The sequence below is a fragment of the Embleya hyalina genome, from assembly GCF_003967355.1.
Classification (GTDB): domain Bacteria; phylum Actinomycetota; class Actinomycetes; order Streptomycetales; family Streptomycetaceae; genus Embleya; species Embleya hyalina.
In genome coordinates, this window is record NZ_BIFH01000018.1 from 329652 (window position 1) to 387126 (window position 57475).

Annotated in this window: 52 protein-coding genes (1 of these 52 running past the window's edge); 22 read left to right on the forward strand and 30 right to left on the reverse strand. The window is 72.1% G+C overall.

All coding sequences use genetic code 11. The annotated features are described in order from the left end of the window. The 3 genes in view from EMA17_RS16915 to EMA17_RS16925 are tightly spaced (each overlapping or abutting the next) and all read left to right on the forward strand, a layout consistent with a single transcriptional unit that may run on beyond the window. On the forward strand, positions 1–1019 hold the 3' portion of the coding sequence (locus EMA17_RS16915; protein ID WP_246126711.1) for an ABC transporter ATP-binding protein. Its footprint begins 79 nt before the window's first position; 1019 of the gene's 1098 nt are visible here — the last part of the coding sequence; its start codon lies beyond the left edge, outside the window; the stop codon is at positions 1017–1019. Further along, positions 1016–2893, forward strand: a complete 1878-nt coding sequence (locus tag EMA17_RS16920; RefSeq protein WP_126637853.1) for a S9 family peptidase — start codon at positions 1016–1018, stop codon at positions 2891–2893. Before EMA17_RS16915 ends, EMA17_RS16920 begins: the two co-directional genes overlap by 4 nt. Next, positions 2890–4137, forward strand: coding sequence for a glycerate kinase (locus EMA17_RS16925; protein ID WP_126637854.1), 1248 nt, complete (start codon positions 2890–2892; stop codon positions 4135–4137). The genes EMA17_RS16920 and EMA17_RS16925 overlap by 4 nt, the downstream gene beginning before the upstream one ends. 14 nt (positions 4138–4151) lie before the next feature. Here the strand turns inward: EMA17_RS16925 and EMA17_RS16930 are convergent, their stop codons facing one another. Continuing rightward, positions 4152–5048, reverse strand: coding sequence for a LysR family transcriptional regulator (locus EMA17_RS16930; protein WP_126637855.1), 897 nt, complete (start codon positions 5046–5048; stop codon positions 4152–4154). A gap of 96 nt (positions 5049–5144) precedes the next feature. On the opposite strand from EMA17_RS16930, the gene EMA17_RS16935 reads away from it, so the two are divergent. The 5 genes from EMA17_RS16935 to EMA17_RS16955 all read left to right on the forward strand — a co-directional run bounded on the left by EMA17_RS16935 (position 5145) and on the right by EMA17_RS16955 (position 12693). Further along, positions 5145–6053: an LLM class flavin-dependent oxidoreductase gene (locus tag EMA17_RS16935; RefSeq protein WP_126637856.1), complete on the forward strand. Its 909-nt coding sequence runs from the start codon at positions 5145–5147 to the stop codon at positions 6051–6053. A gap of 63 nt (positions 6054–6116) precedes the next feature. Further along, the gene (locus EMA17_RS16940; protein ID WP_126637857.1) at positions 6117–6968 is read left to right on the forward strand and encodes a class I SAM-dependent methyltransferase; all 852 of its coding nucleotides are present in this window, start codon (positions 6117–6119) and stop codon (positions 6966–6968) included. 73 nt (positions 6969–7041) lie between these two features. Beyond that, positions 7042–7839: a thymidylate synthase gene (locus EMA17_RS16945; RefSeq protein ID WP_126637858.1), complete on the forward strand. Its 798-nt coding sequence runs from the start codon at positions 7042–7044 to the stop codon at positions 7837–7839. A 181-nt stretch (positions 7840–8020) separates the two neighbouring features. After that, positions 8021–9604, forward strand: a complete 1584-nt coding sequence (locus tag EMA17_RS16950) for an outer membrane protein assembly factor BamB family protein (RefSeq protein ID WP_246126712.1) — start codon at positions 8021–8023, stop codon at positions 9602–9604. Beyond that, positions 9601–12693: an amidohydrolase family protein gene (locus tag EMA17_RS16955; protein ID WP_126637859.1), complete on the forward strand. Its 3093-nt coding sequence runs from the start codon at positions 9601–9603 to the stop codon at positions 12691–12693. The genes EMA17_RS16950 and EMA17_RS16955 overlap by 4 nt, the downstream gene beginning before the upstream one ends. Positions 12694–12708: 15 nt before the next feature. Here EMA17_RS16955 and EMA17_RS16960 read toward each other — a convergent pair whose 3' ends face one another. Then, complete coding sequence (locus tag EMA17_RS16960; protein ID WP_126637860.1) at positions 12709–12933, reverse strand: hypothetical protein; 225 nt, start codon at positions 12931–12933, stop codon at positions 12709–12711. Positions 12934–13020: 87 nt separating this feature from the next. After that, positions 13021–14472 (reverse strand): MFS transporter, encoded by a 1452-nt coding sequence (locus tag EMA17_RS16965; RefSeq protein ID WP_246126713.1) that lies wholly within the window; start codon positions 14470–14472, stop codon positions 13021–13023. A 219-nt stretch (positions 14473–14691) separates the two neighbouring features. Here EMA17_RS16965 and EMA17_RS16970 point away from each other — a divergent pair, with 219 nt between their 5' ends. Beyond that, positions 14692–15351, forward strand: coding sequence for a TetR/AcrR family transcriptional regulator (locus EMA17_RS16970; RefSeq protein ID WP_246126714.1), 660 nt, complete (start codon positions 14692–14694; stop codon positions 15349–15351). Positions 15352–15504: 153 nt separating this feature from the next. Here EMA17_RS16970 and EMA17_RS16975 read toward each other — a convergent pair whose 3' ends face one another. The 3 genes from EMA17_RS16975 to EMA17_RS16985 form a co-directional block, all read right to left on the reverse strand. After that, on the reverse strand, positions 15505–17010 hold the full coding sequence (locus EMA17_RS16975) for a S1 family peptidase (protein ID WP_126637862.1): 1506 nt from the start codon (positions 17008–17010) through the stop codon (positions 15505–15507). Positions 17011–17141: 131 nt separating this feature from the next. Continuing rightward, the gene (locus EMA17_RS16980) at positions 17142–18101 is read right to left on the reverse strand and encodes a LysR family transcriptional regulator (RefSeq protein ID WP_126637863.1); all 960 of its coding nucleotides are present in this window, start codon (positions 18099–18101) and stop codon (positions 17142–17144) included. Between the two features lie 64 nt (positions 18102–18165). Then, a complete protein-coding gene (locus tag EMA17_RS16985; protein WP_126637864.1) occupies positions 18166–19311 on the reverse strand; it encodes a protein-glutamine glutaminase family protein in 1146 nt (381 codons plus the stop codon). Between the two features lie 289 nt (positions 19312–19600). Here EMA17_RS16985 and EMA17_RS16990 point away from each other — a divergent pair, with 289 nt between their 5' ends. Beyond that, positions 19601–19804, forward strand: coding sequence for a hypothetical protein (locus EMA17_RS16990; RefSeq protein ID WP_126637865.1), 204 nt, complete (start codon positions 19601–19603; stop codon positions 19802–19804). A 92-nt stretch (positions 19805–19896) separates the two neighbouring features. On the opposite strand, the gene EMA17_RS16995 is transcribed toward EMA17_RS16990, so the two are convergent. The 3 genes from EMA17_RS16995 to EMA17_RS17005 form a co-directional block, all read right to left on the reverse strand. Then, complete coding sequence (locus tag EMA17_RS16995; protein ID WP_170222184.1) at positions 19897–21501, reverse strand: ABC-F family ATP-binding cassette domain-containing protein; 1605 nt, start codon at positions 21499–21501, stop codon at positions 19897–19899. Positions 21502–21694: 193 nt separating this feature from the next. Then, positions 21695–21874 (reverse strand): hypothetical protein, encoded by a 180-nt coding sequence (locus EMA17_RS17000; protein WP_126637866.1) that lies wholly within the window; start codon positions 21872–21874, stop codon positions 21695–21697. 164 nt (positions 21875–22038) lie between these two features. Next, entirely contained in the window at positions 22039–22491 is a 453-nt protein-coding gene (locus EMA17_RS17005) for a winged helix-turn-helix transcriptional regulator (RefSeq protein WP_126637867.1), read from the reverse strand. A gap of 91 nt (positions 22492–22582) precedes the next feature. On the opposite strand from EMA17_RS17005, the gene EMA17_RS17010 reads away from it, so the two are divergent. Both EMA17_RS17010 and EMA17_RS17015 read left to right on the forward strand, forming a co-directional pair. Continuing rightward, entirely contained in the window at positions 22583–23176 is a 594-nt protein-coding gene (locus tag EMA17_RS17010) for a dihydrofolate reductase family protein (RefSeq protein WP_126637868.1), read from the forward strand. Next, positions 23173–23655: a PPOX class F420-dependent oxidoreductase gene (locus tag EMA17_RS17015; RefSeq protein ID WP_218042864.1), complete on the forward strand. Its 483-nt coding sequence runs from the start codon at positions 23173–23175 to the stop codon at positions 23653–23655. The genes EMA17_RS17010 and EMA17_RS17015 overlap by 4 nt, the downstream gene beginning before the upstream one ends. 29 nt (positions 23656–23684) lie before the next feature. Here EMA17_RS17015 and EMA17_RS17020 read toward each other — a convergent pair whose 3' ends face one another. Both EMA17_RS17020 and EMA17_RS17025 read right to left on the reverse strand, forming a co-directional pair. Continuing rightward, the gene (locus EMA17_RS17020; protein WP_126637869.1) at positions 23685–24095 is read right to left on the reverse strand and encodes a GNAT family N-acetyltransferase; all 411 of its coding nucleotides are present in this window, start codon (positions 24093–24095) and stop codon (positions 23685–23687) included. Positions 24096–24167: 72 nt separating this feature from the next. Then, positions 24168–25361 carry an MFS transporter gene (locus EMA17_RS17025; RefSeq protein WP_126637870.1) on the reverse strand — a complete coding sequence of 398 codons (1194 nt, stop codon included), beginning with the start codon at positions 25359–25361 and terminating at the stop codon, positions 24168–24170. 184 nt (positions 25362–25545) lie between these two features. Between EMA17_RS17025 and EMA17_RS17030 the strand changes: the two genes are divergently transcribed. Next, entirely contained in the window at positions 25546–25866 is a 321-nt protein-coding gene (locus tag EMA17_RS17030) for an ArsR/SmtB family transcription factor (RefSeq protein WP_126637871.1), read from the forward strand. A 221-nt stretch (positions 25867–26087) separates the two neighbouring features. On the opposite strand, the gene EMA17_RS17035 is transcribed toward EMA17_RS17030, so the two are convergent. The 3 genes from EMA17_RS17035 to EMA17_RS17045 form a co-directional block, all read right to left on the reverse strand. Beyond that, complete coding sequence (locus tag EMA17_RS17035; RefSeq protein WP_126637872.1) at positions 26088–27131, reverse strand: ABC transporter permease; 1044 nt, start codon at positions 27129–27131, stop codon at positions 26088–26090. Next, positions 27128–28675: a sugar ABC transporter ATP-binding protein gene (locus tag EMA17_RS17040; protein ID WP_126637873.1), complete on the reverse strand. Its 1548-nt coding sequence runs from the start codon at positions 28673–28675 to the stop codon at positions 27128–27130. Before EMA17_RS17040 ends, EMA17_RS17035 begins: the two co-directional genes overlap by 4 nt. A gap of 218 nt (positions 28676–28893) precedes the next feature. Further along, on the reverse strand, positions 28894–29955 hold the full coding sequence (locus EMA17_RS17045; RefSeq protein ID WP_126637874.1) for a substrate-binding domain-containing protein: 1062 nt from the start codon (positions 29953–29955) through the stop codon (positions 28894–28896). A gap of 362 nt (positions 29956–30317) precedes the next feature. On the opposite strand from EMA17_RS17045, the gene EMA17_RS17050 reads away from it, so the two are divergent. Then, positions 30318–31109, forward strand: a complete 792-nt coding sequence (locus EMA17_RS17050; RefSeq protein ID WP_126637875.1) for a DeoR/GlpR family DNA-binding transcription regulator — start codon at positions 30318–30320, stop codon at positions 31107–31109. Between the two features lie 23 nt (positions 31110–31132). On the opposite strand, the gene EMA17_RS17055 is transcribed toward EMA17_RS17050, so the two are convergent. Next, positions 31133–31765, reverse strand: a complete 633-nt coding sequence (locus EMA17_RS17055) for a hypothetical protein (RefSeq protein ID WP_126637876.1) — start codon at positions 31763–31765, stop codon at positions 31133–31135. Further along, complete coding sequence (locus EMA17_RS52555; protein ID WP_170222180.1) at positions 31762–32001, reverse strand: hypothetical protein; 240 nt, start codon at positions 31999–32001, stop codon at positions 31762–31764. The genes EMA17_RS17055 and EMA17_RS52555 overlap by 4 nt, the downstream gene beginning before the upstream one ends. Positions 32002–33085: 1084 nt before the next feature. Between EMA17_RS52555 and EMA17_RS17065 the strand changes: the two genes are divergently transcribed. The 3 genes from EMA17_RS17065 (at position 33086) to EMA17_RS17075 (ending at position 35659) form a co-directional block, all read left to right on the forward strand. Then, a complete protein-coding gene (locus tag EMA17_RS17065; RefSeq protein ID WP_126637877.1) occupies positions 33086–33796 on the forward strand; it encodes a FadR/GntR family transcriptional regulator in 711 nt (236 codons plus the stop codon). Continuing rightward, positions 33793–35031: a CynX/NimT family MFS transporter gene (locus tag EMA17_RS17070; protein WP_126637878.1), complete on the forward strand. Its 1239-nt coding sequence runs from the start codon at positions 33793–33795 to the stop codon at positions 35029–35031. The genes EMA17_RS17065 and EMA17_RS17070 overlap by 4 nt, the downstream gene beginning before the upstream one ends. Positions 35032–35161: 130 nt before the next feature. After that, complete coding sequence (locus EMA17_RS17075; protein ID WP_246126716.1) at positions 35162–35659, forward strand: MDR/zinc-dependent alcohol dehydrogenase-like family protein; 498 nt, start codon at positions 35162–35164, stop codon at positions 35657–35659. 145 nt (positions 35660–35804) lie between these two features. Here EMA17_RS17075 and EMA17_RS51785 read toward each other — a convergent pair whose 3' ends face one another. Both EMA17_RS51785 and EMA17_RS51790 read right to left on the reverse strand, forming a co-directional pair. Beyond that, positions 35805–36551 (reverse strand): bestrophin-like domain, encoded by a 747-nt coding sequence (locus EMA17_RS51785; protein ID WP_160161430.1) that lies wholly within the window; start codon positions 36549–36551, stop codon positions 35805–35807. Next, positions 36548–37207: a hypothetical protein gene (locus EMA17_RS51790; RefSeq protein ID WP_160161431.1), complete on the reverse strand. Its 660-nt coding sequence runs from the start codon at positions 37205–37207 to the stop codon at positions 36548–36550. The genes EMA17_RS51785 and EMA17_RS51790 overlap by 4 nt, the downstream gene beginning before the upstream one ends. Before the next feature lie 451 nt (positions 37208–37658). Between EMA17_RS51790 and EMA17_RS17085 the strand changes: the two genes are divergently transcribed. From EMA17_RS17085 to EMA17_RS17100, 4 genes are all read left to right on the forward strand, one after another. After that, positions 37659–38924: a nucleotide disphospho-sugar-binding domain-containing protein gene (locus tag EMA17_RS17085; protein ID WP_246126717.1), complete on the forward strand. Its 1266-nt coding sequence runs from the start codon at positions 37659–37661 to the stop codon at positions 38922–38924. A gap of 98 nt (positions 38925–39022) precedes the next feature. Continuing rightward, on the forward strand, positions 39023–39187 hold the full coding sequence (locus tag EMA17_RS52940) for a hypothetical protein (protein WP_174861379.1): 165 nt from the start codon (positions 39023–39025) through the stop codon (positions 39185–39187). Between the two features lie 53 nt (positions 39188–39240). After that, a complete protein-coding gene (locus EMA17_RS17095; RefSeq protein ID WP_126637880.1) occupies positions 39241–39567 on the forward strand; it encodes a DUF8820 family protein in 327 nt (108 codons plus the stop codon). A 45-nt stretch (positions 39568–39612) separates the two neighbouring features. Further along, the gene (locus EMA17_RS17100; protein ID WP_307721543.1) at positions 39613–40830 is read left to right on the forward strand and encodes a DUF6745 domain-containing protein; all 1218 of its coding nucleotides are present in this window, start codon (positions 39613–39615) and stop codon (positions 40828–40830) included. Between the two features lie 28 nt (positions 40831–40858). Here EMA17_RS17100 and EMA17_RS17105 read toward each other — a convergent pair whose 3' ends face one another. From EMA17_RS17105 to EMA17_RS17135, 7 genes are all read right to left on the reverse strand, one after another. Further along, positions 40859–41812, reverse strand: coding sequence for an STM4011 family radical SAM protein (locus tag EMA17_RS17105; RefSeq protein WP_246126718.1), 954 nt, complete (start codon positions 41810–41812; stop codon positions 40859–40861). Further along, the gene (locus EMA17_RS17110) at positions 41809–43152 is read right to left on the reverse strand and encodes an STM4012 family radical SAM protein (protein ID WP_126637881.1); all 1344 of its coding nucleotides are present in this window, start codon (positions 43150–43152) and stop codon (positions 41809–41811) included. The genes EMA17_RS17105 and EMA17_RS17110 overlap by 4 nt, the downstream gene beginning before the upstream one ends. Before the next feature lie 107 nt (positions 43153–43259). After that, positions 43260–44069, reverse strand: a complete 810-nt coding sequence (locus EMA17_RS17115; RefSeq protein WP_170222188.1) for an STM4013/SEN3800 family hydrolase — start codon at positions 44067–44069, stop codon at positions 43260–43262. Between the two features lie 56 nt (positions 44070–44125). Continuing rightward, on the reverse strand, positions 44126–45289 hold the full coding sequence (locus tag EMA17_RS17120) for an STM4014 family protein (RefSeq protein ID WP_126637883.1): 1164 nt from the start codon (positions 45287–45289) through the stop codon (positions 44126–44128). Positions 45290–45311: 22 nt separating this feature from the next. Then, positions 45312–46289, reverse strand: a complete 978-nt coding sequence (locus tag EMA17_RS17125) for an STM4015 family protein (protein ID WP_126637884.1) — start codon at positions 46287–46289, stop codon at positions 45312–45314. Between the two features lie 79 nt (positions 46290–46368). After that, a complete protein-coding gene (locus EMA17_RS17130; protein WP_126637885.1) occupies positions 46369–47352 on the reverse strand; it encodes an STM4015 family protein in 984 nt (327 codons plus the stop codon). A 42-nt stretch (positions 47353–47394) separates the two neighbouring features. Next, positions 47395–49008 (reverse strand): PucR family transcriptional regulator, encoded by a 1614-nt coding sequence (locus tag EMA17_RS17135; RefSeq protein WP_126637886.1) that lies wholly within the window; start codon positions 49006–49008, stop codon positions 47395–47397. Positions 49009–49425: 417 nt separating this feature from the next. On the opposite strand from EMA17_RS17135, the gene EMA17_RS17140 reads away from it, so the two are divergent. Further along, complete coding sequence (locus EMA17_RS17140; protein WP_126637887.1) at positions 49426–50427, forward strand: serine hydrolase domain-containing protein; 1002 nt, start codon at positions 49426–49428, stop codon at positions 50425–50427. 691 nt (positions 50428–51118) lie between these two features. On the opposite strand, the gene EMA17_RS17145 is transcribed toward EMA17_RS17140, so the two are convergent. From EMA17_RS17145 to EMA17_RS17165, 5 genes are all read right to left on the reverse strand, one after another. Next, complete coding sequence (locus tag EMA17_RS17145; RefSeq protein WP_371863008.1) at positions 51119–52258, reverse strand: ABC transporter ATP-binding protein; 1140 nt, start codon at positions 52256–52258, stop codon at positions 51119–51121. Between the two features lie 23 nt (positions 52259–52281). Next, positions 52282–53379, reverse strand: a complete 1098-nt coding sequence (locus EMA17_RS17150; protein WP_126637889.1) for an ABC transporter ATP-binding protein — start codon at positions 53377–53379, stop codon at positions 52282–52284. After that, positions 53376–54374, reverse strand: coding sequence for an ABC transporter permease (locus EMA17_RS17155; protein ID WP_126637890.1), 999 nt, complete (start codon positions 54372–54374; stop codon positions 53376–53378). Before EMA17_RS17155 ends, EMA17_RS17150 begins: the two co-directional genes overlap by 4 nt. A gap of 112 nt (positions 54375–54486) precedes the next feature. After that, positions 54487–56295, reverse strand: a complete 1809-nt coding sequence (locus EMA17_RS17160; RefSeq protein WP_126637891.1) for an ABC transporter substrate-binding protein — start codon at positions 56293–56295, stop codon at positions 54487–54489. An 80-nt stretch (positions 56296–56375) separates the two neighbouring features. Next, positions 56376–57407 carry an ABC transporter permease gene (locus tag EMA17_RS17165; RefSeq protein WP_126637892.1) on the reverse strand — a complete coding sequence of 344 codons (1032 nt, stop codon included), beginning with the start codon at positions 57405–57407 and terminating at the stop codon, positions 56376–56378. Positions 57408–57475: the final 68 nt, after the last annotated feature.

Consider the following 57475-nt stretch of genomic DNA (forward strand, 5'->3'; position numbering starts at 1 on the left):
AGGCCGTCTCCGGCGTGGACTTCGCCATCCCACGGGGCCGCACCCTGGGTCTGGTCGGCGAGACCGGCTGCGGCAAGAGCACCCTCGGCCGCTGCCTGGTGCGCCTGGTCACCCCCGCCGGCGGCCGGGTCCTGCTCGACGGCACCGACATCGCCACCGCGAACCGGCGGGCCCTGTCGGACATCCGCCGCCGGGTGCAACTCGTCTTCCAGGACCCCTACTCCTCGCTCAACCCGCAGATGAGCGTGCGGTCCATCCTCGCCGAGCCGCTGCGGATCCACGGCCTGCACCCGGGGCACGAACACGAACGGGTGCACGAACTCCTCGACCTGGTCGGCCTCGACCCCGCGCACGCCCACCGCTTCCCGCACCAGTTCTCCGGCGGGCAGCGTCAGCGCATCGGGATCGCCCGGGCCCTGGCCGTGGAGCCCGAGGTGCTGGTCCTGGACGAGCCGGTGAGCGCACTGGACGTCAGCGTCCAGGCCGGGGTGGTGAACCTGTTGGAAGACCTCCAGGAACAGCTGGGGCTGACCTACCTGTTCATCGCCCACGACCTGTCCGTGGTCCGCCAGATCAGCGACGAGGTCGCGGTGATGTACCTCGGCCGGATCGTCGAACACGCGCCGGTGGACGCGCTGTTCGAGGCCGCGCGACACCCCTACACGCAGGCGCTGCTGTCCGCCGTGCCGATCCCCGACCCACGTGTCCAGCGCACCCGCAAGCGGATCGTGCTGGAGGGCGACATACCCAGTCCGCTGGCTCCGCCCTCCGGCTGCCGATTCCGTACCCGCTGCTGGAAGGCGCAGGGGATCTGCGCGGAGGTGACCCCGCCGCTCGCCGAGACGGGCGACGGGCACCGTACGGCCTGCCACTTTCCCGAAGTCCTCGCGCGCACCGACCCCGACCCGTCCGCCGCGTCGCGACCGGGCCTCGACACGCTCGCGGCGCCGCGCGCGAGCCACGACACCCCCGCCGCACCGCAATCGCACGCCGACACCCCCGAAAGGCCCGCCTCATGACCGAGTCCTGGCATCGTTTCTTCACCACCGACCGCATCCTGTCCATGCGCCGCGGCCGGGGCGAGCGCGACCTGTGCCTGGTGGTCGGGGACACCGAGCAGGGCCAGACGCTCGCCCGCTGGGACGCCGAGCGAGGGATCGGCGTGCCGCTCTCGGGCGACTTCGGCGACCCGGGCGAGGCGGTGCTCGGCGCGGACGGCGAACTGGTGCTCAGCCTGCACGACGACAACGGCTCCGAAGTCGGACACGTGTGGGCCACCTCCGTGGACGGGACCGACCGCCGCGACCTGACCCCCGACCTCGCGCCCTACGCCCTCCGGGGCATCGACACCGCCCGGTACGGCGACGACGTCGTGATCACCGCCGCGGCCCCCGACGGCTTCAGCCTCTGGTACCTGCACGACCGCGGTACCCGCTCGCCCCGGCGGTTGTTCACCTCCCCGCACGAGGCGTGGAACGGCCTGATCTCCGCCGACGGGCGGATCGCGAGCGTCGACACCACCGACCACAACCCCGGCGTGCGCCGCTTCGCCGTCACCGTCGTGGCGACCGGCACGGGAGCGGTGCTCGGCCGGCTCACCGACGGGCCCGAGGCACCCGTGCGGGCGGTACGGTTCTCCCCGGTCGCGGGCGACGACCGCCTGCTCGTGTCGACCGAGCGCACCGGCTTCGCCCGCCCGTGCGTCTGGGACCCCGCCGACGGCGGTCGGATAGACGTGGACGCCCCGGATCTGGACGGCGACCTGGTCGCGCTGGACTGGTCCGACGACGGTACCCGGATCCTGCTCGCGCACGTCGACCGCGGCCTGCACCGGGTCCTGGAATTCGACCTGCTCCGACGCGAGCTGACCGCGATCGCCCACCCGGACGGGGCGTACTTCGAGCCCGACGTCGCCGCGGCCCACCTGAACCAGTGGGCCTCCCACTACGCCGCCGACGGACGCGTGCGCCTGCTGCACCAGCGCTTCGACCAGCCCCTGACGGTCCGGTACGTCGACCGCTCGACGGGCGAGGTCACCGCGCTCGATCCGGCGACGCCCCCGGTGCCGGGTGTGCGGGCCGACTCGCTCGTCGTGTACTCCACCGACGGCACCCCCCTGCAGCTGTGGGTGTGCCGGCCCCCGAACACCGAGGGGCCCCTGCCGCTGGTGCTGAACCTGCACGGCGGCCCCAACCTCGTGTCCGTCGACTCCTACAATCCCCAGGCACAGGCGTGGGTCGACTCGGGCGTGGCGTACGCGTCGTTGAACTACCGGGGCTCGGTCACCTTCGGCCGCCGGTTCCGCGAAGGCTTCATCGGCTCCATCGGCGACCGCGAACTGGAGGACATCGAGTCGGCGGTGCGCCGACTGGTGGCCGACCGCGTCGCCGACGCCGACCGGGTCTTCGTCACCGGTGCCTCCTACGGCGGTTTCCTGTCCCTGCTGTCCGTCGGCCGGTCGCCGAAGGTGTTCGCGGGGGCGATGGCCTTCGTGCCGATGGCCGACTGGGTGGGCGCGTACGAGGACATGAACCCGGCCCTGCGCGCGGCCTGGAAGGCGTTCTTCGGTGCCGACCCCCGTCTCGACCCGGACCGCTTCCGGCACTCCTCGCCGATCACCTACGTCGCGTCGGTGCGCTCACCCGTGTGCATCGTGCAGGCCACCCACGACACCCGAACCCCGCCCGCGCAGGCGTACGCCTACGCGAAGGCCCTCCAGGACGTGGGCGGGGACGTACGGCTGGACTGGTTCAGCGGCGGCCACGAGACCAGCAGCCGCCGGCAGGAGGTGGAGGACCAGCGGCAGCTGATGGACCTCGTCCAGGCCGCCCTGCGCGGCGAGCCCTGGTCGCGCGGACCCGTCGAGCCGCCGACCGGGCGACACCTCGGATGACCGCGACCCGCTTCGTGCCGCGCACGCGTGACCCGGGCGGCGGCACCTACGCCGCACCGGACGCGCGGGCGTCCGGCGGGCCGGCGGCGCATGTGCTGCTCGCCCCGGACAAGTTCAAGGGCTCGCTCGACGCCGCGCAGGTGGCCCGGAACCTCGCGGCCGGGCTGCGCCGGGCCCGCCCCGGCCTGTCGGTGGCCGAACTGCCCGTCGCCGACGGCGGCGAGGGCACCGTGGACGCACTGGTCCGGCGCGGATTCCGCCGCCGGGTCGTCACCGTCGGCGGGCCCACCGGCCGCCCCGTCCGCGCCGCCTTCGCCCAACGCGGCACCACGGCGGTGGTGGAACTCGCCCAGAGCTGCGGCCTGTCGCTGCTGCCCGACCACGTCCCGGCGCCGCTCACCGCGAGCAGCCGGGGCGCGGGCGAGGTGGTGCGGGCCGCGCTGGACGCCGGAGCGCGCACCGTCGTGCTGGGCCTGGGCGGCAGCGCCTGCACCGACGGGGGAGTGGGCCTGCTCGGCGCGCTGGGGGCCCGGTTCACCGCCGCCGACGGGCGGGCGATACCCGACGGCGGCGCGGGCCTGCTCGGCCTGGCCGGCGCCGACCTGTCCGGCCTGGACACGCGGTTGGCGGCCACCGAGTTCGTGGTGGCCGGCGATGTGGAGGCGCCCCTGCTCGGGCCCGGCGGGGCCGCCGCCCTGTACGGCCCGCAGAAGGGTGCGGCTCCCGAGGACGTCGCCGTGCTGGAGGCCGGTCTCGGCCGACTGCTCGACGTCCTGACGGCGACCGTGGGTACGCGTGCCGCGCGGATGGCGGCGCTGCCCGGTGCCGGAGCCGCCGGTGGCGCGGGCTTCGGGGCGCTGGTCGGCCTGGGCGCGCGCCGCCGTCCGGGCGTCGACCTGGTCCTGGACGCGGTGGGGATCGATCGGGAACTGCGCGCGGCGACCCTGGTCGTCACCGGTGAGGGCGCGATGGACGCGCAGACCCTCCAGGGCAAGGCCCCACTCGGCGTCGCCCGCCGCGCGGGCCGAGCCGGTGTCCCGGTCGTCGCCGTGTGCGGGCGGCTGAGCCTGACCCGCGATCAGGTCCTCGCGGCCGGGTTCCTGGCCGGCTACAGCCTGGGCAGCCTCGAACCCGACCCGGTCCGCTCGATCGCCGCGGCCGCCTCGCTGCTGCGCGCGATGGGGCAGGTGATCGCCCGCGAACACCTGCCCGGCCCGCGGGCGGCCGCGACGGGCGCGGGGTAGCCGGTGCGACGCGATCACCCGGATCGGGTGATCGCGTCGGCGACGTGCACGGCGATCTCGATGGCCCGTGTCGCGAGGGGCGAGTGGGTGCGGCCGGCCTGCCAGAGCAGGAAGATCTCGCGGGCCGGGAGTTCGGGCCGGAGCTCGTGCAGGCACAGCGTGTCGTCGGCGCGGACGTCGCCGCCGTGCACGACGAGTCGGGGGAGGATCGCCGAGCCCATCCCGGCGCGCACCATCGACAGCACGCTCTCGTTGCCCGCGGTGCGGAAGACGATGTGCGGGCGGACGCCGCGGCGGGCGAGCTCCCGTTCCATCCGGGCCTGGTCGCAGATCGGCGGGTGCGCCACCATCGGTGCGCCGTCGAGGTGGGCCGGGCGTACCGGGCCGTCGGGGAAGGTGCCGCGGCGGGCCACGAGCACGTAGGGATCGTCGAGCAGTTTGAGGTGTTCGACGTCGCCGTCGCCGCGACCGTCGAAGAACATCAGGTCGAGGTCGCGGAGCCGCGGCGTGTCGGCCTCCTCCTCGAACAGCCTGATGTCGCAGTCGGGGTGCTCGTCCCGGAGCGTGCGCACGATCGGCGGCAGGATCACGTTGGACACGCTCTGGAACGTGCCGATGTCGATCCGCCCGTCGCCGGCCCTGAAACGGTCCACGGCGGCCGTCATCGCCCGAGCCCGCGCCAGCAGTTCGCGCGCGTGCTCCAGCACCACCGCGCCGAGCGGGGTCAGCCGCACCGGCTTGGGCCCGCCCGGGCGGTCGAACACGGCGCCCCCGACGGCCTTCTCCAGGGCCGCGATCTGCTGACTCACCGTCGACTGGGTGTATCCGAGCCGCCCGGCCGCCCGCCCGAACGAGCCCTCGTCGGCGACGGCGGCCATCGCGGCGAGATGCCGCAGCTCCATGTCCCGCATGGGCCTCACCCTAGCCGGTGAACATCGCCGAAAGCGATCGAGTCGATCGAAAACCATCGCTTTCACCGATGGAATCCCCGGTCTAGCGTGGCACTCATGAGCGATCACGACACCCCTCCGATCCCCTCCGACGACACGCCCGTGCCCGGCGACCGCCCCAGCCCGGCGCACCTCGACCGGCCGGCCGCGCCCGGACCGCGTTCGGCGCTGTGGTTGCCGCTGTTCGACGAGTTGGCCGAACCGGCGGCGGTCGCCCGCCTGGCCGCCGACGCCGAGGAGGCCGGCTGGCACGGCGTGTTCGTCTGGGACCACCTGAGTTGGCGGTCGCCGATCCGCGACGTGGCCGACCCGTGGATCACGCTGGCCGCGATCGCCACCGCCACCGACACCCTTCGGCTCGGCCCCATGGTCACCCCGCTCGCCCGCCGCCGGCCGACCAAGGTGGCCAGGGAAACCGCGACCCTGGACCGGCTCAGCGGCGGTCGTCTCACCCTCGGCGTCGGCCTCGGCAGCGACCGTTTCGCCGACGAGCTGCGCGCCACCGGCGACGAAACCGACCCCGTGCGGCGCGGACGCATGCTCGACGAGTCGCTGGAGATCCTCACCGCCGCATGGTCCGGCGACCCGGTGCGGCACCACGGCCGGCACCACACTGTCGACGACATGACCTTCCTGCCCCGACCGGTGCAGCGGCCCGGCGTGCCGGTGTGGGCGGCGGGATTCCCCGGCAACGCCAAACCGCTGCGCCGCGCGGCCCGGCACGACGGCTTCTTCCCGATCAACCTCGAACACCCGGACCAACTCGCCGACATCGTCACCACCCTCACCGACCTGCGCCCGCCGAGCCCCACCCCGTACGACATCGCCGTGGCCCTCCCGCCCGGCACCGACCCGACCCCCTACGCCGACGCGGGCGCCACGTGGTGGCTGGCGGAGTTCGCGCCGGACACGGTGTCGGTGGACCAGGTGCGAGGCGTACTCCACGACGGCCCGATACGGCCCTGAGGCGCCGCCTCCCACGTGCCGACGAACACATCGAAACCGTGACGAAGGAAGCCGGTGACAACCATGCCCGACCGAAACCGCCGCACCCAGGCAGCGCCCGACACCCGGCCGCCCGCCGACGAGCGCCCGACCGAAGACACCGACCTCTTCGACTACGACGCCGAGCTGCGCCCGCACAACGACCACCTCCGCGCGGCCGCCCGCATCGGCCCGCGCGAGCGTGTCCTCGACATCGGCTGCGGCACGGGCGGGACCACGCGCGAGGCCGCCCGCGCCGCCGTCGCCGGCAGCGCGCTGGGCGTCGACGTCTGCGCCCGCATGCTCGACCGGGCCCGTCGGCTCGGTCACGACCAGGGACTGACCAACATCACCTACGCACAGGCCGACGCCCAGACCCACCGCTTCCCGCCGACACACTTCGACACCTGCATCAGCAGATTCGGCACGATGTTCTTCGCCGACCCGGTCGCCGCCTTCACCAACATCGGCCGCGCCCTGCGCCCGGCCGCCCGCCTGGTACTGCTGGTCTGGCAGGACCGCGACCGCAACGAATGGGCCACCGCCATCCGCCGGACCCTCCCCGACCCGACGACCGCAGCCACCCCGCCCACCGGCGGCCCGGACGCCTTCTCCCTGGCCGACCCCACCGTCACGGAACGTATCCTGACGGCGGCGGGCTTCACCGACGTCACCTTCACGGACGTACACGAACCCGTCTACTACGGCCCCGACAGCGCCACCGCCTTCGAGGCCGTACGCAGGCTGAAGGAATTCGACGACCGCCTCGCCGGCCTCGACCCCGCCACCGCGGAGCAGGCCCGCACCCGCCTACGCGCCACCCTGGCCGCACACGAGACCGACACCGGCGTGTACTTCGACTCCCACGCCTGGCTCGTCACCGCCCACCGCCCCTGAACCGAGCCCGGGCAGGTGACCCGGCGGACGGGCGTGGATCGCTTCGCGCGAACGACCCATAGACTCGACGGCTGTGTCAGACACCCAATACGAAGACCTGCTGCGCCTGGTACTCGACTCCGGAACGGCCAAGGCCGACCGGACGGGCACCGGTACCCGAAGTGTCTTCGGGCACCAACTGCGCTACGACCTCTCGCGGGGATTCCCGCTGGTCACGACCAAGAAGGTGCACCTCAAGTCGATCGTGTACGAACTCCTGTGGTTCCTGCGCGGCGAGTCCAACGTCGGCTGGCTGCAGGAGCACGGCGTCACCATCTGGGACGAATGGGCCGACGCGAACGGCGACCTCGGGCCGGTCTACGGGGTCCAGTGGCGCACCTGGCCCACGCCGGACGGCCGGCACATCGACCAGGTCGCCGAGGTTCTCGACACGCTGCGCCGGGACCCGGACTCCCGTCGGATGATCGTCTCCGCCTGGAACGTCGGTGAGCTGGCGAACATGGCCCTCGCGCCGTGCCACGCCTTCTTCCAGTTCCACGTCGCCGACGGCAGGCTCTCCTGCCAGCTGTACCAGCGCAGCGCGGACCTGTTCCTCGGCGTCCCGTTCAACATCGCGAGCTACGCCCTGCTCACCCACATGGTGGCGCAGCAGGTCGACCTCGAACCGGGCGACTTCATCTGGACCGGCGGCGACTGCCACATCTACGACAACCACGTCGAGCAGGTGACCGAGCAGCTCTCCCGCACCCCGTTCGAGTTCCCCACCCTGCGCCTGCGTCGAGCCGACTCCCTCTTCGACTACACCTACGCCGACGTGGAAGTACTCGACTACCGCCACCACCCGGCGATCAAGGCCCCGGTCGCGATCTGACCCCCGCGGCGGCGTCCACCGCCCCGGCCCGGAACGGGCTCGGGGAGGTGGACGCCGCCGCGACATAGTGCGGACCCCATCTCCCTTTCGGCATGGTTCACCCGATGTCGGATGACGGAAACCTGAGGCGACTCGTGACTCGCGACTCGTGACTCGCCAGTGCCTCAGGACGGGAGTGGACGTGCCTGTGTTCAAGGGGAGAGTGCGCATGGCGGCGATGGTCGCCGTCGTGGCGCTGTTGTCGTCCGGCATCGGGGCCGCCGACGGCGCCGAGGAATCGTACGGTCGTCCGGGCGACTGGCCGACCTGGCAGGGGGATCGCACCGGTTCCCGGCACAACGCGGCGGAGCGGCGGATCAACGCGCACACCGCGGGCACGCTGAACCTGAAGTGGGCCTTCGCCTATTCCAAGACCGGCTTCCCGGTCAAGAGCCAACCCGCCGTGGTCGACGGCTCGATCTACTTCGGCAGTCCCGATGGGAAGTTCCATGCCCTGAACGCCAAGTCCGGTGCCACCGAGTGGAGTTTCGACCTGAACACGGTCGATCCGAACGGCGTGGTCATCGACGGCCCGACGGTCGCGCGCGGCAAGGTCTTCTTCGGCGACAACCGGGGCTTCCTGTACGCACTGGACCGCAAGACCGGGCGGGTCGCCTGGGCCGAGAACACCGAACCGCACGCGGCCGGAATGCACACCAGTTCGCCCGTCTACCACAACGGGCGCATCTACGTCGGCGCGTCCAGCGGCGAGAACATCAACCCGGACCGCACCTATCCGTGCTGCACCTTCCGAGGCCACATCGACGCCTTCGACGCGGACACCGGCAAACTCGCCTGGCGCCACTACACGGTGCCCGAACCCCAGGCGGTCGGTACCTGGCCCAGCGGGGCGACCCGCTTCGAGCCGTCCGGCGCGGGCGTGTGGAGTTCGCCGATCATCGACCCGCGTACCGACACCCTGTACGTCGGCACCGGCCAGCTCTACTCCGGCACCACCGGCGACTTCGACTCGCTGCTCGCGCTCGACGCGCGCTCGGGCGCGGTGCGCTGGAAGCAACAGGTGACCAAGGCCGACACCTGGCGACTGTTGTGCGGCTTCCCGGACAACGACGGGTACTGCCCGGGGCAACGGGACGGCACCGCACTGGACTTCGACATCGGAGCGACCCCGAACCTGTTCAAGGTCAAGGGACGCACCATGGTCGGCGTCGGTCAGAAGAGCGGCGTCTACCACGCGTTCGACGCGCGCACCGGCGAGGTGAAGTGGCGCCGGCAACTGTCCGTACCGATGCCCGGGGGCGGGCTCTCCGGCCTCCAGTGGGGGAGCAGCTACGACGGCACCTCCCTGTACATGGCCACCTACCAGGCCAACCCCGGCACCCTGTTCGCGTTGAACCCGGCCAACGGCGACGTGCGGTGGCAGACGCCCAACCCGGCCGACGGCTGCACCACCGGCGGCGCCGCGAAGTTCCCCAACGTGTGCCGACTCGCGCATACCCCGGCGGTCAGCAGTACGCGCGGACTGGTGTACGAGGGCAGCAACGACGGCAAGATGCGGATCTACGACGCCCGCGACGGCAAGGTCCTGTGGACCTTCGACACCATTCGGGACTTCGCCGGGGTCAACGGCCTCACCGGTTTCGGCAGCGCGATCTCGGGCAACGGCGGGGCGGTGATCGCCGACGGCATGCTGTATGTGCAGGCCGGTTACTATCCGGGCTATCCGAGCGAGCACGGCACCGTGCTGCTCGCCTTCGGGCTGTGAACCGCGCCGGGCGGCATCGACGATTCCTCGGCGCGGCGCCGGTGTGCGCCCTGGCCGTCTCGTTGATCGCCGCCACCACGGCGGCCGGGGAGCCGCGGGCGAGCGCTCCGGCGGCCGATACGACCGAGGTCACGGTCACCGAGGGCACCAACCTCGCGGTGGCGGCCGCCCCCGGACACGGGCCGTTCGTCCTCGATCTCCAGGGACAGCTGTTCTCGCTGCCCCGTGAGGGCGGTACCGCCACGCCGATCGCCGACGAACTGCTCGACCCGTTCCGGCCCGCGATGTCGCCGGACGGCCGGCGTGTGGCGGTGCAGTCCTTCGCCGACGGCATGTTCCACATCCGGATCGTCGGGGTCGACGGCCACGGCTCGCGGCAGCTCACCTTCGGCGACCACGACGACCTGCACCCCGCGTGGTCCCCGGACGGCACCCGGATCGCGTTCGCGTCCGACCGCGCCGGCGGGCAGGACATCTGGACCGTGGACACGCGCGGCGGCGAACCTCGCCGGGTGACCACCACACCCACCCAGGAGGCCCAGCCCACCTGGTCGCCGGACGGTCGGGCCATCGCCTACGTCCAGGGCAACACGGTGGAAAGCGTCGACCTCGAGACCGGGAGCGTGCGCACCGTGGTCCCGGCCGCCGGCGCGTCGTTCGTCACCGCGCCGTCCTGGTCCCCGGACGGGCGCCGGATCGCGTTCGTGCGCAACGACCGCTCGGGCGGCACGTTGTCGGTCGCCGAGATCGAGACCGGCGCGATCCGCCGAGTGGGCGGGTACGACGACGTGTTCCCCTTCCCGGCCCAGTGGTTGTCCGCCGACGAGCTCGCGTACGGCGCCAACGGCCGGGTCGCGGTCTCGCGCCTGGGGACCGGCACGGACGGGAGCGCGACCGACGACGCCGGGGCCGAGCGCACCGTGCCGTTCTCCGCGACCTTCCGGCTGAAGCGGCCCCACTACCCGCCCAAGAAGCACGACTTCGACTCCCGCGCGCCGCGCACCGTGCGCGGCATCGTCGGTCCGGCGTTGTCCCCCGACGGCCGCTCGGTGGTGTTCAAGGCGCTCAACGACCTGTGGCTGTCGCCCATCGGCGGCCGGCCCCGGCGGCTGACCCGGGACGCGTTCTACGAGGTCGACCCGGCCTGGTCGCGGGACGGGACCCGGATCGCCTACGCGTCCGACAAGGCCGGCACCGAGGACCTGTACGTACTCGACCTCACCACCGGTCGGGAAAGCCGGGTCACCGGCCTGCCCGGCACCGAGTTCGCCCCCGCCTGGTCCCCCGACGGCCACACCCTGGCCTTCCAGGACGAGGTCTACCGCACCCTGACCGTGGACACGACCACCGGCACGGTCACCCCCGTGCTCGGCCCCGCCCTGCCGAACGTGCCCGGTCGCCCGAGTTGGTCGGCGGACGGCAGGACGCTGGCGCTCGCCGTCAACGACGCCGAACGCAACCGGATCATGCTCGCCGACGTCGCGTCGGGCACCACGCGGTTCGTCGACCCCGCCCCGCTCGGCTCGATCACCACCCGAGGCGACGACGGCCCGGTCTGGTCCCCGGACGGGCGCCGACTGGCCTTCACCATGGACGGCGCGATCCACGTACTGCCGGTCGACCCGGCGGGCAACCCCACGGGCCCGGCCCGCCGCGTCACCCGGGACGGCGGCGACGCGCCGAGCTGGAGCGGCGACTCGCGAACGCTGCTGTACCTGCACAACGGCACACTGCGCACCACGACCCTGGACGCCGGGACCGCCGCCGCGGCGGATGCCGCCGAGGCCGGGGGGCGTACCCGCGACATCCCCGTGCGACTCACCTACACCCGCGACCGACCCGACACCCGCATGGTCATCCATGCCGGCCGGCTCTGGGACGGCCACAGCCCGGACGTGCGTACCGACGTCGACATCGTGGTGGTGGGCGACCGGATCCGCGCCGTCGAGCCGCATCGTGCGCATCGCCCCGGCAAGGACTGGCGGTTCGTCGACGCGAGCGCGCTCACCGTCACCCCCGGTCTCACCGACATGCACAACCACCAGGAGATGCGCTCGAAATCCTTCGGCGATCGCCAGGGCCGGCTGCTGCTCTCCTACGGCATCACCACCACCCGCTCGACCGGCGACCCGGCCTACCGCGCGCTGGAGGACCGCGAATCGCTGGACTCCGGCGCCCGGCTGGGGCCGAGGTTCTTCGCGACCGGTGAGATGCTCGAAGGCACCCGATTCAACTGGGAGTTCGCGCGCCCGGTGCGCGACGAACGGCAGCTCGACCTGGAACTGTCCCGGGTGCGTGCGCTCGACTACGACCTGGTCAAGACCTACGAACGGTTCCGGGTGGACTGGCAGGGGCGGGTCACCGAGCAGGCGCACCGCCTGGGCATCCCCACCACCTCGCACTACCTCTACCCCGCCGTCGGCATCGGCGTGGACATGAAGGAGCACCTGGCCGCCCCGTCCAAGTGGGGGTTCGGGTTCGCCCGCGAATCCTCCCTCGGCAACGTGTACGAGGACGTCTTCAAGCTGGAGGCGGCCGGTGGGATGCCGGTCAGCTCCACGCTGTTCAGCTCCGGTTCGCTGCTCGCCGACGACCCGGGCATCGAGCACGACCCGCGGGTGCGGGCGCTGTACCCCGCGCAGGAGCGCCAGGCGTTGCACGCCAAGGTGTTGTGCGCACAGGGCCGGGGACCGTGCGGGTTCCTGGACGGCACACCGGAGCAGGCGCGGCGCGACGTCGGTGTGGCCAAGCGGCTGATCGCCGCCGGCGGCACGGTACTTGCCGGCACCGACGCGCCACTCGACTCCACCGCCGTCGCGCTGCACCTGAACCTGCGGGCCATGGTCACGTACGGCATGACCCCGTTCCAGGCCCTGCAGAGCGCGACCCTGCTGCCCGCGAAACAGCTCGGCGTGGCCGACGACCTGGGCAGCGTCGAACCGGGCAAGCTGGCCGACCTGGTGATCACCGGAGGTGACCCGTCCCACGACATCGCCGCCCTGGCGGACGTCCGCATGGTGGTGAAGAACGGTGAGGCGCATACCCCCGAGGACCTGATCCGCCCCTTCGCGGATCCGGCTCGCCCGTGATCCACCGTCCGACGGTCAGATGGGCTGGATGGCGAACAGGGCGAGGTGCCCGCAGTGCGGACAGCGGAACGCGTCGATCTGCCAACGCTGTTTGCCCATGCGTTTCACTCCCCCGAAGGCCCCCCGCTCGATGAAGCCCGAGATCCACAGGGCGTATCCCGGCGAGTATTGACCGTTGTCCTCGATGAACCCGGGCTCCAATCCGACGTGTTCACAGTAGGTACAGCGCATGTTCTCCATCGCCCGATCATGGCACGGCACACGAACCTGCCGTTGTGGAAAGCGTGTTCGGGTGATCGACCGGTATCGGGCGCCGGGAGCCGGGTGTCAGTTCCCACGACGGCGGCGGAACAGGGGCAGTGCCGCGGCGAACGCGGCGGCGGCGCACAGGGCCGCCGCCGCGAACGCCGTCGCGATGCCGTGTGTCAGTACGTGTTCGGGACTTCCGTCCGAGGACGCGTCGCGGGTCGCGGCGCCGAAGACCGTCACCCACACGGCGAGGCCGAGGGTGCCGCCGATCCACTGCATGGTCTGGAGCAGACCCGACGCGGCCCCGGACTCGCGCGGGTCGATGCCGGACATTCCGTAGGTGTTCATCGTCGGCATCGACGCGCCGATGCCGATGCCGATCAACAGAAGCGGCCCCAGGACACCGCCGACATAGGTGTCGTGTTCGTCGAGCCCGCCGAGCCACGCCAGCCCGGTCGCCACCAGTGCCAGGCCGACCGCCGCCGGCCATGCGGTGCCGACCCGGCGCACCAGTGACGGAGACAGGCGCGCGACGGTGAACTGGCCGACCATCAGGGGCAGGAAGGCGAAGCCCGCCCGGACCGTGCCGAAGCCGCGCACGTCCTGGAAGTACTGGGCCAGCAGGAACAACACGCTGAACATCGCGGCCCCCGCCGCCGTGATCGCGGGCAGTACCCGCGCCAGCGTGCCACGGGTGGCCAGGCGCAGCGGGGTGAGCGGTTCGGCGGCCCGCTTCTCGACGCACACGAACGCGATCAACAACACCGCGGCGGCGATCAGCGACCCGATCGTGCGGGCGTCCCGCCACTCGTGCGCGGCGGCGCGGATGAACGCGTGGACCAGGGCGCCCATTCCGGCCGTCGCGGTCAGCGCGCCCGCCACGTCGAACCGTCGTGGCCGATCGGTCCGGGCCCGCGCGGGCTCGGTGATCAACCGTGCCGCGAGCGCGATCACCAGCGCGCCCAGTGGCACGTTGATCAGGAACACCCAGCGCCACGAGGCGAGATCGGTGATCACGCCGCCCAGAACGAGCCCGACGGAGGCGCCGCCGCCCAGGACGGCGGAGTACCAGGAGATGGCCCGGGCGCGAGCCCGGCCGTCGAAGGTGCTGACGATCAGGGCCATGGTGCTCGGTCCCGCGAGGGCGCCGCCGAGGCCCTGGAGGACGCGCGCGGTGATCAGCCACCAGGCCCACGGGGCGCAGCCGGCGAGCAGGGAGGCGCCGGTGAACACGGTCGCGCCGGCGAGGAAGGCGCGTTTGCGGCCGAACACGTCGCCGAGCCGTCCGGCGAGCAGGAGGGAGCCGCCGAAGGCCAGGGTGTAGGCGTTGAGGACCCACGACGCGGAGGTGCGCGACATGTCGAGCGCGTCGCCCATGCGCGGGAGCGCGAGGTTGACCACCGTGACGTCGATGCCGATCAGCAGCATGAACCCGGTGATGACGGCCAGTACGAGACCGGGTCGGGGCGCGGGCGGCGCGGATGAGTGGGGTGGTTGCCCGGTGGCGGGCGCGGTGGCGGACGTGGACATGGTGAATCCCCCGAAGCGTGGTCGTGGTCGCGGACGCGGACATGGGAATGGGCATGGCATGCCGATGCGCGGGCGTGGCGGGACGGCGCGCACGAGCGCGCAACGCCGCATTGGAGACGGTGGCGTCTCCTCTGGTGACACGACGAGATTAGGAGACTCTTTGGTCTCTTACAAGCCTTCGGCGATAATCGGTGCACGACTTGAGAGAGGTGATCCGCCTTGGCCTCCGCCCCCGACCGCCCGGGTATCCCCGAGCCGCCCGGCCGCGACGCCACGCCCGTGCGGCGTCGTGGCCGGGCGCTCGAACAGGCCATCTTCCAGGCGGTGTTCGACCAGTTGCTGGAAGTCGGCTACGCGGGCCTGACCATGGACGGCGTGGCGACGGCGGCCGGGACCGGCAAGGCGCCGCTGTACCGCCGCTGGTCGGACAAGAAGGCGCTGCTGTCCGACGCCCTCCGCGACCGGCTCCCGGACGCGGACGACGTCGAGATCGTCGGGGACCTGCGCCGCGACCTGCTGGCGGTGCTGCGGTTCATGTTCAGCGCCTGCACGGTGACCGGCGACCCGGCGCTGCAACTGGCCAAGGCGGAGGCCGACCCCACCCACGACGTGGTCCGCGCCCGGATATCCGCACCGGCCCGACGGATGATGCTGGACGTGCTCCGGGCCGGCGAGGCCCGCGGCGAGGTGCGGCCGGGCGCCGCGACCCCGCTGATCGCCCGGGTCGGCATCGCGGTCGTCGTGTACCAGAACCTCACGGGCCGGGACGGCCTCGACGACGCGTTCATCGAACAGGTCGTCGACGAGGTCCTTCTTCCGCTGGTCCGCGACCCCGACCGGGCCGCGCCGGGAGGGGGCGGGGAACGGCCGGACCGCTGAGGGCGGGACGCCTTGCGAACAGGCGTGGCCGCCGTCCGGGCGTGGCGACGGGTACGGACGTCCGGGGGGACGTCCGTACCCGTGCGGTGTGCGACCGCCGTGGGTTCGTTCGGCGGTGTCGGGCGTGCGGATCAGGTCGGGATCAGGTCGGGGTCAGGGCTTGCTCACCCCCAGGGAGTAGCCGCCCGAGCCGCTGTAGGCGAGCACGATGTAGCGGTAGCGGCCGGCGGTTCCGTTGTAGGAGATCGTCTCGTCCGCTTCCGGAGTGGTGCCTTGGGCCACCGCGTTCCAGGTGGAGCCGTTCCACTTCTGGAGGGTGAGGTCGAAGTCCGCGCCCGCCGGTCCGGTCAGGCAACCGGTGTGCGTGCCGGACGTGGTGGTCTCGTAGTACGAGTTGTCGGGCTGGGTGGCCTGGGCACCCGACGCGAGGGTGCCGGAGTAGGTGTTCTGCGCCCCGGCGCAGCCCGTCGGCGGGTTGCCGCCGCCCGTGGTCAGCGTCAGCCCGTAGGTCTGGAGGATCTCGTTGACCGGCTGGTGATAGGTCTCACCGCCGGACGAGCAGTTTCCGGACCCGCCCGAGGTGACCCCCTGGGCCTGGCTGCCGGAGATGAACGACCCACCGGAGTCGCCCGGTTCGGCGCATACGTTGGTGCGGGTGAGGCCGGTGACGGTGCCCTGCGGGTAGGTCACGGACGTGTTGTGCTGTTGGATCGTGCCACAGTGCCAACCGGTCGTGGAGCCGGAGCGGCAGATGGAGGATCCGGCCGGTGATTGGGTGGACCCGGCCACCGGCACCGTGCCGGGATACCGGTTGACCAGCGCGCGCGGGGTCCAGTTGGCGTTCGTGGCCACCCACGCGTAGTCGTTGCCGGGGAAGGACGATCCCTGGAACGTACCCTGCGCCGCGCCGTTGCCGGTGGTCGTGGAACCGGTCCGGCCGCAGTGTCCGGCGGTGACGAAGCCGCCCTGGGTGCCGCGGGTGATCGGGAATCCGATGGAGCAGCGGGTGTTGCCGTTGATGTTGTACGCGTCGCCGCCGCGCAGATCGGCCAGCACGCGTGGTTGCACGGCGGAGGGCAGGATCTCGACCGCGGCGGTGTCGACGCCGCTGTCCGCGACGAACGCGCGGGTGCGGACCGGGTCGTGGGACTGGATCACGACCTTGTTGGTCGCGACGTCGACGTACCACAACGGTGTGTCGGCAGGGGCCCGACGCCGTGCGGAGTGGTCGAGTGCCTCGCGGACCCGATCGAGATCGCCGAGCGAGTGTGGGACCACTCGCGCGGTGGCGCCGTTTGCCTCGATGGCCCGTACGTCGCGTCGGTCGGTGGTGGCGATCACGAACCGCGCGGTGTCGCCGCTCAGCCAGGCTCCGGCCCAGTGCGCGCCGAGGCGTTGGCGCAGGAGCGGCTCCTGGACGGCGGCCCGATATTCGTTCGCCAGGCGGGATTCGGCGACGTCCCGGGTGAGGCCGAGGTCGCGTTGCAGGGCTTCGACGATGCCTTCGGGGGCGGCGGGGGCCGGCCCGACGGGGACGACGAGGGCGTCGTCCCCGGAGGAGGGGGGAGTGGGGTCGGCGGTGGCGACTGCGGTGCCGCCGAGGGACAGGACAGTGAGCAGGGCGGCACAGGACGCGGCCGCGACATGCTTGAGACGCATGGGGACTCCTGTCGAGGGGGACGACAGAAACGTATCTGCGAGCCGGATGACGAGGTACCTGTCAATCGACCCCCAACACGGCGATATGGACGGGTTGTCGGGCAGGCGACCCATGGGCCGGTGGGCCGGGGTCAGTTCGCCGTTCCGTAGCCCTCGTGGTCGGCGAGCCAGGCGGCATAGTCCGGGGCCTCGCGCACCGCCGCCGCGTGTGCGGCACGGGCCTGTTCGGTCACCAGGGACGCGGTGCGCGCGGCGGGTGCGTGCGGATGCCAGCCGATCAGGTGTCGCCACGAGAGCGGTGTGCCGGCCAGCGCCACCCTGGCGATGCCCGGCATCGGCGGCATCGTCGCCCGGCACAGGCCGACGGCGCGGCCGACCTGGCTGAGGTACACGCACGCGGCCACGTCCGTCTCGTAGACCGCTCGCGGGGTGAAGCCCGCCCGCGCGCACGCGGTGAAGAAGCAGTCCTCGAAACAACCTTCGCCGGGAACCGCGGCCCATCTGTCGTCGGCGAACGCGGCGAGATCCACCTCCCGCTCGCCGGCGAGCCGGTGGTCGAGCGCGAGCATCAGGAAGACCGGATCCGTGCCCACCTCACGCCACGCCAGCCCACCGCCGTACGCCGGACGGCTCTCGCCGCACGCGCCGAGCAGTACGTAATCCAGTCGTCCGGTCGCCACCATGGCGGTCAACTCCCGGTTGGACCACGACATGTGTGTGGTCACCGTGTCGGCGTGATGTTCCTCGGCGAGCCGGTCGACCAGACCGCCGAACAGCGGTCCGTGCGTGCCGCCGAGGCGAAATCTGGGGGTGACCCCCACCCGATTGGCGAACCGGACGGCCTCCTCCTGGAGTTCCCGGGCGGCGGGTAACAACATCCGGGCCCGGTCCAGCACCAGTTCGCCGAGCGGAGTCAACGTGACCCCCTCGCGGCCGCGCTCGAACAGCGCGCCGCCCAACGCCTTCTCGATCCGTTTGAGTTGCGTACTCAGTGCCGGCTGAGCCAGACCCAGCACGGCGGACGCGCGGGTCAGACTGCCCGCATCCGCGATGGCCCGAATGGTGCGCAGATGGCGTAGTTCCATGTCCATGCCCGGCAAGGTACGGCCGACCGGCGACGGCGAACAAGATGCCGCCCGGTCGGCCGTGTCGTGCTCACCAACCGCGTTTGCAGGCTTCGATGTTCGTGCGGAGGGTCGCGCCGATCGGGGTCAACGTCTCCGGAACGAAGCCGGCCGTCGCGGAGGCGGGAGCGCCGAGCAGCTCCCACGGGGCGGTCGCCTCGAACGTGTCGGCGGGTGCGGAAGCGCCCTTGGCGGCGGTCACCCACGTCTTGTGGGCCGTCGGCCCCTGCGCGCCCAGGAGCAGGTCGATGACGAACAGGCCCTCTGCGCAGGTGATTTGGGGAGCCACGTGGTGCTTCCAGTGGTACGGCGGGTGCATGCGGCCGCCGCCCGGCGCCACCACCCAGCGTTTGCACAGGTGCAGTCTGGCCCAGTCCGGGCGGGTGTGCTCGAACCACTCGCAGACGGCGTGCGCGAGGAATTCGCAGCCGTCCTGCGTCGGGCTGCGCGGGACGACCAGCGCGCCCGTGAGTTCGCGCCATACCGAGGTCAGTTCGGCGAGGGTCGGTGCCGGGGTCGCGGGTGCCGCGAGCAGGCCCGCCTTCGCGTCGCACAGCAGGATCACGTCGGGGACGAGGTCGGCCTGGGAGCCGAGCCAGGTTCGTACCCGGCCGACGCACATCGTGCTCTTGGCCAGGGGCAGGTCGTTGCCGAGTACGAGTGCGGTTTGACGGAACGTCAGGTGGGGGGTGTCGGGGGTCATTCCGCCGAAGTTCTCGATCCGGTACTCGATGGCCTCCGTGAGCTGTTCCGGCGTCATGTCGGCGATCGCCGTCGGGCTCAGCTCCACGAACCCCACGTCGGGGGGTGTCGAGGAGTCCGTCCTCGACGCGGCCACGGAAGCCGGGGTGCGAGGGTTGGGCCCGGTCGAGGCCTCGGCTTCGGCCCGTTCGGCCTGGAGTCGCCTTTGCCGCCGCTTCTCCTCCTCGGCCTCCGCGAGCTTGTGCTCCACCTGTTGCGCGAGGAGGAAGCCGGGGGGCCTGGTGAAGCGGAAGGGTTGGGGTTGCGGTGCGGGGTCCGGTGCGGGCGGAACCGCCGGTGTGTCCGCCGCGGGTGCGGGATCCTTGGTGTGTGCGTCGGTTCGGGCGCGTTTGGTGTCGTCGTCCGGGCCTCGCTCGTCCTTCGGCGGCGCGATGCCCTGACCGCTCGGATTCTTCAGATCGCGTTCGCGTTTCATGGATCATCCCCCCGGAAGTCCGTCCACCCTCGGGGCAAGCGTAGCGACGGAAATGTCGGCCGACACGGAAACCGCGATTCCGCTCGGCCGCGTTCGGATCGGCCCGGTCCGATGACGGATGGCCGGATCCAGGCGCATGCGTGGTACTTTCCAATGTTGCGTCCGCCGAGCACCCCCACGATCGTCCTCCCGGTGCGGCGGGGTCGGAACTTCCATGCATGGGAGCAGAGTTACCGGGTAGCCGAGGAACGCACACCCGCGCTTCCGGTTACGCGAAGACAGGACACCCATGTCGACTCCCTTGATTCTCGGGCGCCGCGCGGAACTTCCCACCGAGCAGCATCGGTCGCGGTTGCCCGAACACCACTACGACCCGATCGCATGCGTCAATGTCGTCGCCGACGGCAGACTCCTCATCGACGCGGCGGCCCCCCGCCTGATCGCCGAATACACCCGAACCCAGGAGCCCTCCGGCCTCAAGCACGACGACTGAGCCGAACCCCACGCCCCGTCACACCCGCGTACCGGACCGAGATCCGGGCGGGGGCGGCGGGGCGTGTCACCGTGCGGCGTATCCGCGCGTGGTCAGGTGAGGGTGATCAGGTCGAGGTAGGTGTCGCTCCACAGGTCCTCGTCCGCGTCGGGGAGCACCAGAACACGATCGGGGCGCAGGGCGTCGATGGCGGACGGGTCGTGGGTGACCATCACGATCGCGCCCGGGTAGGTGCCGATCGCGGTCAGGACCTCGGTGCGGGACGCGGGGTCGAGATTGTTGGTGGGCTCGTCGAGGAGCAGGACGTTGGCGCCGGAGTGGACCAGCCCGGCCAGGGCCAGGCGGGTCTTCTCCCCGCCGGAGAGGACGCCGACGGACTTGTCGGCCGCGTCCTTGGGAAACAGGAACGCGCCCAGTACGTGCCGCACTTCGCCGTCGGTCAGGTGTGGGGCCGCGGCGGCGAGATTGGCCCGGACCGTGCGGGTGGTGTCGAGGGTGTCGTGTTCCTGGGCGAAGTAGCCCAGGCGCAGGCCGTGTCCGGGTACCACCCGGCCGGCGTCCGGGTGCTCGTGCCCGGCCAGGACGCGCAGCAGCGTGGTCTTGCCCGCGCCGTTGGGGCCGAGGACGACCAGGCGGCTGCCGCGGTCGACGGCCAGGTCGACGCCGTTCAGGACCCGATGGTCGCCGTAGGACTTGGTGAGGCCGACGGCGCCGAGCGGCATGCGTCCACATGGCACGGGCTCGGGCAGCCGGATCTGCGCGGTCTTCTCCGTCGGCCGGGTGGGTTCCAGTTCGGCGAGCATGCGGTCGGCGCGGCGCGCCATGCTCCTGGCGGTGACGGCGGTGGCCGAACGCGCCTTCATCCGGTCCGCCTGGGCGTGCAGGGACGCGGCCTTGCGCTCGGCGTTCGACCGCTCCCGGGCACGGCGGCGCCGGTCCGCCTCGCGCTGGGTCAGGTGGGTGGCCCAGTCGGTGTTGTGGATGTCGATGGTCGCGCGTTGCGGGTCGAGGTGGAAGACGCGGTTGACCACGGCGGCCAGCAGATCGGTGTCGTGGCTGATGATCACCAGGCCGCCCCGCCGGCCCCGCAGGAAGGTGAGCAACCAGGCGATCGCGTCGGAGTCGAGGTGGTTGGTCGGCTCGTCCAGGAGGAGGGTGCCATCGGATCCCGCGAACAGGATGCGGGCCAGTTCGACACGGCGGCGCTGTCCGCCGGAGAGTGCGCCGATCGGCTCGCCCAGGGTCCGTTCGGGCAGGCCGAGTCCGGCCGCCACCCGGGCGGCCTCGGCCTCGGCGGCGTAGCCGCCACCGGCCTGGAAGGCGGCCTCGGCACGGTCGTAGGCGCGCATCGCCCGCTCCAGCGCGGCGGGCCCGTCGGCATCGGTCATCGCGGCCTCGGCCCCGCGCAGGGTGCGCAGCACCCGGTCGAGGCCGCGGGCGGACAGGATCCGGTCGGTGACGGTGACGTCGGGATCGGCGGCGCGGGAGTCCTGCGCGAGGAAGCCGACCGGGCCGGTGTGGGTGATCGTCCCGGCGGTGGGGCGTGAGCGACCGGCCAGGGCGGTCGCGAGGGTGGTCTTGCCCGCGCCGTTGCGGCCGACCAGGCCGATGCGGTCGCCGGGGGAGACGGTGAAGGAGATGTCGGAGAGCAGCAGGCGGGCGCCCGCGCGCAGCTCGACACCGCGAACGGTGATCATGAGGTAACGCTCCGAAAAAGCGAAAGGACACACTTCTGACGCGGAAGTGGGTCCTTCGCTAGGAAATTCGGGGCGTAGACATGCGACCACCCTAACCGATACCGCCGGGCCGCCGCGGTTCACATCGTCGAGGCTTCGACACGACCGCCCCCATCGGCCGACTCGCCGACACGGCCGTCGCGGTCGCCTCGCCTCAACCCGCCTGCGGTGAGGGATGTGCCGCGGCCGGTCCCACCGGTGTCGTGACCGGCGCGGATCGGTCGTATTCCGTGGCCGGGTAGACCTGCGTCGCGCCTGCCGACGTCGCGCCGATCAGGACGAGCAGGGGGGTGGCGGCCAGGGTGAGGGCGATGGCGATGCGGGGTGACTTCACGAGTGATCGACCCTTTCGAGACGACGGACCGGGCGGGTGGTCGCGATTCCGATGTGTCGACGATGCCGGCCCCGGCCATGGGGGCGTAACCCGCGAAAGTCGGTAATGGTGAGCCGAAGGTTGCCGACGGGGGCCGAGGCGGCGTTCGGCGGGGGCGCCGAGCCCTACCCGGCCGCCCCCGGGCCCGGCAGGAGGTCGACGTCGGTTGCGTGCATGGGGTTGCCGCAGTGGGTGCAGCGCAGTTCGGGGTTGCCGATTTCGCCGCACGCGTGATGGCGGTACAGCACCGGTGGGCCCGCCTCGCCCGCGAGCCATTTGTCGCCCCAGCCGGTCATGACCATGAGCAGGTCGACCAACTCGGTGCCCTTCTCGGTCAGGACGTACTCGTAGCGCGGTCGCCGGTCGTAGGGGCGCCGCTCGAGTACACCCTGTTCGACCAGGTGGTTCAGCCGCTCCGTCAGGACCTTGCGGGAGATCCCGAGGTCGGCCTGGAGCTGCTCGAAGCGGGTGACCCCGACCCATACGTCGCGCAGCACCAGCGGCGACCAGGGCTCGCCGATGACATCGAGGGTTCGGGCGATCGAGCACGCCATTTTGCCGAAGTCCGTCCGTTGCATGGGAGCAGTCTAGCAATTGGGGTTCCCTGAAGGAACTTCAACTGCTACGGTTTCGAAGTCTTCTGAAGGAACTCCAGAGAGGATGTCGAGGATGGGCAAGGTCATCAGCAGCCACGCGGTGTCGGTGGACGGCTACATCACCGGTCGCGAGCCGGGTCCGGGGCGTGGGCTCGGTACCGGGACGATGCTCTTCGACTGGTACTTCGACGGCGACACGCCCAGTCGGGTGTTCGACGGCTTCCGGCAGAGCGAGCCGAGCGCGCGGGTCTTCGACGCCCTCGCCGGACGGATCGGCGCGGTCGTGGCCGGGCGCAACACCTACGAGGACTCCGACCGTTTCGGCGGCGGCAGCCCCCACCCGACGGCCCGACTGTTCGTCCTCAGCCACCGCCCGGCGCCGGAGATCACCGAGCGGCAGACCCTGATCACCACCGGCGTCGCGGACGCGATCGCCGCGGCCCGCGAGGCCGCCGGCGACAAGGACGTCGCCCTCATGGGCGGCGGCGTCCTGGCCGAGGGACTGGCGGCGGGGCTCGTCGACGAGGTGATCCTCCATCAGGTGCCGGTCCTGCTCGGCGAAGGCCGCCCCTTCTTCCGGGAGTTGCCCGAACACGTGCGCCTGCGCCTCGTCGACGCCGTCCCGGCGCCCGGTGTCACCCATCTCCACTACGCGGTGGAGCGATGACCCCCGCCGCCGATCCGATCGCACCGCTCGCCGACCACGAGCACGAGCACGACCACGAGAAGCCCAACCGGAACCGACCCGAGGAGACCACCGCCATGCTGGATCCCGAAGTGCGCCGCGTGCTCGACGGAACCCCGATCGCCCACCTCGCCACGGTTCTCCCGGACGGCGCGCCGCACTCCGTTCCCGTCTGGATCGGTACGCACGGCGACCACATCGTGATTTTGACCGGCCCGGACAGCCGCAAGGCCCGGAACCTGCGCCGCGACCCGCGGGTCGCGTTGTCCCTGACACCGCGGGACGACCCGTTTCGGCCGATCGCCATCCGCGGCCGGGTCGTCGAATGGCTCGACGGCGACGCGGGCTGGACGGTGGTCGACCGCGTGGCCGCCAAGTACATCGGCCAGGCGTACTCGCGAGACCAACGGCGCGTCGTCGCGATCATCGAGGCGGAGCGACAGGCGGTCGGGATGTCGTGACCGGCGACGGCGGGGAGGGCCGGTCGGCGCTACGGCCCTGTGGTCAGGTGGATCAGTCCCGCGTCGGTGTCGCGGAAGCCGCAGGCGTCGAAGTAGAAGCGGCGCAACCCCGGCTCGAAGTCGACGTGCAGCCACTCGCAGCCCGCCGCGCGCGCCCGCTCCGCCGCCAGCCGGACGACGGCCGTTGCGATGCCGCGACGCTGGTACGAGCCCCGCGTCTTGGTGTCGAGCAGAAACGCGTGGTCCTCACCGTCCCACGCCACGTTCACGAAGCCGACCAGGAGTCCCGCGCCGTCCCGGGCGCTCACCCAGCCGAGGCTGTGCGGCTCGATCCGGCTCCACCAACCGGCGACGGCGTTGCCGCCGTGCGACCGGACGAGGTCGACCATCTCGTCGTCGGTGACGGGTTCGCGCCAGGCGTAGGAGATCGTTTCGCTCATCCCGCCAGCATCGCCGGCCCGAGCTTTCGCGCAACTCCTTTTGATCACCCGCACGGCGACGGTCGGCCCGGCTCAGCACTCGACGGCGGTCACCGGAACCGATGCCTTCGGCGCGGCCGTCACGTGGTCGGGGGCGACCGTCCGGCGGACCGAGAGCGCCACCAGGACGCAGGCCGCCAGGCCGATGCCGGCCGCGAGTGCGGTCAGGCCGCCGCCGCCCAGCGGGCCCACGCTCGCCCCGCCGAGGGCGCCGCCGAGTGATACCCCCAGGTACTGCGCGGAGCCGTTCAGCGAGATGATCACCGGCGCGTTCGTCGGGTCGAGCGAGATCAGCCGGTGTTGCTGGGACACCACGATCTGCCAGCCGGTCATCCCCCACAACACCAGCACGGCCAGGGCCGCGGGGTACGCGTGCCGGGCGGCGATGGTCAGCAGCAGCGCCGCGGTGATTCCGGTCACCGCCAGCACCGCGGTGCGGTCGGCGCCGAAGCGGTCCACCGTACGGCCGGCGAGCGTGGTGCCGAGCACCGCGCCGAAGCCGAATACGAGCAACGCCCAGGCCAGGGGGCCGCCGTGGTCGGCGCCGGCCGGGGCGAGCACGTCGCCCAGGTAGGGGTAGGCCGTGAAGGCGGCGAGGAAGGCGACGAACGTGACGGACTGGATCAGCAACACCCGGCCGTCGGTCAACGGGCGCAGCCGGTCGCGCAGTCCGGACACGGGTCCGGCCGGGATCGGGCCGAGGCTGATCGCCATGCCGAGCATCGCCACCGCGCCGAGCCCGACGATCACCCACATCGTGCTGTGCCAGCCCCGCGCCCCGCCCAGCCAGGTGCCGAACGGCGCGCCCAGCACCAGCGACGCGCTGTTGCCGCCGGAGAGCACCGCCAGCGCGCGGGCCCGCCGCTCCGGCGGCACCAGGGCCGCGGCACCGGCGGCCGCGTTCGGCAGGAACATCGCCGCACCGGCCGCGGCCAGGAGCCGACTGCCCAACGCGATGCCGTAGTTCGGGGCGAGCGCGGTGACCACGTTGCCCGCCGTGAACAACGCCATCGCGGTCAGCAACACCCGGCGGCGGGGCCAGCGTCCGGTCGCCGCCGCGAGTACCGGGGCCAGGATCGCGTAGCCGAGCGCGAACACGGTGACGAGTTGACCGGCGGCTCCGGTGGAGACATCGAGGTCGGCGCCGATGTCCCCGAGGATGCCGGCGAAGACGAACCCGTCCATGCCGATGGCGAACGAGCCCAGGGCCAGTACGAGGAGCCGCATGGAACCACCTCCGGGAGACCGCTTGGATTGTTTGACGAGAGTCAAACCGAAGCAGATGCAATGATGGTTGTCAAACAATCAAACGTTCCTGGGCGGCGGGGCCGTGGCGGCGCGCGGACCTGCCGGACGGGGCGGCGGCGGGCGTCGTGGAGCGCCGTAGGATCGACGCGGGAGGTGAGGCGGCATGACGGAACGCGAACCGTTCCATCCCTCGATCGAGCAACTGCGGCTCGGCGACGTACTGGGGGCACTGGCGGATCCGGCCCGACTGCGCCTGGTCGAGTTGTACGCCGACAACGTCGAACACTCGTGCGCCGAATGGCCCGAGGAACTGCGCGGCCTGCACAAGTCGACCGTGTCGCATCACCAGAAGACGCTGCGCGAGATGGGCGTGGTCCGCGTACGGATCGCCGGCCGCAACCGTTATCTGACGCTGCGCCGAGACGAGTTGGACGCCCGGTTCCCGGGCCTGCTCGACGCGATCCTGGCCAACACCGGCGACTGAGCGGCCGCGTGGGAGTCGTCGAGGACCGGCCCGGGGCGACTCGCCGCTCGCCGCCCCGACCGCGAGCATCGTGGGGTACCCGGGCCGCGGGTCGGCGGGCCGGCGGATCGCCCGGCCCGCCGAGGCGCGAGGCGGGCGCCGGTGTGCAAGGGTCGAGTGCCCCGAGCGCACCAAGCGCCGCGCCGGGTGCGGTGCGACTACCGCACTGCGTGCGGAAGTTCCTACGTCGGCAGCCCCACCGCCCGTTCCCCGTTCCGGCGTTGTTGAATGACGACGGCGACGACCAGGAGGGCCCCCTGCGCGACGTTTTGCCAGAACGAGTTGACGCCGACGACGTTGAGGCCGTTCTCCAGCGCGCCGAGGAGGAACACGGCCAGGAGCGTGCCGCCGACGCCGCCCTTGCCGCCCTTGAGGGCGCAACCGCCCAGCGCGGCCGCCGTGATGGCCTTGAGTTCCAGGCCCTCGCTGCCGGAGGTGGGCTGGCCGGATCCGGTGCGCGCGGTCAGGATGACGCCGGCGATCGCCGCGACGACGCCGGCGAGGGCGTACACGGACACCAGATACTTGTTGATGTTGATGCCGGCGAGGCGCGCGGCGGTGTCGTTGCCGCCGATCGCGTAGATGTTGCGGCCGATGTCGGTGTACTTGAGCAGGACGTGCACGGCGACGGCGACCACCGCCAACGTCCAGATCTGGACGGACAGTCCGAGGATTTTGCCCCGGGCGACGAAGATGAAGAAGTCGTCGCCGAGCACGTAGCCCTGGGCCCGTCCGCCCGCGAGGAGTTGGGCGACACCCTTGTACGCGGCGAGGGTGGCGAGCGTGGCGATGACGGGGTTGACCCGGCCGTACACGATGACGATCCCGTTGACCACGCCCGCCGCGATGCCGACGCCGATCGCGGCGAGGATGCCGAGGGCGGCATTGCCGTCGGTGGAGGTGAAGGCCATGGCGCTGACGACGGAGGCGACGCCGGCCTGCGAGCCGACGGAGATGTCGAGCGCGCCGCAGACGATGACCACGGTCTGGACCACGGCGAGCAGACCGGTGACCGCGACCGTGTCGCCGATGACGGTCATGTTGGCCCTGGTGAGGTAGCCGTCGTCGAGCCAGGTGAACGTGCCGACGACGACGATGAGCGCGCCGATGAGGCTGGTGTTCTGCGCGCCGACGGCGCCGGCGACCCGGCGGGGCAGCGCACGGACGTGGGCGCCGCCGGCGGACGTGGCGGGCATCGGCGGCGGCGCGTCGGTCGTGGTGGTCATGTCGGGTTCCCCTGGGTCGGTTCGGCGAGGTCGAATGCCATGGCGAGGGCGAGGACGGCCTCCTCGTCGGCGTCCGCGCGGTCGAGTTCGCCGGTGATCCTGCCGTTCTGCATCACGACGACGCGGTCCGCGAGGCCGAGTACCTCGGGCAGTTCGGAGGAGATGACGAGGATGGCGACGCCCGCCGCGGCCAACTCGTCGATCAGGCGGTAGATTTCGGCCTTCGCGCCGATGTCGATGCCGCGCGTGGGCTCGTCCAGGATCAGGATCTCGGGTCGGCGGGCGAGCCGGCGGGCGAGGACGACCTTCTGTTGGTTGCCGCCGGACAGTTTGCGCACCTCGTGGTCGAGGGACGGGGTGCGTATGTCGAGGCGGTCGACGAACTCCTGTGCGAGAAGCCGTTCGCGGCGCGCGCCGACGAAGCGGAAGCGGCGCAGCCGGTCGAGGACCGCGACGCCGATGTTGTAGCGGACCGAGCCGGTCAGGAACAACGCCTGCGCCTTGCGCTCCTCGGGCGCGTAGCCGATGCCCGCGCGCACGGCGTCGCGGGGGGTGCGCAGGCGCAGCGGCCGGCCGTCGACGCGTACCTCGCCGGAGCGGATGGGTACGTCGCCGACGAGCGCGGCGGCGAGTTCGGATCGGCCGGCGCCGACCAGCCCGGCGAGGGCGACGACTTCGCCCTCGCGGACGTCGAGGTGTACGTGCGAGACGTCGTCGGTGGTGACGTCGCGCACCTCCAGGACGACCCGGTCGCGCGCGCTGCGGTTGCGCGCGAACAGCGCCGACAGGTCGCGGCCGACCATCAGGCGCACCACCTCGCCCTCGTCGGTGCGTGCGGCGTCGCGGACGCCGGCCAGCTCGCCGTCGCGCAGGACCGCGATGCGGTCGGCGAGGCGGAAGATCTCCCGCATGCGGTGGGAGACGTAGACGACGGCGAGCCCTCGGTCGCGCAGGCGCCGGATGAGGCCGAAGAGCGTTTCCACCTCGTGTTCGGACAGCGACGAGGTCGGTTCGTCGAAGGCCAGCACCGCGGCCTCGGTGGTGAGGGCGCGCAGGATCTCGACGAGTTGGCGCTGGGCGGGGGAGAGTCGGGAGCCGAGGGTTTCGGGGGCGATGGCGTGTGCGAATCCCAGGCGTTCCAGGTCGGAGCGCATGCGCCGGTACAGGCCGGCGCGGTCGAGGAGGCGGCCCGGCTTGCGGGGCAGCGCGCCGATGTAGACGTTCTCCGCGACGCTGACGTGCGGGACGATCTCGGGTTCCTGGGGGATGACGCGGATGCCGTGCCGGCGGGCGTCGGCGGGGCTGTGCAGTACGCGGGGGGTGCCGGCGACGAGGACGCGGCCGCGGCCGGGGCGATGGTCGCCGTTGATGATTTTGATGAGGGTGGACTTGCCGGCGCCGTTCTCCCCCATGAGCGCGGTGACCGTGCCGCGGGGAAAGTCCAGTGTGATGCCGCGCAGGGCGTGGACTCCGGCGAAGTTTTTGTGGATGTCCTCGACGGCGAGCGCTGGGCCCGGGAGGTCGGGGGATGGGTTCTTCGTCATGGCTGGACCTCGAGGGCGTCTCGGGAGGTCGCGGCGGCCCGTGGGGGGACGCCGGGTCGCCGCGACCCGTACCGGGCGGTGCGGTCGGAGGTGACGGAGGGGCGGGGTCGTGGTGTCGACGTGCGCCGTGCCTCGGTGCGGCGGTGCTTCCGCGCGGGCGCGCCCCGGTCAGGGCCGGCGGCCGGCGGGGCGGCGGGGCGGTCGCGAGTCGGGCCCGATCACGTGCACTTGAGGCCGGATTGTCGCCAGTCGGTGGGGTCGACCATCTTCGTCGTCGCGAACGCCTCGGTGGGGAAGGCCTTTCCGTTCCTGAGTCGATCGACCATCGTCTGTACGGCGAGGCCGCCGACCTCGTAGCCGTTGATGAACAGCGCGGCCTTCATCCCGCTCGGCTTGCCGGAACCCCAGTCCTTGCAGGCCAGGTAGCCGCCCAGTCCCACGCCCACCACGTCGGCGGCACCGTAGCCGCCGTTCTGCAGCGCGGTGACCGCGCCGCTCACGTTCTCGTCGTTGCAGCCCCACACGATCCAGTGCTTCACCGAGCGGTTGCCGCTCATCGTGGCCGCGGTTTTGTTCTGCGCGTCGGGCGGGGTGTTGTCGGTGCCGACCTTGAGCACCTTGACGTCCGCGCCGGTGGCCTGCTTGAACGCCTCGCGGGCGGCGTCGACCCGGTCGGTGCACACGGTCACGTCCTGTTTCCAGGCGGCGATGATCGCGGTGTCGGCGGGATTCCAGCCCGACTTCCCGAACTCGTCGGCGGCGCGTCGGCCCACCTGGGTGCCCATCTGGGGGCCGCTGAAGCCCACGCGCGGGACGAGTTTGTCCTTGGCGCACTTGGTCGGGTCGGGGCCGGTGAGGCAGATCTGGTCGTCGGAGGCGAGCAGTGGTGCGCCGCCGTTGCCGGCGATGTCGACGACCTGCGGTCCCACGGCGGGGTCGGGTACGACGATCACGACGCCGTTGTATTTCTGGGCCATCGCCGCCTGGACTTCACTGACGGCCTTGTTGGTGTCGTTGCCGAGGTTGACGACCTTGAGGTCGACGCCGAGTTCCTTGGCCTTGGCGCGGGCGCCGTCCGCTTCGTCGACGAAGTACTGCTGGTCGCCCTGCTTTTGCAGGTAGGCGACCTTGATCGTGCCGGATAACGAAGCCGGCGGGCCCGAGGGCGAGCCGGGTCCGGCGTTGTCGTCCTTGCCGGACGAGCAGGCGGTGAGCGCCGCGGCGAATACGAACGCCGCCACCGTCGCGGCCGTCCGCCGGGTGCGTCTGCGGTGCGTCATGATCAGCCCCTGTGAAGGTCGGCGGCCTGCGAGGACCGCGGGGGAGTGCCGTGACCTGCGGAAGAGCGGGAGGTGCGCATCGGAATCTCCTCGCGCCCGGGGAAAGTCGATCTTGTCATCGAAACGTCGATCTTGAAATCGAACACACTATGCGTCGTATTCACTCGTAACGCGACTCACATATCTAGCAGTTCAAACATTAACCAACAAGACCCGATTTGGTAAAACTCCTGCCGCGAGCCCTCCTCACGTGCGGGAATGGCTGTGCGCACGCGCGTATTTCCCGATGCCGAAGTCGGGTTCGATAAACGAACACTGCTATGTTGGAAATTGTTGGATATCCAGGGGCGGGAGGATCGGGGATGCTGGCACGGCAGCGACAAAACACGATCTTGGAGATGATCGCCGATCAGGGATCCGTCCGGGTCGCCACGCTGGTGCGGAAATTCGGCGTCTCGGACATGACGATTCGACGCGACCTCGAGGTGCTGGCCGGGCAGGGACTGATCGCCAAGGTGCACGGCGGGGCGACCTCGCGGGACGGCAGCTCGACCGAGGAACCGGGGTTCGTCCGCAAGTCCGGGCTCCAGGCCGCGGAGAAGGAGGCGATCGCCCGGCGCGCCGCCGCGATGGTCGCGCCCAACAGCGCCATCGCGCTGTCCGCCGGGACGACGACCTGGACCCTGGCCCGGCAACTGGTCGACGTCCCCGGACTCACCGTGGTCACCAACTCGATTCCGGTCGCGGACGTCTTCCACCAATCGGGCCGCTCCGACCAGACGGTGGTGATCGTCGGCGGCGTGCGTACACCGTCGGACGCGCTGGTGGGCCCCGTCGCGGTCGCGGCGCTGCGCAGCCTCAACGTCGACATGCTGATGCTGGGTGTGCACGGCATCAGTCCGCGCGTCGGATTCACCACGCCCAACCTCCTGGAGGCGGAGACGAATCACGCCCTCGTACGCGCGGCCCGCCGCCTGGTCGTGGTCGCCGACCACACCAAGTGGGGCCTGATCGGGATCAGCACGATCGCCCAACTCGGCGACGCCGACACGCTGATCACGGACTCGGGCGTGCCCCAGGAGGCGCGCGAACAACTGGGCGAGCAGATCGAGGACCTCGTCGTGGTCGACCCGGTCGAGCCCGCCTCTTCCTGACGGGGCATCAGGCGACCGCCACCCTACGCGGGGTCGGTGCGCGGGGCCGCCGGCGCGTCCCGGTCCGTCGTCGGGAGCAGGGCGATGCCCGACCTGAGCCGCACGGCGCCCGGCAGATCCAGGCCGCATCGGCGACTGGCGACGACCGCCTCCCGCATGGCCAACGTGCCGGTGGTCGTGCAGGTGCCGCAGCGCAGTGACTCGAGGCGGGCTCGGCGCACGACCGCCAGCATGCCCTCGACCTCGAAGGCGACGGTGAGGCGGAGCTCCAGAGTGCCGACCCGGACACCGTCGACCGTCAGGTCCACGCAGGGACGATGGGTGGACGTGACCCGGTGGGTGGCCAGCGCGACGACCTCCTCGGTGTCCGGTGCGGCCCGGGTACGCCGCGCCGCCGCGACCAGTGCGCCGTGCTTGATCCATCCGGCGACCAGCAGGTCGACGAGATCCAGGCTCAGGAAGCCGTCGACCATCGAGGCGACCTCACGCTCGACGGTCCGGCCGGCGTCGTCCGTGAGCCCTCGGGCTCCGCGTCCGAGCATCGCGGCGACCTCGTGTTCGTGAGCCGCGTCGACCAGCGTTTCCGCGGCGGCCTCACCGTCGCCGCCGAACAGAAGTTCGCGTACGGACGCGGGAAGCGGCACGGTGTCGGTCATGGATCCACTTCCTCGATGGTCTGTTCACCGGGGTCCGGGCGCGGCTCCAGCCGCACCGTTCGGCTCGTTCCGCCCGTGTCCACGACGTCCCGCGCACCGTCGGACACGAGGCCCGATCGCATGACGGCGCGGACGTGTCGACGCGTCCAGCGTGGTCCGCGCCCCCGGCGGAAGACGCCCACGTAGCCCACGAGGGCCACCGCCAGGAAGACGCCGGCCGCCACGCTTCCGATCATCCAGCCCGAGCTCGCCCCGGCGCCGGTGCCCGGCACCGCGGTCGCCGAAGTACCGGTCGCGGTCGGCCGGGACGATCCGGCCCCGGCACCCGTCGCGACCTCGAACGGGGCGGAGGCGTCGACGCCGCCACACCGTGCCGAAACCTTGTGGGCCCCCTTCGACGCGTCCTTCGGGACCACGAGCCGGACGCTGAAGCCGCCTCCCTTCGGAGCGGCCGACACATCGCGAGCGGTGAGGGCGGCACCGTCCCACAGGACGTCGACCCGGGATCCGGGACCACACGCCGGGAAGCCCGACCCGGAGACCGTCACCGTCGTACCGGCGCCACCCTTCGCGGGGGTCAGGACCAGGGCCGGGCGCGATCGTGGATCGGGGGTGGTCGGGGGCGTGGTCCGGCCGGCCGGCGGTGCGCTCTTCGAAGGCGGCGGCGTCGTCCCCCGAGGACGCGGCGGCACGGGGGAGGGGCCATCCGGCGGATAGGTGACCGGTGGTGGTGGCAGAACCGGCGGCGGCGGAGGTGGAGGCGGTGGAGGTGGGGGTGGAGGCGGCGGTGGCGGAGGGGGCGGGGGCGGCGGCGGTGGCGCCGGCGGTGGGTTCGGCGCCACGTGGGTGTGCGCGTAGCCCGGCGGCGCCACGATCCCGGCGCCGACACAGAGCAGAGCACCCAACAACCCCGAGACCACGACGAGTCGCCTGCTTCGCCCGGTCCCCGGGCGTCGGGTGGGATCCTCGGACTCCATCACCGCCGTTGCCGATCCTTCCGCGTGTCCGCGACGCGAGAGCGGGCTCGCGACTCGATCAGGAGCCGTACGAAAGCGCGTTCGGGTGCGCGACGCACCGACGCGGCTCCCGTCCAGACAAACATGGGCCCGCACGCGTCGCATCCGGATACGCCGGTATGGCGCAGCGTCGCCCGGCGGCACCTCGATCGCGCGGATCGCGCGGATCGTGCGCGAGGTCGAGTGGAGCCACGAGCACCGGCTGCGCCGCTTCGCCGAGCAGGTGGGCCCGACGCCCGAGGCGAGTGCGCGGATCGAAATATGCGATGTTCAAATGTCTGACGTTTGTATGTATGCTCTTTCCATGAAGCAGATCAGCACACCGCGACGGTCGGCGAGCCTGGCCTCGCAGCTCGTGGACAGCCTTCGTTCGCACATCGAGGCGGGGGGATGGCCCGTGGGCACCCGGATCCCGCCGGAGCAGGCCCTCATGGAGGAGCTGGGGGTCGGCCGCAGCACGCTGCGGGAGGCGCTCGGCGCGCTCGTGCACCTGGGTCTGCTGGAAGCCCGGGTCGGGGACGGTACCTACGTCCGCGCGTCCAGTGAGCTCCAGTCGATCATGGTGCGGCGGGCGGGTTCCGCACAGCGGGACAACGTTCTCGAACTGCGCACCGTCCTCGAGGAGTACGCCTCGGGGGCCGCCGCCCTGCGCCGCACCGAGGAGCAACTGAGCCAACTGAGGGAGCTGTTGGCCGACGCCGACGCGGCCTGCGCCGGGGCGGACGTCGCCGCGGCCGGGAACGTCGACGCGCTGTTCCATCGGGCCGTCGTCCGGGCGAGCGGGAACGACCTCCTGATCGAGGTGTACGACCACCTCGGCACGGCTCTCACCGCCCACCTGGGCGGCCTGTCGTGGGACACCGCCGGCGCCGAGAGGCATGCCGCCCTGCACCGGCGGCTCGTCGACGCGATCGAGGCGCGGGACGAGAGCGGCGCGCGCGACGCGGCGGCCGCGATCGTCGGGCTCACCCGCGACCACGAGGCCGAGGTGTCCCGGACGGCGGAGGCGAAGTGAGCACGCGGTCGTCGATATCCCGCCCGCCCGCCGCCGCGACGTCGCCGACCATCGACAGGACCCCGCCCGCCGTGTCGATCGGGCTCGTCTTCGCGATCTGCCTCGTGGCGGCCAACCTGCGCACGAGTCTCACCGGTGTCGGAACCCTGCTGCCGGCGATCGAGCACGGCAGCGGTCTGACCGCGACCTGGGGCGGGCTGCTGAGCACCCTCCCGCTGCTGACCTTCGCCGCGACATCGCCCCTGGTGGCCCGGGCCTCGCACCGGTTCGGCAGCGCGCGCCTGCTGGTGGCCGCCCTCGGCGCGCTGACCGTCGGCACCGTGGTCCGCTCGCTGCCCTCCGTGACCTGCCTGTTCGCCGGGACCGTGATCCTGTCCGCCGCCATCGCGTTCGGCAACGTGCTGCTGCCCGCGCTGATCAGGCGCAGCGTGCCGGCGCACCGGATCCAGGGCGTCAGCGCCCTCTACATCACGGTCATGGGCGTCACGGCCGCGGTCTCCTCCGGCATCTCCGCGCCGCTTTCGCACACCCTGCCGGGTTCCTGGCACACCGCTCTGGCCTGGGGTGTCGCGTTCGGTGTCGCGGCGTTCCTCGTCTGGCTGCCCCGGATGCGGGGCGACAAGCCGCAGACCGGCGAGGTCGTGACCCGCACTCCGGTCCCCTGGCGGTCGCGACTCGCCTGGCAGGTCGCCATGTTCATGGGCCTGCAGTCCCTGGCCTTCTACACCGCCGTCGCGTGGCTGCCCAGCATCCTGATCCACCATGGCGCCGGCAGCACCACGGCCGGATGGATGCTCTTCCACTACCAGGTGGTGTCGCTGGCCTCCGGCAGTCTCCTGCCCCTGTTCACCCGGGGCCGTCACGACCAACGCTGGACCGCGGCCGGGGGTTCGGCCGTGGTGGCCGCCGGCTTCGTGGTGCTGCTGACCGCCCCCGGGCTGTCCGTCGTCGCGTGCACCCTGCTCGGTCTGGGTGGTGGTGTGTGCCTCGTCCTCGCGCTGACCTTTCAGAGCCAACGCGCCGGCAGCGCCGGCGAGGTCGCCGCGCTGGCGGGCATGGCGCAGTCCATCGGTTACCTGGTGGCGGCGTCGGGGCCGCTCCTCCTCGGCATCCTGCACGACGCCACGAACAGTTGGACACTGCCGCTCGTGGTCCTGGTCGTGCTCTGCGTCGCGATGGCGGCCGCCGGGTACGGCGCGGGCCGGGATCGCCAGGTGCGGTACTCCGCTCCTTGACGAAGTGGGCGTGCGCGTCGGGTGCGGCGCGCACGCCGGCGGCCGCGGTGTTCCCGCGTCGACGGCCCGCCCGCACCCGTCGCCGGCGGGCCGGGGGAGTGATCACCCTCCTTCGAGTTCCACGCGCACGGTGGCGCCGGGGCAGAGCGTACTGGTCAACGGGGCGGGCGGCGCGGTGGGCAGCCTCGTGGTACAGCTCGCGGTCGACGCGGGAGCGAACGTCACGGCGGTGGACGCGCCGCGGCACGCGGACCGGCTTCGGGGCTACGGTGTGGACCGGGTCGTGGGTCCCCTCGATCTCGCCGAGGGTCCGGCCGCCGTGGGTGGTCCGTTCCATGTCGTGGTCAACCATGTGCGGGTCTCGCCGGAGGAACTCGCGCGGTTGTCGGACTACGTCGCCGACGCCGGGGTCGCGGTCAGTACGGCCGGGCCGATTCCCGAGGATCCCGCCCGGTCGGTGCGCAGCGCGAGCCTGTGGGTCCGCAGTGACGCCGGCCGGCCGAGCTGGTCGCGAGGGTGGATGCCGGCAGGCTGCGGCTCCACATCGCCTCCCGTCGCACGGTGGCCGAGTTGGCCGCGGTGCACGAGGACGCCGGGGCCGGGCGGCTGCCGGGGAAGACGGTTGTGATCGTTCCCTGACCCGAAGCGGCCCGGCCCGGCCCGGTCGACGGGGTCGGCGCGGTTCGTGCGGAGCGCGGGTGCCTCGACGGGTGCCCGCGCTTCGTTGTTCGACGGTGAGGAGTCGAACGTGCCCGGTTCGGTCGGGCGGAGTGTCAGCCCAGTTGGGTGTAGCGGGTCAGGGCGGTGCGGAAGGAGGTCGGGTGTACGGCCAGGGGGTCGGTGTAGGGGTTGCGGAGCTGCAGGACGAACAGGACGGCGAAGGCGATGATCGCGCCGACGAAGGCCAGGGCGGTCGCGTGGCGGCGGTCCGCGGTCGGGCCGACCAGGGCCGGGAAGACGATCGCGAACACGCCGGTGACGATCATGGCGACCGGGAGCACGATCGGGGTGATCGAGGACGGGTCGGCGAGGCGGGCGTGGCGTTTGACGTACAGGTCGGCCACCGCCGCCTCGGTGTCGGCGGTCCGGTCGTGCGCCGTGGCGGCCAGGGCGGCGACGCGGGAGGCGATCAGGTCGAGTTGGCGCCACGCGCCGGGGGTGTCGTGCCCGTCGGCCAGTGCCGGCCACTCCTTGTCGATCACCGTGTGGGTGTAGTCGCGCAGTCCGGCGCGCACGGCCTCGCGGTCGGGGGCCGGGAGCGCTCCGGCCGCCGCGTAGGTCTTGGTCAACACCCGGGCCTCGTCGCTCGCGTGTTGGCGGACCGTGGCCTGGAGCTCCCACGCGCCGACGATCTGAAAGCTCGTCAGCAGCACGAAGGAGGACAACACGGCGCCACCGCAGAAGGACAACAGTTGACCGTCGGTTCCGCTCGACCTCGTCTTGTCGGCACGGCTCAGGAGCACGAGGGCGCCCGCCGCGACGCCGGCGCCGAGCAGGGCGGCGAGGATCCACAGGATCACGGGCGCACCCCACGTCGGCTCGGGCCCGGCAGCAGCGCGGCGAGGGCGGCGGGCAGGATCGATACGACGAGGGCCGGGACGAACCCGTCGGCGAAGCCCGGAAGCGCGGCGTCGTCGTCGGGCGGCGCGGCGGCGAGTCGCGAGGGCCGGGACGCGGGCGGCGGTTCGGCGGTGGGCGCCCGGGTGTTCGGCGGCTCCGGGGTGGGGGCCGCTTCGACGGGGGCATGGGCGCGGGCGGGGGTGTCGGCGCCGGCGGGCGTGGCGGGAGGCGGCGCTCCGGTGCGGCTCGGCGCGGCCGAGGCCCGCTCGGCCGCCGGCGGGCGGGTGCTCGGCGGACGGGACGGCCGGGCCGCCGGGGGCGATGTGGCGGGCCGGCTCGGACACCCGCATCCGGGTCGTACGGTCACCGCGACGTCGTCGCCGATCCGGACCGAGGTCACCACCCCCGGCTGATACACGACGTGCACCCGGCCGGCGTGTACCTCCGTGCGCGTCGCGCCGGGCCCGGTCCCGTCGGGTGGTCGGTCCTCGGCCGGCACGGTCACCGCGACGGCGTCGTCGGCCGACGCCTCGAACGCCGCACCGCTCGCGGCCAGGACCGGCAGACAGACGCACACCACCAGCAGACACCGAGCCGCGCATCGAGGGTTGCCCATGGCATCAGAGTGACCACGCCGTCTCGACGCACCATGACGAACACGATCGAAACCCCACCTTCGAGTGACATACCGCGAGGGCGGGCATCCGCCCGTCCGCACCCGCCGCGACGAGTAACCGTTCCGGGCGGCGTGTGTGGCGCCAGGCGCGGCGACCGGCCGGCCCACCACCGGGAATCCGACGGCCCACCCCATCAGGCAAGGACATCGCGGTGCGACGGCCGCGGAAGCTTCCGCGCCCCCACACACTCCGAACGCGGGCGACGCCGCGGTGGGAGCGCGGCGCGACGATCCCGAGCCGCCGGTGCCCTCCGGCGACGAAACCGGCCGACCGCATTGCCGACGCGACCCACCACAGGGGCGGAACGGGTCCGCTTGTAGGGGACTCGCCGTGCCGGTGAGGGGTGGGTCGGGGGTTGGGTGGGGGTGCGGGGGCGGGGATGCTGTCGCCATGCGTGTTGCTCTCATGACGTCGGGTTCCCAGGGTGATGTCGCTCCGTTCACCGGCCTGGGGGCCGGGCTGCTCGCCGCCGGGCACAAGGTGACCCTGGTGACGCACGGGCGGTTCGAGCCGTTGGTGGCGGATACGGGGATGCGGTTCCACGCGTTGCCGATCGATCCGCAGGAGCAGATGCGTTCGGAGAAGGGCCGGGCGCTGCATCGCAGTAACACCGGCGCGGGGAAGCTGGTCCGTGTCTTGGCGCTGGCCCGTTCGTTGGCGTGCGAGATGGCCGACGGTCTGGTCGAGGCCGCGCAGGGGCACGACGTGATCGTGGCCTCGGCGTCGTTGGCGCCCGCGGCGAGCACGATCGCCCTGGGCCTGGGGGTGCCGTGCGCGGGGGCCTATTTGCAACCGCTGCACCCCACGCGGGAGTTCGCGCCGGCGATGGTCTCGGAGCGTTCCCTGGGAGGGGTGGGCAATCGGCTGGCGGCGCATGCCGTCGACGTCGCCCTCGACCGGGTCTACACCGATGTGACCCGCGACCTCCGCGAGCGCCTGGGGTTGCCGGCGGCCGGCCCGACCACGGCGCGCCGGGCACGGGAGCGTCGAGGCTGGTCGGTGGTGTACGGGTACAGCCCGATCGTCGTGCCGCGGCCCGCCGACTGGCGTCCGGGGTTGGACCCGGTCGGCTACTGGTGGCCGTACGACTCGCGCGAACTCCCCGCGACGGTCGAGGATTTCCTTCGGGCCGGTCCGCCGCCGGTGTTCGTCGGCCTGGGCAGCGCCACCGTTCCCGATCCCCGACGGGTCAGCGAGCAGGTCGTACGCGCGCTGCGGGCCGCCGGTCTGCGCGGGATCGTACAGCGAGGGTGGGCCGATCTCGGCGCCACGGGCGACGACATGCTCACCGTCGACGACGTCCCGCACCACCTGCTGTTCCCCCGCGTGGCCGCGGTCGTCCACCACGCCGGGGCCGGTACCGCCGCCGCCGGGCTGCGTGCGGGAGTGCCGAGCGTGCCCGTGCCGATCCAGTTGGACGGCGCCTTCTGGAGTGATCGACTCGTGCGACTCGGCGTCGCACCGGCCGCGGTGCCGCTGCGTCGACTCACCGCGGACACCCTGCGGGCGGCCCTCGTCGAGGCCACCGGTCAACCGCGCTACCGCGACCGCGCCGGCGCGATCGCCGCGCGGCTCGCCGCGGAGGACTCCGTCGGACCCGTCGACGCGTTGGTGGGCCGGCTCGCGGGCGGCGGCGGGGCGAGTCGTCGCGGTTGACCGCGATCGGTCGTCGTCCCGGACCCCCTCCCGACTCCGCGAGATCCTTCCGCGGGCCGGCCGGGGCGCCGCCGGCCGGCACCGGTCGACTCGGGCCCGTGAGCACGGACGTTCGGCAGGTGGACGGCACCCGCCACCTGCCCGACCGGCACGTCACCGTCACCCACGCCGCGCCGACGGTGCGCCGGACCGACGCGCCCACCGGGCACCGCCCGCTGCGGTGGGCGAACGCCGTCGCGTGGATTGTCGGTTGGGGCACGTAGCGTTCGAGGTGTCGGGGGTGGGCCTCGAATTCGCGGAGTCGTGAGGGGAATTCATGTATCGCCAGGGTGACATTCTGCTGCTTCCCGTCGACGAGGGCGCCGTGCCCGTCGGGGTGACCGGGTTGCCGGCCAAGCCGCGGGACGGGCGTGGCCGGATCGTGCTCGCGCTGGGTGAGGTCACCGGGCACGCGCACGCCGTGGTGGGGGCCGGCACGTTGTTCCTCGACCCGGAGCCGACCACCATCGGTCACCTCAAGCTCGATGCCCCGACCCGGCTCGTGCACGAGGAGCACGCGACGATCTCGCTGCCCAAGGGCTGGTACAAAGTGGTTCGCCAGCGCGAATACATCCCGGGCGCGGTCCGCATCATCGCGGACTGACCCGCCGCCTCGACCGCCGACCCGCCACCTCCCCGGGAGCCTTCCGTGACCGCCGCCCCGACCGTCTTCCCGCAGCTCACGCTCGCGCACCGGGCGACCCTCGCCGAGTCCGCCGACGTGTGGGCCGAGGTCGCCGCGGCCGCGCGGCCCGCCGATCGGGACGCCGCCGAGCGCGGCATCCGGGCCGCCTACCGGGCGGCCGGGCTGGCCGAACCCGGCAAGATCCTGTGGTACGCGTCGCCGCTCGCCGCCGCCGTGGCCGCGACCGTGGTGTCCGGCGCGTTCAAGCCGCAGGAACTCGCCGCGCTGCGGCTGCCCGTGCGGGCCCCCATGGGGTCGCGCGCCGGGGCGAGCGTGCGCGACCGGATCCGGTCGGCGAGTTGGGAACGCGCCCGGGCCGACGCGGTCGCGCTGCTCGGCCACACCGGCTGGGCGCAGGCCTGGGGCGAGATCGCGGAACGCCTGTGGGACCCGACCACGAGCCTGTCCGCACGCATCCGCGACGGCATCGAGGAGGCCGTGCTGTCCGCGACCGGTACCGACCGCGGCCCGGCCCGGCGGGGCACGGTCACCCCGACGGCGCCCGTGGCCCGGGAGGCCCGTGCCGCGACCCTCGACGCGCTCGGCGGCCAGCACGACGCCGCCTGGCTCGCCGCGTTCGACGGCCTGCGGCGGTGCTTCCCGCGACTGGACGCCGCCCCGTCGGCGACTGCGCTGGACGCGGTCGCCGAGGTCGCGCGGTCCGCGGGCTGGTGGTGGCCGTACGAGAACGTCGTCCTGGTCGCCGAACGCCCCACCCTGCTGCACCGCGACGAGTCCGCGCGCCTGCACAACGGCGAGGGCGCCGCGCTGGCCTTCCCCGACGGCTTCGCGCTGCACGCGTGGCGCGGCATGCCGGTGCCGGCCGACTTCGTGACCACCCTCGGCCCGGCCGGCGGCGCGCTGAACGCCCGGCGGATCCGGGACGAGGACAACGCCGAACTCCGTCGCGTCATGCTGGAGATCTACGGCTACGACCGCTACCTCGCCGAGGTCGGCGCCCGCCCGCTGCACCGCGACGAGATCGGTGTGCTGTGGCGCATCGAACTGCCCGGCGACGAGCCGATCGTGATGGTCGAAGTGCTCAACTCCACGCCGGAGCCCGACGGTTCCGTCCGGGTCTACTGGCTGCGCGTCCCGCCGACCACGCGCACCGCCCGCGCCGGCGTGGCCTGGACCTTCGGCCTGACCGAACAGGAATACCGTCCGGCCCGGGAGACCTGAGCCGCCGACGGGGCGACAGGCGGCGGAATCAGGCGGTTTCCGGGCCGGCGCCGGTCGGCCGAGGCGCGCCGCCGGCCGGGTGCGGCCCGGTGCCGTACCCCGCCGGAATGCGCTCCAGGATCCCGCCCGCGAAGACGTCGTACAGCGGCAGCGCGTCCATGTGGACATAGCCGATGTGGCAGTCGCACAGCGGGCGCGGGCACGGGCGGCGCCCCAGGGCCGCGCGGAACGAGCCGTCGTAGAGGTTGCCCAACACCTCGGGTACGAAGTGGCAACGACGCACCACGCCGTCGCCGTCGACGCTGACCACCGTGTCCCCGGTCCGGCACGCCGCGCCCGCCGAGACGTGGGCGTGCCGGCTGAAGCCGAAGTGCGGGTCGAGGTCCGTCCACGCCGCGGCCTCGGCGTCGGTGTACGTACGGCCCTCGGCGGCGTTCACCCACAGGTACACCTCGGCCGGCAGGTCGCCGCGCAACCTCCGGGCGGCGGCCAGGTGTTCGGGAAGGCCGACGATCCCGACGGCGAAGCGCACGCCGCGCGCGCGGAGTTCGCGGCAACGACCGAGGAAGCGCTCGTACGGGACCTGGTCCGGGTGATACGTCCCCCACAGCGCCAACCGCCGCAGGTCCGCCGCCTCGGTCCACGACGGCCGGGCGCCCAGGTTCGTCTGCACGGCGACGCGGTCCACGTTCGGCAGATGGGTCAACTCGGCCAGGGTACGCCGGTACCAGGGCCGGACCAGTGCCTCGCCCCACGGCGTGAACAGCACCGAGATCCGCTCCGGGGCCGCCGCGATCCAGCCCGCGAAGCGCGTCAACGCCCGGCGGTCGGCCGTCAGTCGCGCACGCGAGTCGCGGCGTTTGGCGAACGGGCAGTAGCCGCAGTCGTAGTCGCAGGAGGCGAGCGGTCCGCGGTACAGGATCGTCAACGGCCGCGCGGCCTCGCGGGCCGAGGCGAGGGAGAGCGACGGCGGCACGCTCACCGTGCCCGATACCCGTCCATGAGCGCGGCCGCGGCCGAGGAGAACAGCGCCGGACCGATGGCGTCGGACCGGCCGAGGCCGTCCTCGGTGAGCGCGACACGATCCGTGTCGACACGCAACAGACCGCGGTCGGCGAGGGGTTCCAGCTCCCGGGCGAAGTCCGCGGCGGCGTCGGAGTCGAACCGGGCGCGGTACTCGGCGACGTCCAGCCCGTCGGCCTGGAGCAGCGAGGTGAGCAGGTGCCGGCGTTTTTGCTCGGCCGCGTCGAGACGGTAGCCGAACCGGGCCCGGGAGAAGGCGTCCCGGTCCAGGGCGACGTATTCGTCGATGATGCCGCGGACCTCGCCCACGTTCACCGCGTAGTCGAACGAATAGTGCAACTCGCTCGTGTAGGACCGGGCTCCGCAGCCCAGCCCCACCATGCCGTCGCGCTGGCACCGGTACCCGGTGTCCGGGTCGGCCGGGGCACCGGCGCGGCGGAACATCCGCATCGACACCTGCTCGTATCCGGCCGCGCGCAGGTGGTCGCGGCCCGCGCGGTAGAGCGCGAGCCGGTCGTCGTCCCAGTCGGCGCGCGAGACGGCGCGTCGGCCCAGCCCCGTGAGCGGGCGCACGTAGAGCGGGTACAGGTAGATCTCCTCGGGCCGCCAGGCGAGCGCCGCGTCGAGGGAGTCGAGCCAACTGGCGTGCGTCTGGCCGTCGATGCCGTAGATCAGGTCGATGTTCAGCGTCGGGACGGCCGCCTCGCGGATCGCGGTGAGCGCCGCCTCGACCTCGGCGCGCTTCTGCGGCCGCCCGGCGGCCCTCGCCTCCGCGTCGAGGAACGACTGCACGCCGATGCTCACCCGGGTCGTGCCGTGCGCGGCCAGGACCGCGAGCCGGTCGGGTGTGGCGGTCGCCGGCGAGGTCTCCACGGACAGCGGCATGGATCCGAACTCGGCGCCCATCACCTCGGCGGCGATGCGGAACATCCGGGTCAGCTCGGCGGCTTCCAGGTAGGTCGGTGTGCCGCCGCCGATCGCCCCGACCGCGAACCGCGCGTCGGGGACGGCCTCGCGTACCGCGTGCGCCTGCCGTTCCAGCGCGTCCAGGTAGCGCGCCACCAACTCCTGCGGCGCGCCGGTGCGGGTGAACAGGTTGCAGAACCCGCAGCGCATCTCGCAGAACGGTATGTGCAGGTACAGGAACAGCGCGGACAGGTCCTGCCCCGCCCACACGTCGCGCAGCGCGGGCGCGGGTTCGAGCGGTCGGTAGGCGGTCTTGTGCGGGTACGAGTAGACGTATCCGGTGTACGGGGACCCGATGGCCACGGACGGGGCCTCGGCGGCGGTCGGGGCCATGGGACGGGTACCTCCGGACGTGCGACGGGCATGGCGACGAACCCCGCGAGCCTAGGCGGCGGGCCCGACACGGTGGGCGCCGGGGCGGCGGGCACCCGGGGCGGTGCTCACCACTCGCCGGGGGCGAGGGTGAAGTGGGCGTACGGGACCGTCCACACCACCTCGTGGCCGAGCCGGTGGCCGGTGTAGCCGTCCTCGCCGTAGGCCGTGCCGTGGTCGGACGTGACGATCGCGAAGCACGGACGGCGGCTGCTCATCGCCCGGAACAGCCGGCCGATGTGCCGGTCCACGTACTCCAGTGCCGCGGCGTGCGTCTCCCGGGTGTCGCCGGCGGCCGGGTCGGCGCCCGCCAGGTGGAACCAGTTCGGCTGGTGCAGCGCCGAGACGTTGACCAGCAGGAACAGCCTCCGGTCGGAGTCCAGCGCGCCGACCACCCGCTCGGCGCACGCGACCTGGGCCTCGAACGAGGTGGGCGAGGCGACGCCGAGTTCCGGATCCCAGTGGCTCTCCGCGAACATGCCGGGCAACACCGAGCCGAGCGCGCCCCGCTTGTCGAAGAACCCGACGCCGCCGACGCAGGCCGTGTGGTAGCCCGCGGCGGCCAGCGCGGTCGGCAGGTCCGCGTCGTCGAAGACCCACGTGTGCGGCGCGGTCGACTCGCTCCCGCCGAACCGGGCGGCGAACAACCGCGGATGCGGACCCTGGCCCACCGGCGTCGGCAGGAAGCCGGCGAGGAAGGCGGTGTGCGCGGCGAACGTGAAGCTTCCCGGCGTGTGCCGCCGTTCCCAGCGGCCGTCCGGGAGCACCCGGGCCAGGTTGGGCAGGCGCCCCGCGGCGACGAGTTCGGCGGCGACGTCGTAGCGCAGCGTGTCCAGGGTCACCATCAGCAGGTCGTGCCGGCCGACGACGGCGTTCATGTCCGCGGGCGCGGATCGGCCGCTGCGCTCCCCGGGTTCGGGCGATGGTGGTGTCGTCATGTCGGGCACGGAACTCGATCCTCGTCTCGTGGCGCCGCACCGGTGGATCCGGCCGGCCGCCAACCTTCCACCAGGGCGTGGACCTGCTCCCCCCACGTGTCCCGACCCCGGCGCAGCACACCGGGCAGCAGGTCCCCGAACGCGTTGACCTCGCCCACGGCGTGCCGGCGCCGATCCACCGCGAACAGCAGGTCGACGCCGACGTGCAGCGTACGGGGGAAACACTCGGCCGCCCGGACGCAGGTCGCCATCGCCCGCGCCCAGGCGTCCTCCCCGACGGAGCGACGCACGGCCGCGACGTCGCCGCGCGCGTTGCCCAGGTGCAGGTTCGTCATCGGCGACCGGCTCGACCGGGCCACGACGTGCGTGGCCCGCCCCGCGACGACCAGGACGCGCAGGTCGGTCGCGCGCCCGTCCAGGGTCAGCTTCGGCAACCACGCCTCGACGTGCAGGCCGTCCGCGTCGCAGTCCGCGCCGAGCGCGTCCACCAGCGCCGCGACGTCGGCTTCGTCGCGGTATCTGCCGATCCGCAGCGAGTTGTACAGGGCGATGCCGCCCGCCTCGCGCACGAGTTCGACGGACGTCGTCGCCTGGACGCGCGTCGTTCCGTGCGTCTCCAGGGCCACCACACCGGACGCCGAAGACCCGTGCGGCGGCTTGACGAACACCCGAGGGCAGCGCGCGTCGGCCATTCGCCGCCGCAGGTCGGCGTACGACCGCACCGGCGCCGTCGCGGGCCCGGTCAGCGCGCGCGGCAGCGGAACGTCGTGCGCCTCCAACAACGAGTGCGCCCGGCGCTTGTCGAACATCACCGCGATCTCCCCGGCGTCGTTCACCGACCACGCCCCGGGGGAGGCCGCCACGGCGGCTTCGATCCGCCCGAGCGCGGCGACGAACGCGGCATGCCGGGCGCTGCCGCCCTCGACCCGGAACGGGTCGGCGGGCGCGCCGCTCAGCAGCGTGTGCACGTCCGCGTCCTCGCCCGGCGAGTCGATCCGCACCGGCCCGGCGGGGAAGACGAGCGGCTCCCGGGAGAGGACGTCGCGCCAGGCGACCAACCGCGGCTCGGGCAGCCCCGCCGCCTCGGCCGCCGCGGCGAACCCGGCGACGCGGCGATGGCCGGGATTGCCCACGACGGTGACGGCGGGACGTTCGATCACGCCGTCACTCCCGCGCGGCGGGTCATTCGGAGACCTCGGTGTAGCGGCCCGAGCCCCAGTCCCGCAACTCCTCGGAGCGGCCGATGTCGACGGTGACCCCGTGCGGGCGCAACGTCGCCCGCAGGCGCTCGGCCATCGGGTCGGACACGAAGTGGTGGTGGACGCGCAGCGTCTTCAGGTGGGTGAGCGGCTGACCGGCGAGCAGCGCCTCGGCGCCTTCGTCGCCCAGGGTACCCATCGACAGGTCGAGGGATTCCAGGCGGGCGGTCAGCGGCGCGGCGGCCACGGCCGCGGCGACGGCGTCCTGGATCTCACTGTTCATCAGGCCGAGCCGGCGCAGCGCCGGGACGCGTACGCCGGACAGCAGCTCCGCGAGGTCGTCGACGGTCGCGGTGCCGCCGTACCGGTCGACGCCCAGCCAGATCTCCAGGCTCTCCAGCGCCGGGAGGTCGCAGAGGCCGATGGCGCCGACGAGGCGCGCGGACAGGCCGCCGCTCTCGAACCGCAGGGCACGCAACGCGTCGTGGCGCAGCGGCTCCAGCGCCGGCGCGGTGTCCGGGTTGCCGTCGAAGGCGCCGCCGCGCACGACGAGTTCTTCCAGCCGCGGGTAGGCGCGCAGCACCGGGGTGAGGGTGCCGATGCTCATCCACGAGATCTCGGACTCCTCCTGGACGACATCGCCGAGGAACAGGTGCCGGAGGTTCGGGAACCGGTCCACGTGCTCCACCAGGAGCCCGAGCGCGGGACTCTCGGCGGACAGGTCGTCGGTCCAGCACCCACACAGCAGCGCGGTGACCCGGGTGGTGTCCACGGTGTCGAGGAAGTACCGGAACCGCTTCTCGAATTCGGCCTCCTCGTCGTCCCACGGGTCCACCCGGAGGCGCCAGGCGACGGCGTCCGGCGGGTCGCCCGGCGTGCTCGACGTCGCGGTGGAGTCGCGGGGCGGGAGGTCGACGACGGGCAGGCCGCCGAAGTGCGGGGTGAACTCGTAGAGCGACATGTGCTGTTCCTGGCTTCCGGGCGGGTTCGGACGGCCGGGCGGCGGGGCGCCTGCGGCCGGTGGCGGGTGTGCGGGTCGCTCACTCCGCGACGGCGATGTAGCGCCAGGCCTCCTCGCCGTCGTCGTCGGCCTGCTGCGGGTCGCCGAGGTCGAGCGCGAGGCCGGGTGCCGAAAGGGCCGCGGTGAGTCGTTCCCGCATGGCGGGGGTGATGAAATGGTGGCTGAGGTTGAGCACCCGCAGGTGTCCGAGGGGTTGACCGATGAGCAGCGCCTCGGCGCCCTCGTTGCCCAACGCGCCCATGGACAGGTCGAGTTCGGTCAGCCGTCCGAGCACGGGGGACGCCGAGACCGCGGCCGCGACCTCGTCCTGGATCTCGCTGTTCATCAGGCCGAGTCGGGTGAGCGCGGGCAGGCCGCCGGCGCGCAGGATGCCCTCGATGTCGCGGACGGTCGCGTCGCCGCCGTACTCGTCGGTGCCCAGCCACAGCTCCAGCGTGCGCAGTGCCGGGAAGGTGCTCGCGCCGACCGCGCGCACCACGCGCGCGGGGAGTCCGCCGGTGCGGAACTCCAGGTGCCGCAGGCTCTCGTGGCGCACGGGTTCGAGCACGAGGTCCTGGCCGCCCTGGACGATCAGCGTCTCCAGCCGGGGAAACGCCTCGAACAGCGGCGTGATGTCCGACTGGAGGATCCACGAGATCTCGTTCTCCTCCGGCGTGATGTCGCCGAAGTAGAGGTGGCGCAGCGCCGGCAGCCGGTCGGCGGCGTCGACGAGCGAGCGCACCGCCTCCTTCGAGTCCTCGCCCGGCTCCCACATGCCGACCAGCACGGCGGTGACCAGCGTGGTGTCGACGGTGTCGAGGAAACGCGCGACGTGCTCGGTGAACTTCTCCGAGCTCGGATACCCCTCGATCCGCAGCCGCCACGCCGCGTCCGCCGCGGCGGGGAGCGGCTTCGCGTTCCTCGCCGCCGCGTTGTCGGCCCGCGTGGCCTTGGGGTTCACCATCGGGTTGAGCTCGGCTATGGGCAGTCCGGCGAACCGCTCGTCGCCGTCGTAGTTCGACATGGGCCATGCCTACCAGAGCCCGGTGACCGCGGGGCGGGGGGTCTACCAGTCGAGCCGGCCGCCGAGGCGCAACCGCAGCCACAACACCAGCCGTTCGTCCGGGTCGGCGAGATCGAACCCGAAGATCTCGGTGGCCCGGGAGAGCCGGTAGCGGATCGTGTTCGGGTGTACGGACAGCAGATGCGAGGCGGCCGCGACATCGCCGTCGGCGTCCAGGTAGGCGAGGATGGTGGGCGCGTAGGTGGTGCCGTGTTCCAGGTCGTGGGCGCGGATCGCCGGTCCGAGCCGGCGGGGGACCACCTCGTGCGTGGCCAGCATCCCGGCCAGCGCGGACAACGTCGCGCCGGCCCACATCTCGTCGATCGAGGCCACCTGGCACGGTTGTGGATCACCCGGCCGCTCGGACAGCGCGCGCAGCACCAGATCCGCGTCGGCGCGCGAACTCTCGATCGAGCGCAGTTCCTGGACGGGCGAGCCGAGTCCGGCCCGGACGGGCACCCGCAGCGCGCTGTGCGCCCGCCGCGCGATGTAGGCGACGAGTTCGCGGTGCGCGTTCGGCGACGGTTCGCTCGGGAGCAGCGCGTAGACCGTTCCGTCGATCAGCGCGCAGCCGTGTCTGCCGTAGCGTGCCTCGCAGTGCAGGCTCACCAGGTCGGCCAGCCGGGTGGCCGCGTGTGCGGTGAGCGCGTCCTCGGCGTCGACCGAGGCGACGGCGAACGCGGCCATGGCGACGGGCAGGTTCGGGTCCAGACCGAGCTGTGGGGCCACCGCCGTGACACTGCTCGGATCGGCCAACAACCGCCGCAGCAGGTCGGCGTACCTGCGCCGGACGGCGGACTCCGTGGTGCGGGCCGCGAGCAGGTGCAGCGCGACGTTGTCCGCCACGTCGGACAGGGCCTGTTCGGCGGCGGAGTCCAGGTGTTCGCCGGCGTCGACGACCCAGATCGACCCCAACACCTCGCTGCCCACGCGGACGGCGACACCGAGCCGGGGAAGTCCCCCGGGAACGGCGGGGAAGCGGCAGGTGCGCCCGAGCCGGGTGAGCACCCGGTACTGCTCGTCGTAGTCCGGGCCGTCGGGCACCTGGAGGCCGAGGATGCCCTGGCGGCGGCCCTCGTCGACGGCCTGGCCGGGCAGGGTCGAGTAGGCGAGGATGCGCCGGTGCGGATCCTCGATCACGGTGGCTCCGCCGACCATGCCGGCGATCGCGTTGGCCAACGCGAACAGGTCGCCGAAGGCCGGGGCGCCCGCGGCCTGCCCGAAGCGCACCGTCGGGGTGAGGGCCGAGGAGATCATGGCGTCCAGGTGATGCCAGGCCACCGCCTCGTTGGCGGCCAGGAGCACGATGCCGGCCTGTCGGGCGGCTTCCACCAACGCGGTGACCGGCTCGCCGAAGCTCTTCACCACCAGGCACGTGTACCCGGCCTGTGCCGCCGAGCCGATCAGGTCCGTCGCCCGTGCCTCGTCCATCCCCACGCCGACGGCGAGCAGGATCGCGTCGGTCACGGCGGGGAGGGGCAGCGGGGCGCGTCGCTCGTAGATGAGTACGCCCGAGACCGGCACCGGTTTTTCCGGCGGGTCGGTCAACGGCCGCAACAGGGACGAGCCCAGTACCTCCAGGACCTGTCCGAGATCGGGAACCCCGGTACCGAGCATTCTCACCCCTTTGGCCGGCCACACAAAGCATTCGGGGAATCTCTGGATCGGCGTCACATGTCCCCGGCCGATCCGGGCGCCACGCTTTCCGCATGCACAATCCGGCAGGCGGGCGGCGGGCACATCCAGTGACCGTACCTGCAACGACCCCATGGAGCGCAACCGACCGCAGTCGGCCGTGACGGGCCGAATGCCGCCGGTGACCGCCGACCGTTTGCCCGCTCGCGGATATCGAAATCCGTATCCGTCGGGCGTTATCGATTACGGCACATGTATGAGTGCTGTGCTGCAGAAGGAGACATTGTGCGATACAGGACGAGTGCGGTCGTGGCCTTGGCGTGTGCGGCCTCTTTGCTGACGGTGCCGACGAAGGCGGGCGCGGCGCCGCAGTGTGACACCACGCCCATCCGGACGGCGATGAAGGCACTGGAAGGTGTCGGCGCCACGGGGATGAGCGTGACGGTGAAGAGCCCGAACTGTGGGGTCCGCACGGGCGGTGTCGGCCTCGCCGATCGCAGAACGGGCCGCAAGGTCGTCGGCGACGAGCACAGCCGCATCGGCAGCGACACCAAGACCTGGACGGCCACCGTCGTGCTGCAACTCGTCGGCGAGGGCCGGATCGGTCTCGACGACACCGTGGACGACTACCTGCCGGGTCTGATCCGCACCAGGCTCTACGACGGGCGCACCATCACGATCCGACAGCTTCTGCAGCACACCAGCGGCCTGCCCGACTACCTGGACGCGCCGTTCTGGGAGGACGAGGAGGCGCACCGCTGGGATCACATCGAGCCCCTGCAGACGGTCCGGCAGGCGCTCGCCCTGCCCAGGCCCGAGCGCGCGCCGTCGGGCTTCGCCTACTCCAACACCAACTACAACCTGGTCGGTCTGATCGTCAAGGAGGTCACGGGCCGCAGCATCGCCACCGAGATCGAGGAGCGGATCATCGCACCGCTCGGACTGTGCGAGACCGAATGGGCCGGCGATCGCACCACCTTGCCCAAGCCGGAGTTGCGCGGTTACGTGGAGCGGGGCAAGACCCTGGTGGACCGGACCGAATGGAACACCTCGGAGGCCGACGCGTCGGGCGCGCTGATCTCCGACGGTGCGGACACCACCACCTTCTGGACCGCCCTGTTGACCGGGAAGCTGCTGGCCCCGGCCCAACTCGCGGAGCTGAAGAAGACGGTCGCCGAGGACGTCGCGAACGAACGCTACGGCCTGGGCGTCGAGCGCCACGAGCCCTACCCGGGCTTCGTGCTGTGGGGACACAGCGGCAGCATGTCCAGCGGCCACAAGTTCCGGAACGCCGTCACCGACGACGGCCGACGGTCGGTGACCCTGCTGATCGGCTCGGAGTCGTTCGACTCGGACCGGGTGGACGCCATCATGAGCAAGCTCCTGCGCGACCTGCGCTGACGGAGACATCATCGCGGCGGGGCCGGTTTCGGCTCCGCCGCGATGCCGTGTGATCGGTCGGTGCGGTCGGTCGGCGCGGTGCGTCGTGGCGCCCTCCCGGGCGGGGCAGCGGTCGACGGCGCGGCGCGGGACCGCGTTGCCGTCGGCGGTGACCACGAGCTCCCACCAGGCGCCGTGAACACGCTCGAAGCGGTGGCGACCCAGGAGTTCGGCGACGTGGCGGACGGCGTCGGGTATTCGGGGATGTGGTTCGCGTAGCCGTGAGGGCGGGTACGCCGCCGGCCCCTCATACGGCAGCCGAGCCTCGGACTCGATCCCAATCCCCCGCAACACCCGCAGCCCGCCCTCCGCAGCGGCCCCGCGCAGTCTCGTCGCGGTTTCCGCGCCGGCCCCGCGCAGTCGCGTCGCGGCCCCCACATCGGCGCCGCGTGGCCACGCAGCCCCATCCCGGGCTCCGCATTGTGGCCGCGTGTCACACGCTCCCGCGTCGTGGCCTCCGCGTCGGCACCGCGCGGCCCGTGGTGTCGAGCAGCGTGCTCTTGCCGGTGTCGATGTCGCCGACCGGCACGACCGCGCCCCCGCAGCCCCGGGTGGCGGTGCGGACCGGGGCGGCGAGGGCGGCGGTGTGGGGTGATCGTCGTGCGGTACGAAGGTCGACTCGTCCGGGGCCGCGGCCACGCCCGCACGGGCGTTACCGACGAGTCGGTACCACCTGCGCCGTGCCGGCCACGCCGCTGTCCCGCGGGGCCCGGTCGACGGCGTTCTCCGGGTGATGGCACGCCACTTGTTGTCCGGGCCGCAGCTCCTCCAACGGCGGCTCGGCCGTCGTACACACCGTCGTCGCCTTCCAACATCGGGTGTGGAAGCGGCAGCCGCTCGGCGGGGCGATCGGCGACGGCACGTCGCCTTCGAGCCGCACGCGCTCGCTCCGGTCCTTTCTGCGCCGCGGGTCCGGGATCGGGACGGCCGACATCAGCGCCTTCGTATACGGGTGCATCGGCGCCCGGTAGAGCAGTTCGCGGTCGGCGAGTTCGACGATCCGGCCGAGGTACATCACCGCGATCCGGTCCGAGACGTGCCGGACCACGGACAGGTCGTGCGCGATGATCACGTAGGTCAGACCCAGTTCGCGCTGCAGGTCGTCCATGAGGTTGACGACCTGGGCCTGGATCGACACGTCGAGCGCGGACACCGGTTCGTCCGCCACCACCAGCTTCGGCCTGAGGGCGAGCGCGCGGGCGATGCCGATGCGCTGGCGCTGACCGCCGGAGAACTCGTTCGGGTAGCGGTTGTAGTGCTCGGGACTGAGGCCGACCACCGACAGCAGCCGCTGCACCTCCTTCTTGATGCCGCCCTCGGGCTCGACGCCTTGGAGCCGGAAGGGGGCGCCGATGATCGTGCCCGTGGTGTGGCGCGGGTTCAACGACGAGTACGGGTCCTGGAAGATCATCTGCACGTCCCGGCGCAGCGGCCGCATGCCCCGCACGCCGAGGCGCGTGATGTCCTCGCCCTCGAACTCGATCGTGCCCGCGGTCGGTTCGAGCAGGCGGGTGATCAGCCGGCCCATCGTCGACTTGCCGCAGCCCGATTCGCCCACGACACCGAGCGTTTCGCCCGAGCGCACCTCGAAGTCGACGCCGTCGACGGCGCGCACCGCGCCCGCCCGGCGTTGGAGGAGGCCCTTGCGGATCGGGAAGTGCTTCCGCAGCCCGGTCACCTTCAGCAAAACCTCGCCGGGGGCGGCGTCCTCGGCGCGGCCGGCCGTACGGCCGGGGTCGGACGAGCCGACCCCACCGTCCCGTTCGCCGTCGCCGCGTACAGGGTTGCTCACTGCGTCGTCCTCCGCGTTCTCGCTCACAACCTCGGCGCAATCTCTTCGGTCCAGATCCGCTCCCGCTGCTCCCGGGTCAGGTGGCAGGCGGCCCAGTGCCGGTCGCCGACCTCGGTCGGCTCGGGGCGGATCGTGCGGGTGACGTCGTCCTTCGGTACGTCGGCGTACGGGCAACGCGGGTTGAAGGCGCAGCCGGACGGCAGGTTGATCAGGGACGGCGGGGAGCCGTCGACCGGGACCAGTCGGTCCCGCTGCTCGCGGTCGAGGCGCGGCATCGAGCCGAGCAGACCCCAGGTGTAGGGGTGCCGGGGCTCGTGGAACACCCGCTCCGCCGGGCCTCGTTCGACGCAGCGGCCGGCGTACATCACCAGGATGTCGTCGGCGAGTTCGGCGACGACGCCCAGGTCGTGGGTGATCACGATGACCGCGGAGCCGAACTCCTTCTGCAGGTCCAGGACGAGGTCGAGGATCTGCGCCTGGACGGTGACGTCGAGGGCGGTGGTGGGTTCGTCCGCGATGAGCAGTTCGGGGTTGTTCACCAGGGACATCGCGATCATCGCGCGCTGGCGCATGCCGCCGGAGAACTCGTGCGGATAGGCGTCGACCCGCTTGTCCGGTTGCGGGATGCCGACCCGGTCGAGCATCTCCACCGCCCGCTTGCGGGCGGTCTTGCGGTCGACGTCGTGGTGGATCCGGTACGCCTCGACGATCTGCCGGCCGATCGTGTAGTACGGGTGCAGCGCGGACAGCGGATCCTGGAAGATCATCGCCATCCGGCGGCCCCGCAGCCCGCGTACGTGTTCGGGGCCGGCCGACAACAACTCGGTGCCGTCCAGCCAGATCTCGCCGGAGATCCGCGCCTTGCGCCTGCCGTACTGCCCGGTCGTGTGCAGGCCCATGATGCCGAGCGAGGTCACCGACTTGCCGGAGCCCGACTCGCCGACGATGCCCAGCGTCCGGCCCTTCTCCAGTTGGAAGCTGAGCCCGTCGACGGACTTGACCAGGCCGTCGTCGGTCGGGAAGTGCACCCGCAGGTCGCGCACGTCCAGGAAGGGGCGCGGCGCGGTCGAGGCGCCGGCGGGCCGTTCGGAGACGGCGGTGCTCGTGTCGGGGATGGTCACGCGAGCCTCACTCGGGGGTCGATCACGGCGTAGAGCACGTCCACCAGGAGGTTGGCCAGCAGCACCGAGAGGGAGGTGATCAGGACGACGCCCAGGATGATGGGCAGGTCCTGGTTGCGGATGGCGTTCAGTACGGCCTGGCCGAGGCCGGGCAGGTTGAACGTCGACTCGGTGAGGATCGCGCCGCCGATGAGGGCGCCGAGGTCCATGCCCAGCATGGTCAGGATCGGCGTCATCGTGGAGCGCATGGCGTGCTTGCCGATGACGGTTCGCTCCGGCAGGCCCTTGGCGCGCGCGGTACGGATGTAGTCCTCGCCCAGGACCTCCATCATCGTGGCGCGGGTGATGCGCGCGTACATCGCCGCGTACAGGAAGGCGAGGGTGATCCACGGCAGGATCATGCCGCCGAACCAGCCGCCGGGATCCCGGCCGAACGGCACGTACTGCGCGTCGAGCCACTTCAGTCCGAACGCGAAGGTCGCCAGCGAGAGCATGCCCGTGAAGTAGATCGGCAGTGATACTCCCGCGAGGGCGGCGACCATCGCGCCGCGGTCCCACAGGCTGCCGCGCTTGAGCGCGGAGAGCACGCCCGCCGCGACGCCGAAGACCAGCCACAACACGGCGGCGCCGAGCGCGAGTCCCAGGGTCACCGGGAAGCGGTCGGTCAGCACCGGCCAGACGGCCTGTTCGCTCTTGAACGAGTAGCCGAAGCACGGCGCGGAGCAGTGCACGACGTCGCCGCCGGTCGAGTAGGTGCGGCCCGCGAAGATGCCCTTGAAGAACTCCCATGCCTGGATGTGGATGGGCTCGCTCAGGCCGAGCTTCTCCCGCACGGCCTCGACGGCGGCGGGGTCGGCCTGCTTGCCCACGAAGCTCGCGGCGATGTCGACGCCCGTCCACTTGGGGACGAGGAAGAAGATGCCGAAGACCACCATGATGATGACCACCAGCATCACTGCGGCGGCGAACAGCCGCCTGATGAGGTAAGTGAGCACAGCTAACGGCCCGCTGCGGAGCACGGGCCGCCGGGACTTCCCCCGGCGGCCCGCGGTCACGCCGCGCCGGCCTTCACCTGCCTTTCGTGCCGTTCGACGGGTGTGCCGGGGTTCACTGCGACGACTGCGAGGACTTCGACGACTTCGAGGACTTGGCGGAGTTCACGCCGAGGCTGATGAAGTCGTAGCCGTTGTACGCGTCCGTCATGTAGACGTTGGTGAGTCGGCCGCCGCGCCAGTTCAGGTACTTCTCGTAGGTGAAGGGCAGGTAGTACGCGCCCTCCATGACCTTGTGGTTGATCTGCGTGGCGATCCGGACCTTGGCGGCCTCGTCGGGCTCCTTGGCGTAGGCGTCGAAGAGGTCGTCGATCGCCTTGTCCTTGATCAGGGCGTAGTTGACGTTGCCGCTCTCCAGGACGTACTTGCCGTCCCACAGCGGCCGGCCGAAGCCCTGGACGGACGGGAAGTCCGCGGCCCAGCCGTCGATGACGATGCCGTAGCCCTTCTTCGCCACGTTGTCGGGGCTGCCGACGATGCCGGAGGTCTGCGAGCCGTCGTACTGGTCGATCTGCGCGTCGATGCCGATCTTCTTCAACGACGCCTGGAGCGACTGGGCGGTGGCCACCTCGACCGGCTTGTTGTTGCGGACGGCGATGGTGGTGGTGAACCCGTCCGGCTTGCCGCAGGCCGCCAGCTCCTGCTTGGCCTTGGCCACGTTTCCGTTGCGGTCGGCGCCGGCCATGTCGAACGGGTCGTACGTGACGCCCTGGGCGCCCGGGACCGTCGGCGGCAACATGTTGGTTCCGATGTCGCCGCCGGCGACGGGACCACCGCGCGCGGTCTGCAGGGACAGGTGGTCGGCCCCGTGGATGACCGCCCTGCGGCAGTGCTCGTTGTCGAACGGCTTCACGTTCTGCGGGAAGGTCGCGTAACGCACGTACCCGGAGAGCGGGTTGTCCAGGTTGCCCTTGTGCTGCTTGAGCGCGGTCTGGCGGCCCTGCGGCGACAGACCGGATTGGCCCAGGTCCAGGTCGTAGTCGCCGGCGATCAGTCGCTGGTCCATGTCGTTGGCGTTGGAGAAGAACTTGACGTCGACGGTGTCCGGGTAGGCCTTGCGGATCGGGTCCGAGGCTTCCTTCCACTGCGGGTTGCGGACCAGTTGCAGGTCCTTGCCCGGGTCGTAGGACTCGAACCGGTACGGGCCGCTGGAGAACGGACGCAGGCCGTACTTGGACTTGGTGTCCTTGTCCTGACGCACCGGGGAGGCGGAGGGGATCGCGAGCATCTGCGGGAAGTCGCTGTTGCGTTGCGGCAGTCGGAAGACGATCGTCCTGTCGTCGGGTGTCTCGACGGCCTTCAGACCCAGTTTGTCGGCGGACTCGTCCTGGTACGGGCCGTGATACTCGCCGTCGGGGTCGAGGATGTCCTTGAGGTAGACCGGACCGCCCGACAACACGTCCTGCGCCCACTGGCGTTCGATGCCGTACTTGACGTCCTTGGAGGTGATCGGTTTGCCGTCCTCCCAGGAGACCTCGTCGCGCAGGGTGAAGGTGTAGGTCCTGCCGTCGTCCGAGACCCTGCCCATGTCGGTGGCGAGGTCGGGTGTCAGTGTCGCGCCCGCCTTGCCCGGCTCGGTCTTGTAGGTGACCAGTTGGCGGCTGTAGTACCGCATGAAGTTCCAGGCGAAGCCGTAGTAACTGCGGGTGGTGTCCCACGAGTCGCCGTCCTGGGTGGCGGCGAACCTCAGGGCGCCGCCCTTGGTGGTGCCGGCGTTCACGACCTTGGTGGTGGCGGCGTCGTAGCCGACCCCGCTCGTCTTGTCGCCACCGCCGCCGCACGCCGTCGTGGTCAGCAGTCCTGCGACCACGGCCGCAGCGGCCAGTGCCTGCGTGCGCCGCCGTGAGGCGTGTTGGGTAGTCACGATCTCGGATCCTCCGGGTTGGATGAGGGACCCCGGGTGAAGTGCCCGGGCCCGCCTCGGGTGGCCTCGGGTACGGCGCCTCAGCGCGAGCTCTTGGGGTCGAGCGCGTCGCGCACGCCGTCGCCGAAGAGGTTGAAGGCAAGAACGGTGGTGAAGATGGCCACGCCCGGAACGATCATGTACAGCGGATCCGAGTCGTAGTAGTCGATCGCGTTCGAGAGCATCTGTCCCCACGAGGCGGTGGGCGGCTTGACGCCCACACCCAGGAAGCTGAGCGCGGCCTCGGTCAGGATGTTCGTGGGGATCATCATCGTCGTGTAGACGACGATCGGGGCCACGAGGTTGGGCAGCAGCTCCTTCGCCAGGATGTGCAAACGCCCGGCGCCCAGCGCTCTGGCGGCCTCGACGTACTCGCGTTCGCGCATCGACAACGTCTGGCCGCGCACCACCCGCCCGATGTAGGGCCATCCGAAGAAACCGATGACCAGGATCATCACGAAGACGCGGACGCTCGAACCGGTCATGCCCAGCATGTCGTTCGGCATGACCGAGACCAGCGCGATGATGAACAGCAGTTGTGGGAAGGCGAGCAGACCGTCCATGACGCGGCTGATGGCGGCGTCCACCCAACCGCCGAAGAAGCCCGCCACGATGCCCAGGACCGTGCCCAGGACGACCGCCACCAGGGCGGACAGGAAGCCGACGAGCAGCGAGATCCGGGCGCCGTGGAGGATGCGGGCGAAGATGTCCCGGCCGTTGACCGGTTCCACGCCCAGCAGGTGCTCGCCGCTGATGCCGCCGAGGGAGCCCTTCGGGGTGCCGAACAGCGGGTCGATCCGGTCCTCGTGGAAGACGTCCGGATCCTGTCCGACGAGGTTCGAGATCACCGGCGCGAGCACCGCGATCACGATGAGCGCGAGGATGACGGCGCCGCCCGTCAGGGCCAACCTGTCCCGCTTGAGCCGTTCCCAGGCGATCCGCGCCGGCGAACGGCCCTGTACGGGCCCGGTGTCGCCCCCGACCGCCGCCGCTTCGTCGACCGCGCCGGGGGCCGCTTCCGCGACCGGGCTCGGGGCCGCTTTCGCGGTCGGCTCGTGCAATGGTGCCGTCATCTGACAGGGACCCCTCTCGACCGGCGCCGGCCGGACCGTAATGGATGTGCACCGGGCGCGGGACGACG

Bases quoted from the DNA above. Each gene is read 5' to 3' on its own strand.
- EMA17_RS17055 (WP_126637876.1), bottom strand. From the start codon at position 31,765: ATGACCGACACCGTGCCGCTTCCCGCGTCCGTACGCGAACTTCTGTTC.
- EMA17_RS17140 (WP_126637887.1), top strand. From the start codon at position 49,426: ATGAAGGCACTGGAAGGTGTCGGCGCCACGGGGATGAGCGTGACGGTG.
- EMA17_RS17030 (WP_126637871.1), top strand. From the start codon at position 25,546: ATGACGGAACGCGAACCGTTCCATCCCTCGATCGAGCAACTGCGGCTC.
- EMA17_RS17010 (WP_126637868.1), top strand. From the start codon at position 22,583: ATGGGCAAGGTCATCAGCAGCCACGCGGTGTCGGTGGACGGCTACATC.
- EMA17_RS17165 (WP_126637892.1), bottom strand. From the start codon at position 57,407: ATGACGGCACCATTGCACGAGCCGACCGCGAAAGCGGCCCCGAGCCCG.
- EMA17_RS16985 (WP_126637864.1), bottom strand. From the start codon at position 19,311: ATGAAACGCGAACGCGATCTGAAGAATCCGAGCGGTCAGGGCATCGCG.
- EMA17_RS16920 (WP_126637853.1), top strand. From the start codon at position 1,016: ATGACCGAGTCCTGGCATCGTTTCTTCACCACCGACCGCATCCTGTCC.
- EMA17_RS17040 (WP_126637873.1), bottom strand. From the start codon at position 28,675: ATGACGAAGAACCCATCCCCCGACCTCCCGGGCCCAGCGCTCGCCGTC.
- EMA17_RS16925 (WP_126637854.1), top strand. From the start codon at position 2,890: ATGACCGCGACCCGCTTCGTGCCGCGCACGCGTGACCCGGGCGGCGGC.
- EMA17_RS17050 (WP_126637875.1), top strand. From the start codon at position 30,318: ATGCTGGCACGGCAGCGACAAAACACGATCTTGGAGATGATCGCCGAT.
- EMA17_RS16990 (WP_126637865.1), top strand. From the start codon at position 19,601: ATGTCGACTCCCTTGATTCTCGGGCGCCGCGCGGAACTTCCCACCGAG.
- EMA17_RS17065 (WP_126637877.1), top strand. From the start codon at position 33,086: ATGAAGCAGATCAGCACACCGCGACGGTCGGCGAGCCTGGCCTCGCAG.
- EMA17_RS16960 (WP_126637860.1), bottom strand. From the start codon at position 12,933: ATGGAGAACATGCGCTGTACCTACTGTGAACACGTCGGATTGGAGCCC.
- EMA17_RS17135 (WP_126637886.1), bottom strand. From the start codon at position 49,008: ATGCTCGGTACCGGGGTTCCCGATCTCGGACAGGTCCTGGAGGTACTG.
- EMA17_RS16980 (WP_126637863.1), bottom strand. From the start codon at position 18,101: ATGGACATGGAACTACGCCATCTGCGCACCATTCGGGCCATCGCGGAT.
- EMA17_RS52555 (WP_170222180.1), bottom strand. From the start codon at position 32,001: ATGATCGGAAGCGTGGCGGCCGGCGTCTTCCTGGCGGTGGCCCTCGTG.
- EMA17_RS17115 (WP_170222188.1), bottom strand. From the start codon at position 44,069: ATGAACGCCGTCGTCGGCCGGCACGACCTGCTGATGGTGACCCTGGAC.
- EMA17_RS16975 (WP_126637862.1), bottom strand. From the start codon at position 17,010: ATGCGTCTCAAGCATGTCGCGGCCGCGTCCTGTGCCGCCCTGCTCACT.
- EMA17_RS17125 (WP_126637884.1), bottom strand. From the start codon at position 46,289: ATGTCGCTCTACGAGTTCACCCCGCACTTCGGCGGCCTGCCCGTCGTC.
- EMA17_RS17045 (WP_126637874.1), bottom strand. From the start codon at position 29,955: ATGACGCACCGCAGACGCACCCGGCGGACGGCCGCGACGGTGGCGGCG.
- EMA17_RS16940 (WP_126637857.1), top strand. From the start codon at position 6,117: ATGCCCGACCGAAACCGCCGCACCCAGGCAGCGCCCGACACCCGGCCG.
- EMA17_RS51790 (WP_160161431.1), bottom strand. From the start codon at position 37,207: ATGGGCAACCCTCGATGCGCGGCTCGGTGTCTGCTGGTGGTGTGCGTC.
- EMA17_RS16930 (WP_126637855.1), bottom strand. From the start codon at position 5,048: ATGCGGGACATGGAGCTGCGGCATCTCGCCGCGATGGCCGCCGTCGCC.
- EMA17_RS17035 (WP_126637872.1), bottom strand. From the start codon at position 27,131: ATGACCACCACGACCGACGCGCCGCCGCCGATGCCCGCCACGTCCGCC.
- EMA17_RS17015 (WP_218042864.1), top strand. From the start codon at position 23,173: ATGACCCCCGCCGCCGATCCGATCGCACCGCTCGCCGACCACGAGCAC.
- EMA17_RS17020 (WP_126637869.1), bottom strand. From the start codon at position 24,095: ATGAGCGAAACGATCTCCTACGCCTGGCGCGAACCCGTCACCGACGAC.
- EMA17_RS17130 (WP_126637885.1), bottom strand. From the start codon at position 47,352: ATGTCGAACTACGACGGCGACGAGCGGTTCGCCGGACTGCCCATAGCC.
- EMA17_RS17095 (WP_126637880.1), top strand. From the start codon at position 39,241: ATGTATCGCCAGGGTGACATTCTGCTGCTTCCCGTCGACGAGGGCGCC.
- EMA17_RS16935 (WP_126637856.1), top strand. From the start codon at position 5,145: ATGAGCGATCACGACACCCCTCCGATCCCCTCCGACGACACGCCCGTG.
- EMA17_RS17005 (WP_126637867.1), bottom strand. From the start codon at position 22,491: ATGCAACGGACGGACTTCGGCAAAATGGCGTGCTCGATCGCCCGAACC.
- EMA17_RS16965 (WP_246126713.1), bottom strand. From the start codon at position 14,472: ATGTCCACGTCCGCCACCGCGCCCGCCACCGGGCAACCACCCCACTCA.
- EMA17_RS16995 (WP_170222184.1), bottom strand. From the start codon at position 21,501: ATGATCACCGTTCGCGGTGTCGAGCTGCGCGCGGGCGCCCGCCTGCTG.
- EMA17_RS17025 (WP_126637870.1), bottom strand. From the start codon at position 25,361: ATGCGGCTCCTCGTACTGGCCCTGGGCTCGTTCGCCATCGGCATGGAC.
- EMA17_RS17085 (WP_246126717.1), top strand. From the start codon at position 37,659: ATGCGTGTTGCTCTCATGACGTCGGGTTCCCAGGGTGATGTCGCTCCG.
- EMA17_RS17110 (WP_126637881.1), bottom strand. From the start codon at position 43,152: ATGGCCCCGACCGCCGCCGAGGCCCCGTCCGTGGCCATCGGGTCCCCG.